Genomic DNA, 57,460 nt, shown 5'->3' with positions numbered 1-57,460 from the left:
GCCATTGCGTGCGCGGTAAGTGCCACGATCGGAACATGGCGGTCCGTTCCAACCTCGCGTCGTCTTATTTCTGCAGTCGCTTGTTTGCCGTCCATCTTGGGCATTGAGATATCCATGAAGACAAGATCAGGCTCAAACTCGGAACAGGCTTCGACAGCTTCGGTGCCGTTTGCAACAAAGCGCAGGTCCAGATTCAGATCCTTAACCATTTTTTGCAGGATCAACTGGTTGGTTCTGTTGTCCTCCGCCGCAAGAACACGCATCAGACGTTGACCTGTTTCACCCATTGCAAAGACAGGTTTCGTGGTCTTTCGGGCAACCTTTGATCCCGCATGTTGCCCCAACGCCGTTAAGCGAGCGTAGAGCTCGACCCTTGGTATCGGTTTCTGCAAAACGCCTTCGATTAAGTCGCGGGCCGGGTTTGCGTGGATCAAGCCGGGATTGGCTGACATCAACACCACCGGCAAGTCCGGCCACCCGCGATCCTTCAGAGTAGACACAAATTCCAATCCATCCATGTCCGGCAGGTCGTGGTCGCACAACACAAGATCTATGCTGTCGTCCACAGCGGCCAAGGCCTCACCCCCTGTAGCGCAAACCGTGACGCGCGACCCCAGCAGGTCAAGCTGTTTGGCCAGAATTGCTCGGTTGACCGCCAGCCCTTCGACGACCAGGACATGATACAGACGGTCGGCCAGATCAGGCGGTTCTGGCTGCGGCCCTGCAACTGTTGGCAAAGTTACGCGAAACCCAAAGCATGACCCCTTGCCGGGATCGCTTTCCGCCCAGATCGTACCCCCCATCAGCGTGATGAGACGTTTGGTGATGGCCAGTCCTAAGCCAGTCCCCTCGAACTGGCGATTGCGCTCATCCTCAACCTGATTGAATTCGCCGAAAATATGCTCGATTTTCTCGGCTTCGATGCCGATGCCTGTGTCTTCGATCGCAACGTGGATGTCACAGGTCTGTTGTTCGGCATTCGGCACACCGGTCACGCGCACCAATACATGCCCATCCGCCGTGAATTTGACCGCGTTGCCCACCAGATTGGTCAGGACCTGCCGGACGCGACCCGGATCACCCACAAATAGCGTCGGCAGGAATAGGTCATAATCCACCAACAGTGTCAGGCCTTTGTCCCGCACACTGGGCTGCAGCAGCATCGAGACCTCAAGAATACAGCGTTCAAAATCAAACTGTTCGGGATGGAGAACCAGCCTATCCGCTTCGATCTTGGAGTAATCCAAGACGTCGTTGATGATGACCAGCAGTGCCTCCCCCGAGTTTCGGATCGTGTTCAGGTACAGGCGCTGTTCATCATCCAACGGGGTTTCCGTCAGCAATTCGGTCATCCCAACAATGCCATTCATCGGCGTTCTGATTTCATGGCTCATGTTGGCCAGAAAGGCCGATTTCGCGCGATTGGCGGCCTCGGCCCGTTCGCGGGCCGAGCGCAGCTCGGCCTCATGCTGCACTGATGCGGATATATTCAGCGCAAGGCTGACCACGTCTCCGCCATTGCCGCGCTGGTCGATGAGTTTGATGTAGTGCCCGTTCCAAAGACGCACGACCTCGGCTTCCGGATTGGCCTGCATCCAACGGTTCAACATGCGCGTTGACCAATCCGCAGCTGTTTCGGCGCCCAAGTCAACCAACCCCTCCGAAGTCAGGACTGCTAGCAGACGTTCATATGAAATTCCCGGCGCGACTTCGTCCAGACCTTCAAACACGCTGAGATACGCTGCATTGGCGCCGATCAGACAATTGTTTTCATCGAAGAACGCAAAACCGTCGTGGAATGTCTGGATCGAATGCCAAAGGCGGCGTTCGGCAACTTCGATCTGAGCATTCGCGCGGGTCAGGTCAGATTTGACCTTTTCGTTTTCATCCCGAACGGTTTCGACCTCGGCCTGCGTTTCGCCGATCCGCTTGGTCAACGCCATCGCGTGCAGACCCAGTTTACGATTGGCTGCCGACAGCTCGGCCTGTTTCATCTCAAGCAAACGTTCGGCCGCCAGCCGCGCGCGTCGTTCCTGTGCCAGTTTTGTTGCAAGACTCATCATCGGTGATCCCGGCCATGTTCTTGCTCAGCATCACCCCAGAGCATGAAGAACTGTTTAAACCGTTGCCTGACGTCCCGCTGCCATGGCAAACTTCGCCTCGGATCGGAGGCCACCCATGACCCGAAAAACCTGTCTGTCGTCCGCCCTTTTTCTGATTTTTGGCGCACAAGTCGCCAGTGCCGCCTGCGCAACAGACCCGCAAATTGATCGGTTTGTACAAGATTACCTGACCAATACCCCGACAGTCGCCCTGTCAGCCAACGGCACCATGCAAGACGCGCTATGTTCCCAAGCCAAGCTTGTCACCTCGTTAGAGCCGCATTTGGGCCCGGTCATCGGCTATAAGGCCGGCTTAACCAGCACACCCGCGCAAGAGCGATTCGGCGCGACCGAACCAGTTCAAGGCGTTTTGTTCCGGGACATGATGTTGGAAGACGGCGCATCCGTCCCAACGACTTGGGGAGCTCGTCCAGTGTTCGAGGCCGATTTGATCCTGGTCGTCGCAGATGAGGCCATCAATCAGGCGACCACCCCACTGGAGGTTATGCAGAACATCGCAGCCATTCACCCCTTCATCGAACTGCCCGATCTTACCCTTTCAAACGAAGAACCGATTACGCCTGTGACCCTGACCGCCATTGGCGTCGCGCCTAAACTCGGCGTGTTAGGCCCTGAAATCGAGGTCACAGATGCGGTGGAAATGACGAAAGCGCTGGCAGATATGACCGTTACCCTGCAGGATGCAACTGGCGAAGTTCTGGCCCAGGCACCGGGAACTGCTGTGCTTGGACATCCCGCAAACGCAGCCCTGTGGCTGGCATCAACCGGGATCGAGTTTCAGCCCGGCGACCTGATCTCAGTCGGTTCTTTCGGGCCACTTTTCCCACCAGCCAAGGCAAAAGGGCAGGCGTCCGCCACCTATCAGGGTTTGCCGGGTGATCCTTCGGTCAGCGTTGTGTTTGAATAATCAGCGCCGCCCTTCGCGCAACCAGCCGCCCACCAGAAATCCGCCAGCCAACAACAGGACCAGCCACGGTGGCAGCAGCCCTGCCTGCGTGACGTCCCGCGTTTCATAGGCGTTGCGCGGGGTCAAGCCGATCCAACCACGTCCCGAAGCCGGTCGTCCTTCACGCACGTTGCGGATTGAGGGCAAGCCGTCTTCTATCCGGATCGCACCACCGCGTAGGGTCGCCAGGATCGGATCAAGCACCTCGGACGTGCTGATCGTGCGCTCAAACTCTTTTGGTGCGGCCGGACCAAGGCCGATAACTGCAGAGTACTCACCCTCTTGCAGTCGGTAGAGCCCGATCTCAGGTCCATAATACTGCGCCTCAAAACGACCCGGAGTCACCTCTTCCAGAGGTATCTCAAGTGTTTCGCCATTGGGTCGGGTCACGGTGACTGGTCCAACTTCATCCTCAAGCGTTTGCCGAATGATGCGCATGGATTGACCGTTCGCTTCGGCCCAAAGCGCCTCTTCTTCCAGTTCTGGCTCTTTCATCATCCAATGGGCAAGACGACGCAGCAACTCAAGCTGCGGTCCGCCCCCTTCAAAGCCGCGGCTCCATAGCCACGCATGATCCGAGGCCAGCATTGCAACACGGCCCTCACCCACGCGATCCAGAACCAACAGCGGACGATCGTCGACACCGGTCATCAACAGTTCTCCCGAGCGTTGGTTTACGTCAATCTGACGCAACCATGCGCCCCATTGCTCGGGGTTGCCCAGATTGGTCGTCACTGGGTGGCGTTGACCCAAATCCGTAACCGAAGGGACAAAACGTTCTTCGATGACCCGCGCGGTCGGTTGCGCCGGCAAAATCGGTCCCAATGGAGATCGCGAGATACTGTCGGCTGTCGCAAAATCAGGACCCGCGGCAACAAGAACTGCCCCGCCGTCGTTGATGTAGTTGTTGACGTTGTCCAGATAGATCGCGGGCAGAATGCCCCGACGCTTGTAGCGGTCGAAGATGATCAGGTCGAAATCGTTGATCTTCTCGAGAAACAGCTCGCGTGTCGGGAATGCGATCAGCGACAGCTCGTCGACCGGGACGCCATCCTGTTTTTCTGGCGGGCGCAGAATGGTGAAATGCACCAGATCAACCGAGCTGTCCGATTTCAGTAGGTTGCGCCAAGTCCGGCCACCGGGATGGGGCTCTCCGGACACCAACAGAACACGCAGCCGGTCACGCACCCCGTTCATCTGGATCAGCGCCGTGTTGTTCCGGTCAGTCAATTCACCTTCGGCCTGTGGGACGGTGAATTGCAGCACGTTCCTGCCGCCGTGGGGCAGAGTGATCGGAAGCTCAACGTCCACGCCGATCGGGATTGTGTATTCATCCGGTTCGGCACCGTCGACTGAAATTTCAAGCGGCGCGGTCACGGCCCCAGCGGGGGCAGCGCCGCTGTCTTCGACCCTCAATGTCAGCGTGACGGGTTCACCAATGATGGCAAAGGCCGGTGCGTTGCGCACAATAAGCCTGCGGTCCCAATCGGATGTACGACCTGTCTGCAACAGGTGCATCGGCGCAGGCAGGTCGGGTGCCTGATCGGCGTCGTGTACGATCCCGTCTGACAGAACCAGAACCCCGGCAATGCGCGCGCGGGGTTCCTCGGCCAGCGCTTCGTTCAGCGCTGCCATGATTTGCGTCCCCTGATCGCCGTCGCCATCGCCAACCTTAATGCGTCGAAGTTCGGTGTTGTCGCGGGATTCAATCTCGGCGGCCAGATCCTCGGCAGCGCGGGCGGTCTGATCCGCCCGGTCCGATAGCGTCTGGCTGGCGCTTTCATCCTCGATCATCAAGACGATATCTGTCAGCGGCGCGCGGTCCTCGACCTGATAGACAGGGCCGGACAGCGCTGCAATTACCACAAGCGCTGCAAGGCCACGCAAAGCCCAGCCGGACAACCCGCGCCAAAGCGCCAAGACCACACCTGCCATCGCAACCAAGGCGACAATCACCAGCACCTGCCACGGGATCAGCGGATCAAAGATAACGGTTCCGGTCATTGTCCCAACCTGTCCAATAGTGCAGGCACATGGACCTGATCAGATTTGTAATTCCCGGTCAGCACATGCATCACCAGATTGACACCAAATCGGTTTGCCAGCTCGCGCTGACGTTCCCCGGCATAGCCACGACCAACCGGCAACAAAGCTTGACCATTGCGATCAACAGCCCACGCCCCGGCCCAGTCGTTTCCACCGATAACAACCGGCGTCACGTTGTCATTGAGGTTGCGGAACGGCATCCCTTCGATTTGCTCGGCATCCAATGGCGCAGCTTCGACCCAGACATCTGTGCCAGCATAACGGCCCGGAAAATCCTGCAGCAGGTAAAAGGCGCGCGTTAACACGTGATCGCGCGGCACAGGCTCTAACGACGGGATATTCAGCGGTGCCGCCAGCTGCTGCAATTTACGCCCATTGGGACTTGCCGCGCCAAAGCGGGCAACATCAGCGTCGCGGGTATCGAACAGGATCATCCCACCTGAGCGCAGATAGGCGTTCAGCTTGGAATATGCCTCGGCCGAGGGATGCGGCTGATCCGGCGTAACCGGCCAGTAGAGTAATGGGAAGAACGCCAGTTCATCACGTTCAAGATCCACCCCAAAAGGTTCTGCCGGCTCGACCGAAGTGCGATAGAACAACGTCTGCGCAAGCCCGCGCATTCCGGCGCCCGCAATGTCATCCACCTGTGCATTGCCGGTCAGAACATGCGCCAGAACAAGTTCCTGCGTCGCGTTCAGGGCAAATTCGGTATCTTCAGGCGTCTGCGCCTGTAACTCAGGGGCAATCAGCATCGCGCCCAGCGCCATCGCTGCTGCACGCGCCAAACCAAGCCGCCCTGACAAAGCCAGCGATGCGAGCACGTCGATGGTCAACAGCAGCAGAGCCAGGCTCAGCAAAATTCCCCCGATCGGAGTTTCGGTGCTGACCTCCTGCCCTTTGATTGGCACATCGGCAGGCCAAGAGACCGGAGTCAGCTCAGACTCTTCCGACAGAATATTCAGCGCCAGTTTCTGCTTGCCACTTTCGTAAAGTCCCGGTTGCAGCTCGGGCCCGATATCACCTGACACCAATGCCACCCCGTCCACGCCGGGCAGATTGCTGGCATCAGAAAGACTGCCGAACCCGTCCATCACCTGAATGGGTTCCCAGGTCGTGCCTTGCAACTGGGACTCCTGTCGAGACTTTGCAGCCGACGCGACAGCCAGCCGGTCCAACATTTCGACGAACAGACCGGACAGCGGCAAACTGGACCATTCTGCATCAGCCGTCACATGGAACAGCACAACCTGCCCCAAGCCCAGCGCCTTGCGCGTCACCAATGGCGTTCCGTCCGAAAGGGATGCAATCACGCGGTCTGCAAGGTTGGGGTCCGGTTGTGCCATCACCTGTGTCGTGACCGAGACATCCTCAGGCACTTTCAAACCGAAAAATGGAGAGTTTTCGGTAAAAGGTGCCAAACCCTTTGCTTCCCCCCAGCTCATCGCGCCACCGACTGAGCGTCCGCCACTCCGCAACCGAACGGGCAACAGTTCGTCTTCGGCATCGCGGCCCAAATCGCTGGCCGCCATTCGCGGCCCGGCAAAGCGCAACAACAGGCCGCCTTGCTCGACCCATTCGATAACGGCCTCTTGTTCGCCATCAGACAGTTTGGCCACATCGGCCAGCACAATGACATCCGGGTTCGCAGGAAGAACATCCAGCAAGCCGCCCTCGACAAAATCGGCTGTCGGGATCAGAACTTGCGTCAGGTAATGCAGCGGGGACAGCAATTCCAAACCTTCCCGGTTCAGCGTCCCCGCAATCAACGAGACCTCGCGACGGCGCAGGCTATCATCAGTCAAGGTTACGGCCCCGGCGGACCGTTGTCCCTGAATCTCAAACCGGGTGATCCGTGCCCGCAATTCGGATGGCAGAGCCAACTCGACCTGCGCGCGCGTTTCGCCACTGGCAAACTCCATCTCGGCCGATTGCAACACACGCATCGCGCCTGCCGGGTCTCGGCCCTGCGCCAAAACGGTGATCGTCTCGGCCGGGCCTGCCTCGGCTCGCTGTGCGGTAAGCTGAATGACACCGTCCTGATAGGCTGCAGGCTGAATGGCAACAACAGGTGCCTGAGATTGATAGACAGTCACATCACCCCGGCCCTGTAGCGCAGACAGAACAGCATCTTGGCGATCAAACGCCAGACGGTCGCTAAACCAATGCGTATCAAATCCGCCGTCCACCTGGTCGAGCAGCGACAGAACCTGGTCAATCTGTGCGTCAGACGGCTGCCATGGGGTGGGTGTCAATCCGGGCAACCGACCGCGCCAGTCTTCGGCGGTTTGAAAAACCGGAACTTCTGGTTCAGTGAGGCTGAGAATCGCAACGGTGCGACCCGCACGACCAGCCTCGGTCAATTGTGCATCAACCTGATCAAGGGTCGACGACCACCGTGTCGCGCCCGCCCAGCTGGCGTCCAGAACCAGCATCAGCGGCCCCGACCCGGCTTGGTCGCGAGATGGGTTCAGAACCGGTCCGGCCAATCCAATAATGATTGCCGCAGCGGCCAACATCCGCAGCAGCAGTAGCCACCAAGGGGTGCGGTCCGAAACGCTTTCCTCATCCTTCAGCCCCAACAGCAGTGTTACCGCCGGGAACAGCCGCCGGATCGGCGCGGGCGGCACAGCGCGCAGGATCAACCACAGAATTGGCAGCGTCAGAAGGCCCATCAAAATCCAGGGCGCGGTGAATCCGATGCCCGCAAGAACTGTCATACCGACCCCCGATCCAGCGCACGATAAAGCCACAACAGAGCCGCTTGTGCGCTGTCACCCGTATGGTGCAGGCCAAGCTGCCAGCCCGTTGCACGGCACAGTTGCGTCAGCGCATCCTTGCGTGCCGCAAGACGTTCTAGATAGCGGTCTCGCAACTCTCCGGCTTTGAGCGTTTCATGACGGGTCGTGCCGCCGACGCTCTCGAAAATAGTGCGCCCGCGGTAGGGGAAGCTTTCTTCTGTTGGATCAAGCACCTGTAACAGAACGCCACGCACGCCGCGGTCAGCGGCCTTGGTCAGCGCCAGCTCAACTTCGTCCATTGGACCAAGGAAATCCGAGATAAACACGGCCCGGGCATGTGGGATCATGGCCCGATGTTCAGGTGGGGCATAGTCTGTCTCTGAGTCCTCGGACCACGCTTGCGCGAGACGAACAATCTGAGCGTTACCCCGTCTTGGCGGTAAGGTGGTGCCGGTCAGGCCCACCCGCTCACCACCGCGCACCAGCAGGATGGCCGTGGACAGGCCCAACAACCGCGCCCGGTCAGCCTTGGTCGGCAGGCCCTTGTCAGATGCAAACCGCATCGACGCACCCTGATCGATCCACAGCATGACCGATTGTGCAATCTGCCATTCGCGTTCCCGCACAAATTGCTGATCGCCACGCGCCGAACGGCGATGGTCGATCATCCGGCGGCTGTCACCGATCTGCGCTGGGCGATATTGCCAGAAATCGTCACCCAATCCTGACCGCCTGCGCCCGTGATCCCCCAGCAATACCGTACCGGCCAAATGCTCGGCGCGCGCCAAAAGCGGCGGCAACCGAGACGCTTCGGCCTCGGATCTTTCACGAAGGGTCAGCGCAGCATTCACGCCGCAGCCTCGGTGCGGATCAGCCCGGCTGCGGTGGACTCGATCAGATCAGCAAGATTGTCGCCACGCGCCCGCGCCGCAAAGTTCAGCGCCATCCGGTGGCTTAGCACCGGGCGGGCCATGTCCAGAACATCCTCGGCATTGGGCGCCAGACGCCCCTGCAGCATTGCGCGCGCACGCACCGTCATCATCAGGGCCTGTGCCGCACGTGGGCCAGGGCCCCAAGCGACGGTTTCGGCCACACGTTCAGACACGCCCGCCTCGTCCGGGCGGAACGCGCGGACCAGATCAAGGATCAGTTCAACGACCGAGTCGCCCACCGGCATGCGCCGCAACAAAACCTGCGCGGCTAGTAATTCTTCTTTGGTGAAAATCTCATGCGCGTCATCTTCTTCGACGCCCGTGGTCGCCAGCAGAATGTCACGCTCGGTCTGGCGATCGGGATATTCCACGTCGATCTGCACAAGGAAGCGGTCCAACTGCGCCTCGGGCAGCGGATAGGTGCCCTCTTGTTCAATCGGGTTCTGCGTGGCCAGCACGTGAAACGGTGTGCCAAGCGAGCGATCCTCGCCCGCCACCGTCACAGTGCGTTCTTGCATCGCCTGCAGCAGCGCCGACTGCGTCCGGGGGCTGGCGCGGTTGATCTCATCCGCCATCAGCAGCTGGCAAAAGATCGGACCGGAAATGAACCGGAAGTGGCGACTGCCATCTTCGGCGGTATCCAGAACCTCGGACCCCAGAATATCGGCGGGCATCAGGTCTGGTGTGAACTGGATGCGATTGCCGTGCAGACCCATGACGGTCGACAATGTCTCGACCAGTCGCGTTTTGCCCAGACCGGGCAGACCGATCAGCAAAGCATGCCCGCCACACAACAGCGCGGTCAGCGTCAGGTCCACGACCCTCTCCTGTCCGATAAAGCGGCGGGTGATCGAGGACTTGGCCTCTTGCAGTTTGGTTTCCAGCGCTTCGATCTCGGACACGAGGTCGGCAGGTTCGGTCATGACTTTCCCTTCCGTGGACTAATATGGTTGAAGTGTATCGCGCGAAAAGGAAATGGCAAAAGTAATGAGCGGACAAAAACCTGTGACACCCTCTCCTGATGGCATTGCGGCATCAGTTCAAGCCGCGAAAACACGGGGCTTACCCCCGGTTCACCTGTGGAATCCTCCGTTTTGTGGCGATCTGGACATCCGGATCGCCAAAGATGGCACCTGGAGTTACTTAGGGTCGCCCATCAACCGGTTCGAGCTTGTGAAGCTATTTTCCTCAATTCTTAAGAAAGAAGGGGGCAAATATTACCTCGTCACCCCGGTCGAAAAGGTGGGAATCACCGTCGAAGATGCGCCGTTCGTAGCCGTGGATTTCGACGTTGAAGGATCTGGGCAGGCTCAAAAACTAACTTTCTCGACGCTTGTGGGGGACACAGCCACCGCTGGGCCGGATCATCCTATCCGGATTGTCATTGACCCGGAAACGGAGGAGCCGTCACCTTATATATTGGTGCGCGCAAACCTTGAGGCCCGGATCGACCGCAAGAGCTTTTATCGGCTGGTCGACATAGCAGAGCATGATGATGAGTGGTTCGGCATTTGGTCCTCGGGCCAGTTCTTTCCACTGATCCGGTCCCAGGATTTGCCTGATTAGGTGGGGCGGGTGCCCCGCCGATCCTGTGCCAAAATCACGGCTACAGCCACGATCGCGGCACCAAAAGCGCGGGTCCAGTTCCAGTCTTCGCCCATGACCAACATGATCAACATCACGTAAAACGGCGCAATGTTGATGTGAAACGCGGACAAGGCGACGCCAATCCGGCTTATGGACGCGATGAAAAGCACCTGGCTCAACCCCATCGCGATGAGCGAATACATCACAAGCATCCCGGCTTGGCGCATGTCAAACTGCGCGGTCGGCAAAACATCCATTCCAAACTGGGCCGCCCCAAACAGCAACAGCGCAGCCACTATCAGGCCACCGACAAAGGTAATCGTGGTGCGTCCGGTCTGACTAAGCTCTGGGAAGTCTCGCGCAGTTGCCATGCTTGCCCAGCAAAAAAGGCCTGTAGAGACAACTGCACAAATCGCGCCCAGCCCAAGCTGGGCCGGCATCAACGCACTGGTGGCAATCAGACCCCCGATGATCGACACAATCACGCCCAAGGCGAAATTCCAGCGCAACCGCCGCGTTCCCGCCGCCAGTTCCAATATAGTGGCCATCAACGGGGCGCATGAGGCAATGATGGCGACCGTCACGGGATCCGTCAGCTTCTGCGCGACGATGATCAGGAACATTCCGCCCCCAATACCAAAGCCACCGACCAGCATCGCATGCCCCCAACGGGCCCGAAGCACCCGGCTTGGACCGTCGAGCCAAAACCACAGCGGGACCATAAAAAGAACGGCCAAGCCTAACCTTGCGACCAAAAGAGCCACAGGCGGCCAGGTTTGCAGCAACACCTCTGCCGCCGGAAATCCCGCGGCCCATGTCAGCATAGAAGCAACCGCAAGGCCGTTGCCGGATAGGGCGGGACGTCGCCCAAGCGATACAGAAAGGTTATCCCCGCGCACGGGTTCAGGGCCACAAGCCATGTTGTCAGACCTACTGTTTGGACGCTGATCGGAAATAGTCTGCAGCGTTTCGGCAAAGGTTCCTGATTCGCGCCGGGCGATCTGGCCGGTTTTCGACAATCTGTCGTTTTCAGTCTCTTTTACCGCGCATTCGCTACAGCTAAGGTCCGGCAATAAGATGTCCGGGAACACCAATGCCGAAATTTGCTGCCAACATATCGCTGCTCTTTGCAGAGCTACCTTACCTCGACCGGTTTCAAGCCGCAGCCGAAGCCGGATTCCAAGCGGTCGAGATTCTATTTCCGTATGAACTGGCCGCCAAGGAAACCCGCCGGGCGCTTTTGGCAAACGGTCTTGAGCTTGTTTTGATCAATGCACCGCCGCCAAACTACACCGGCGGCACGCCAGGATACGCGGCTGTTCCGGGGGGCAAGGATCGGTTTCAATCCGACATACGGCGTGTCATGCGCTATGCCGACCTGCTGAAACCCGGGCTTATCCATATTATGTCGGGATATGCGTCCGGGCCGGATGCACTGGATGCTTTTGTCCAGAACCTGCAGTGGGCTGCTGACTTTGCGCCTCGGCAAAGTTTCACGATCGAACCCCTTAATCCCGTTTCCCAGCCCGACTACTTCCTGAACGACTACGATCTGGCCGCTGAGGTTCTGGGTCGGGTAGATCGCCCGAATGTCGGTTTGCAATATGACAGCTTTCACGCACACATGATCCACGGAGACGCGCTGGACGTCTGGAATCGCTTTCACCCTCTAGTTTCGCACGCGCAGATCGGAGCAGCCCCGGACCGATCCGAGCCCGGACGCGGTCCGACAGATTTCGCAGCCCTGTTTTCCGCGTTCGACGAAAAAGGCTATGGCGGGTGGGTTAGTGCCGAATACACGCCTTCGACGACGCAAACTTTCAACAGTTTGGGATGGATACACCTCTGATATCTGGTCTTTTCGTGAAAAATCGCGCAGATACCATCGTAACGGCCTCAAGGAAGTGTGTGATGATCCCTGCTCGCTTTTCCCGCATTGTGTTTTGCCTGATCATGTCGGGGCTGATGTCTTGCATTGTCACTGGCATTGCCACGGTCAAGGCTTTGGGGCTGGGCCCAACTACCTTTAATGACTGGATGGCGTCTTGGGGATTTTGCTGGCCCATCGCGTTTACAGTGATCTTTATCCTGGGTCCAACGGTTCACCGGCTGGTGGACTCGTTGGTGAAATCTCAGGACTGACTCGCCGCGAAATAGACCCGAGGGTTCGTGCGACCCTTAATGAGCCTCGGCCCAGTTCGCACCCTGACCCGCATCAACACTCAGCTTCACATCCAGTTTCACGGCAGGATCACACGCGCCTTCCATGACTTGCCGCGCCACGCCGACGACCTGATCAACTGCATCCTCGGCCACTTCGAACAGCAATTCGTCATGGACCTGCAACAGCATCTTTGCGGGAAGCCCGTTGATCGCCTTCGGCATTCTCACCATGGCACGTCGGATGACGTCCGCTGCCGTGCCTTGAATCGGCGCATTAATCGCCGCGCGGCGTGAGAAACCGGCATGCGGCCCCTTGGCATTGATTTCGGGCGTGTGGATTTTGCGTCCGAACAGGGTCTGCACGTATCCATTCTCCTTCGCGAAGGCGACCGTGTCGTCCATATAGGCTCTGATCCCCGGGAAACGTTCGAAATAGCGGTCAATGAAACCTTGCGCCTCAGCCCGCGGAATACGCAGGTTACGCGCCAGACCGAAACCCGAGATGCCGTAGATCACACCAAAGTTGATCGCCTTGGCCTGACGACGGATATCTGGCGTCATTTCATCCAGCGGGACATCGAACATTTCGGACGCGGTCATCGCGTGGATGTCCAATCCATCTGTGAACGCCTGTTTCAGCGCCGGAATGTCGGCGATATGGGCCAGAATCCGCAGCTCGATCTGGCTATAGTCGAGGCTGACCATCACATTGCCCGGCTCGGCGATAAACGCCTCGCGAATTCGGCGGCCTTCTTCGGTGCGCACCGGAATGTTCTGCAGATTCGGATCGGTCGAGGCCAGACGGCCGGTGTTTGCACCGGTGATCGAATAAGACGTATGCACCCGCCCCGTGTCCGGGTTGATATGGGTCTGAAGCGCATCCGTGTAGGTCGATTTTAGTTTGGAGAGCTGACGCCAGTCCAGCACCCGGCGGGGCAATTCGTGTTCGGTGGCTAGGTCTTCCAGAATGTCCGCCCCGGTCGAATACTTCCCGGTCTTGCCCTTCTTGCCGCCCTCAAGCCCCATTTTGTCGAACAGAATCTCACCCAGTTGCGCGGGTGAGCCGACATTGAAGTTCTCACCGGCCAGTTCGTGAATTTCAGCCTCTAACCCGGCCATTTTCTGCGCAAACGCGTTGGACATACGGGACAGCACATCGCGGTCGACCTTGATGCCGTGCATCTCCATTTCTTTGAGGACCGGTACCAGAGGACGCTCCAGCGTTTCATAAACCGTCGTCACCTGAACCTGATGCAGTTGCGGTTTGAACAGCTTCCACAGACGCAGCGTTATATCCGCATCCTCGGCCGCATAAGCGGTGGCCTCATCAATCGGCACTTTGTCAAAGGTGATCGCCGATTTGCCCGAGCCCAGCAGGGGTTTGATCGGAATGGGCGTATGACTCAGATAACGTTCCGACAGGGTATCCATGCCATGCCCATGCTCACCGCCATGCATCGCGTAGGACATCAGCATCGTGTCATCGATAGGGGTAACACTCACACCATAACGCGCGAAAATCTTGGCGTCGTATTTCATGTTCTGCCCAATTTTCAGGATCGACGGGTCCTCAAGCAGCGGTTTCAGCAGCGTTAGAGCCTCATTCAGTGGCATCTGTCCCTCGGCCAGCGCGTCTGAGCCAAACAGATCATCCGCCGCACCATCGCGGTGGGTCAGCGGGATGTAACAGGCTTCACCGGCCTCAACGCACAGCGAGATACCAACCAGATCAGCGATCATCTCATTCAGGCCGGTGGTTTCAGTATCGACCGCGACCCAGCCCCGTTCGTACGCCTGATCGATCCATTTTTGCAGCGCCCCTGCGTCCCGCACGCATTCGTATTTCGAGGCATCAAAGGGCAGCGCCTCGGCCTCTTCCACCTCAGCGACCGGCGCGGGCGCGTCGGCAATCACCGGCGCCTCGGCCCCCAGCTTGTCCGCAATGCGTTTGGTGAGGGTGCGGAACTCCATATCCGCCAGAAAACCCAGCAGGGTTTCGGCGTCGGGGTCTTTCACCTCAAGATCGTCCAGCGTGAAATCCAGCGGAGTGTTTTCGTCCAGTTGCACCAGCTTTTTCGACAGCTCAATCTGGTCGCGCTTTTCGATCAGGGTCTGGCGGCGTTTGGGCTGTTTGATCTCTTCGGCGCGGTCCAGCAGCGTTTCCAGATCGCCATATTCGTTGATCAGCAAAGCCGCCGTCTTGACCCCGATGCCCGGAGCCCCCGGAACATTGTCCACCGAATCCCCGGCCAGCGCCTGCACATCGACCACGCGTTCGGGGCCGACCCCGAATTTCTCGAACACCCCATCCCGGTCGATGCGCTTGTTCTTCATTGCGTCCAGCATCTCAACGCCGTCGCCCACCAACTGCATCAGGTCCTTGTCCGAGCTGACGATGGTCACCCGCCCCCCGGCCTTGCGCGCCTGAACGGCCAGCGTGGCGATGATGTCGTCGGCCTCGTACCCCTCCAACTCTTTGCAGGCGATATTGAAGGCGCGCGTTGCCTCGCGGGTCAGGGGCATCTGCGGGCGCAGGTCTTCGGGCATCGCCTCGCGGTTGGCTTTATAAAGGTCATACAGGTCATTGCGGAACGTATGCGAGCCCTTGTCAAAGATCACCGCAACATGGGTCGGCGCATCGGGCCCAGCGTTCCCCTCAACATATTTCTGCAACATGTTGCAAAAGCCCGAGACCGCACCAATCGGCAAGCCATCCGATTTGCGGGTCAATGGGGGCAGCGCGTGATAGGCCCTGAAAATAAAGGCCGATCCGTCGATCAGATGCAGGTGACACCCTTTTCCGAAATTGCTCATGCGCGCTCTCCCTGTCGGTCAGGGATGGTTCTGCCACAGGGCCGCGCAAGTGACCAGTCAGGAACGTGTCCTAGCCCCCAAAGAGGCCGCTGAAAACGTCCGAAAAACTGTGTACCAGCGCCATGATGACCAGCACACCGAGGAAGGCAAAAAACGCAAAGGCGAAAAACTGAAACAGGATTGCACCGACGCCAATGACCATACCTGCAATGGCTGGTCGGCGTTTTTCGTGGCGCAGGATGCCGATGACCGAAACAACAATCGCCAACCCGCCCAGCATCGCCACACCGATTTGCAGAAAATCGTCCAGATCGCGTGCTCGGGCTACGGGCTCGGGCTGCTCGGCCCCGGTAGCGGCGCGCAGGGTCGATTTCCCGATCTCGGCCGCCAGTTCACCAAGGGTTACCCCCGTTGATTGCTGGGGCGCAAACGGCCCTGCCCAAAACACGAACAAAGCGGCAAACAATGCCAAAGCAGAGATACAAAACCCGATCCAGCCGAAAACCGGGCTGGCTGTGTCGTTGGTGGCAACGTCGGTCATAAAACTCACCCAAAACAACTTTTGAAAACCAGTAACACAAAAATCACGGCAAGACTTGGGCGGGGACAAAGCACGCGCGGAAAAAGGCTAAGTCTGTGCTTTGGGGGACATAACCGACCCCGCGCGGAATAGGAAATCAGCCTGTCTTAATTTAGTGGATGCCAAGTAGACCCAAAGATACACGCACACCAACTTTATGAGTTTCGGAAGGCTCTGCTGTTTTTGTCCCAATGCAGCCCGACTTTTCCAGCGATAGAATGCATTTGCTTGTTCAGCGAACGATCGTTCAACATGCGACTGAGACTGCGCAAAGGTACCAGGTTCCGCTCGCCATACCCGTCAATCAGGAAAAACATCGGGGTTTTATCCCGCAACCCGTGGACGATGTTTTTTTCATGGATATCTCGCCCCACGATCTGCAGTTGAAACAGCTTTTGCGCGAAGCTGTTCAGTTGCTCCAGCATCTCAGCAGTCAACGCATTTTTTGCGCATAAGGTGGACAGGTGATCGGAAAGCTGACCGTCGGCAGACGTGACTTTCTCCACAACCACGCCAGGTCCGAAATTCGTTTGCGCCACCCCGAAGCAACGCGCCAGGGGCAACCGCGAAATTTCATCTCCGATCTTCAAAGCCGCCTGCATTTCGCATTCAATTTCCTTGAGCGCGTTTCGGTAGTGCGAGTCGGGCAAAAGGCGCCGTACCAAACGTTTTACGAAAGATCTGTTCTTTCGGGTACGCGGGCGGGTGACTTTGACCAGCAACCCGGGCTGATCAGGATACGCATAGACGTCGCGATGGCCACCTTTTGTCAGAAGGTCCCCGTCAGAAAGCTGCAGTTGATCAAGGGCAAACAACATCGGGCCTTCCTGTTAAAAGAACGGTTCTGGTTCACAGGGCCGAAAGGCTGTGATCTGGCACGCAATGATGGTCAGCTGTCAGCCTGCGAGCCCTTCAGGATGTATTTGCAATCGCAATACGGGCATTCGACCCAACCGGTGTCTTCGGGGATTTGCAACCACACGCGCGGATGGCCCAACGCACCTTCGCCACCGTCACAGGCGACACGGGCGGTTTCGACGATCTTGGTTTCCGGCGCTTCGATGGTCACGGCTGGCGATCCTTCTTCGGTTGTCGGCCTCGCGGGCATGTATTAGGTGCGTTTATGAGCGATGAGCAAACCGGGGGCAAGAGCCACATGAGTGATGCGGCAATCAGGATCGAAGGACTGCGCAAGACCTATCGCGGCGGTAAGGGGCAACCCGAAAAGCACGCCTTGAAAGGTATTGACCTGACTGTTCCACGGGGTTCCGTCTTTGGTCTTTTGGGGCCAAACGGGGCAGGAAAATCAACGTTGATCAATATTCTCGCGGGTCTGGTGGTGAAAACGTCGGGCAATGTGTCGATCTGGGGCTTTGATCAGGACCAACACCCACGCCAGTCCCGCGCGGCAATCGGGGTCATGCCGCAAGAGCTTAATCTCGACCCATTCTTTACCCCGCGCGGTGCTCTGGAAGTGCAGGCCGGGTTATACGGCGTCCCAAAGGCGCAGCGCCGCAGCGATGAGATTCTGGAACTCGTCGGCCTCAGCGACAAGGCCGAGGCCTATGCGCGTACGCTGTCGGGCGGCATGCGGCGGCGGCTGTTGCTGGCAAAGGCGCTGGTGCATCATCCGAAAATCCTTGTGTTGGATGAACCCACGGCGGGCGTCGATATTGAACTGCGCCAGATGCTGTGGACAAATGTTCGCAGGCTGAACGAACAGGGTATGACCATCATCCTGACCACGCACTACCTCGAAGAAGCGCAAGAGATGTGCGACGAGATCGCAATCATCAACCATGGTGAAAAGATCGCACAGGACAGCACTTCGAACCTGCTTAGCCGGATGGACAGCCGCACAATGGTGATCATCCCTGATAGCCCTGTTATCGAATTGCCTGCCACCGATGGGGTCGACGCGGGGCTTCGCGACGATGGCAGCCTTGTACTGCAGTATCGCAGCACCCAGACCAGTGCCGAGCAGGTTCTGGAATCCGTGCGCACTGCGAATATCCGCATCCGTGACGTCCGCACCGAAGAGGCCGATCTAGAAGACGTCTTTCTTGCGTTGACCTCTAGTCGCGCAGGCGATGCCCCGGCGGACGACCACGATCAGCCGCGCCGAGGGATCCATAGGGTTAAGCTTTAGGCCCGGTCGATCCGCGCCTGATAGCAGTTGTTCCGGGCGGATCGCACGTGGATATAGGCAATGTCGGGGCGATCAAAGATATCCTTTACCGCAACGCCAATCTGTTCCTTAGAGGCAATCTTGCCGGTGCCATAGACGATCCGGTCGTCCATCCCATACCCCTTGATCAGATAGTCAGGGGAAGTTGTTAAAATCTCGGGCAAGGCCGCGCCTTCATATCGCTCGCACGGGGCAGCACACAGGAATATCGGACCCGTTTCGGCATATGGATGTGTCTCTAAGAAAGGGCGATGTGCCAGTATCAACATCTCGTGGCCTTCGGGAATATTTTGCAGACAATGACGGCAGGGATTGCCGGCACCGTTTGAAACAGCACGCTCGGGCGCGGCGCCGTAAGCGTCCGGCCCCCCGGCCTGAAGCGCACGTACCTGGGTTGTGGGCAGGGCAGTGATCTTGAACATCTCGGGTCTCCTTTTTCTACCACCTTGCTCAGTGGGACAAGCCTAAGCGACCCGTTTCCTGCGCAAAGGACTCGAAAAAGAACAAAAGGTGAATATAATGTGGAATCGCCATGCATGCCGAGCTGTCGATCACGTCGAATTTCACCTTTCTCACCGGGGCCTCGCACCCCGAGGAGTATATGGAGCGTGCCGTGACCCTGGGTCTGCCCGCCGTCGCGATTGCCGATGACAACTCAGTCGCCGGAGTCGTCCGCGCCCATACCCAAGGGCGCGAGATCGCCCGCAAGGTGCGCGAACGGCTGGAGTGGGAGGCGCAGCACACATCCATCGGCCCGCCCTGCCCCGATCACATTCCCAAACCGCCTTCGTATCCCATCCACGCAGTCCCCCGCCTGATCCCCGCCGCACGGTTGATCTTTACCGACGCGCCCACCGTCACCGCCCTGCCCCTGAACCGGCAGGGCTGGGGTAACCTGTGCCGTATCCTGTCCGCAGGCCGCCTGCGGGCTGAGAAAGGCAACTGCATCCTGCACCTGTCCGACCTTCTGGAGTTCTCCGACGGTCTCCACCTGCTCCTCTGGCCACAGGCGACCCGGTCGCAGGGCGGCGCGGGCGCATGGCGGACACAGGCGCAACAGTTGACGCGCCGCTTTGCTGGACGGATGCATCTGTTGATGCACCCCCGGTATGACGGGGCTGATAACGTCTATTTTCACGAATTAGAGACTGAATCGCAGCAAATCGACATCCCGACCCTAGCCAGTGCCACACCGATGATGCATCACGGTGCTCGCCGTAAACTGGCCGACGTCCTGACCGCCATCCGCCTGCGCCGCAAGGTCGATGATCTGGGCCGCAATGCCCTGGCCAATGGCGAACAACGCCTGCGGTCCGAGGCCGAAATGCTGCGTATCTTCAAAGGTCATGAGGGGGCTGTGGCCCGCGCCCACATACTCAGCGAACAGCTGCAATTCTCGCTGGATGAGCTGCGTTATGAATATCCCAGCGAGGGCAGCGAACAGGAAACCCCGGCCCAGCGCTTACACCGTCTAGCCCATGAAGGGCTGAAATGGCGTTATCCAACGGGGCCCTCGGAAAAGGCCAAAAAAATGCTGACGCATGAGCTGACCCTAATCGGCAAGCTGAAATATGAGCCCTATTTCCTCACCGTCCGCGATATCGTCAAATTCGCCCGCTCCCGCGATATCCTGTGTCAGGGGCGCGGCTCGGCGGCCAATTCAGTGGTCTGCTATTGCCTCGGCATCACCGAGGTCAGCCCGGAACTGGGCACGATGGTGTTCGAACGCTTCGTGTCCGAGGCGCGGGACGAGCCCCCCGACATAGACGTCGATTTCGAACATGAACGCCGCGAAGAGGTGATCCAGCACATCTATGACCGCTATGGCCGCCACCGCGCGGGCCTCTGCGCCACCGTGATCCATTATCGTGGTAAGCGTGCGATCCGCGAGGTGGGGCGGGCGATGGGCCTGACCGAGGATACGATCTCGGCTCTGTCCTCACAGCTATGGGGCTTCTTCTCGGCCAAAGGGCTTGAGGCCGAGCGGATGCGTGAGATCGGCCTGGATCCAGAAGATAAGCGCCTAAAACAGACTCTAATGTTGGTCTACGAGATAGACGGTTTCCCCCGCCACCTGTCTCAGCATGTCGGTGGGTTCATCATCACCGAAGGACGATTGGACGAACTTGTCCCCATCGAAAACGCCACGATGGAGGACCGTACGGTCATCTGCTGGGACAAGGACGATATCGACAGCTTGGGTATTCTCAAGGTCGATGTGCTGAGCCTTGGGATGCTGACCTGTATCCGCAAGGCGTTCGATCTGATCACCCAGCATCACCAAACGAGCTACACCCTTGCCACCCTGCCGCCCGAGGATCCGGCGGTGTACGACATGCTCTGCAAGGCAGACAGTATCGGCGTGTTTCAGGTGGAATCACGCGCGCAGATGAACTTTCTGCCTCGGATGCGGCCACGCAATTTCTATGATCTGGTGATCGAGGTCGCCATCATCCGCCCCGGCCCCATTCAGGGAGACATGGTTCACCCTTACATTCGACGACGAAACGGAGAGGAGGAGGTCAGCTTCCCCTCGGATGCGTTGGGTGAAGTGCTGGGCAAAACGCTGGGCGTGCCGCTGTTTCAGGAACAGGCGATGCAGATTGCCATCGTTGGCGCAGGTTTCACCCCGGAACAGGCCGACCGCCTGCGTCGCTCGCTGGCGACGTTCAAGAAACACGGCAATGTCAGCGAATTCCGCGCTCTTTTCCTGCGGGGGATGAAACGCAACGGCTATGACGATGAGTTTGCCGAGCGCTGTTTTTCGCAGATTGAGGGGTTTGGGTCCTATGGCTTCCCCGAAAGCCACGCGGCCAGTTTTGCGCTACTGGTCTATGCCTCGGCCTGGATCAAATGCCACCATCCGGGCATCTTCGCCTGCGCGCTGCTGAACTCACAGCCGATGGGGTTCTATGCGCCCGCGCAAATCGTGCGAGACGCGCGCGAACATGGGGTGCAGGTGCGCCCGGTCTGCATCAATGCCAGTTTCTGGGACAATGTGATGGAACCCGACGGTCACGGCGGGTTGGCCCTGCGGCTGGGGTTCCGCCAGATCAAGGGCCTCAGCGAGGAAGACGCCAGTTGGCTGACCGCCGCGCGCGGAAATGGTTACCATCAGGTCGATGACGTCTGGCGGCGCGCGGGACTTGGCCCGTCGGTGATCGAGCGGTTGGCCGAGGCCGATGCCTTCGCCGCCTGCGACCTGACAAGGCGCGAGGCGCTGTGGCAGGCCAAGGCGATCGCGACCGCCAAACCCCTGCCCCTGTTCTCGCAGGATCTGGAGGGCGAGGCGCTGGATGAACCCGCAGCCTATCTGCCGCAGATGACGCTGGGCGAGCAAGTGGTCGAGGATTACGTGGCCACCCGCCTTAGCTTGCGGGCGCACCCGGTCGCCCTGCTACGGCATATCCTGACGCCCGAACCACGCGACAAAACCACGCCTGTTGCCTGACACGACAAACGGATATTGCCCCAAAACAGAGTCGATTTCGGTGTATTCATGACCAGACCACCCCTGCCTCCGCGCTTTCCGGCGACGCCTGCGCAAATCAACGCACAGGTCCGCGCCTTTTATGCCCGCGTACGCGAGGATGCGGTGCTGGGGCCGGTCTTTAACAAACATGTCCACGACTGGCCTGCGCATGAGGACAAAATCGCTGCCTTCTGGCGCAACGCCATCCTGTTTGAGCGCAGCTATGACGGCAATCCACAACGGGTTCACATAGAACGCCCCGACGTCCAGCCAGAAATGTTCGCCCATTGGCTGGACCTGTTCGAAGAAGTTGCAAACCAAACCTTGCCTGCAGAAACCGCAACACCGTGGGTCGCTTTGGCCCGGCGGATCGGAGCGGGGATGCGGGTCGGCGTGCAATCTGCGCGCCAACCAAAGGATGCACCGCCGATCCTGCGTTGATCTCAGGTCATGGCGGGTTTGACATGTTAGCGGTAAAATAGGGGCTATTCGCCCCCACGAATTCGGTTTAATCAGTATCCACACAGCCCGAGCTCCAGCTCGCGCTGCATTCGGCAGATCGCCAACACACCGACAATTGCCCGAGGCCAGACTATGAGCACTCAGAACACCACCCTTCGGGGACTTGGCTATGCGTTTGCGGGCTTTGCCGTCTTCGCGACCCACGACGTGCTGATCAAGGTGTTGGGCGGGGCCTATTCGGTAATGCAGATCATCTTCTTCGCCACGCTGTTTTCCTTTGTTCCAATGGCCGTGACGATCCTGACCGACCGGACAACGGGAAATTTCCTGCCACATCACCCGTGGCTGGTGCTGCTGCGCTCGGCCCTGATGGTCACATCCATGGTCTGCGCCTTCTACGCTTTCTCGGCGCTGCCATTGGCCGAGGTCTATTCACTTCTGTTTGCCTTTCCCTTGTTCGTGACCGTCCTGTCGATCCCGATATTGGGAGAGGTCGTGCGCGCTCAACGTTGGGCCGCTGTCGGCTGTGGCCTGATCGGGGTTCTGATCGTCCTGCGCCCCGGTGCTACGGATATCACTCTGGGCCATCTCGCGGCCCTGACGGCGGCCTTTTCCAGCGCGTTAGGGTCTGTTTTGGTGCGCAAGATCGGGAATGAGGAACGATCGGCCGTGCTGATCCTCTATCCCATGCTATTGGCCATTGTCGTCATGAGCTTGATGCAACCCGCCGTTTACCAGCCACCCTCGCTGCTGCATCTGGCGATGATGGCGCTGGTGGGCGTGTTCTCGGTCATCGCACAACACCTGATCATCCTTGCCTATCGCGCCGCGCCCGCCGGGGTCGTCGCCCCCAGCCAATATAGCCAGATCATATGGGCAACGCTGTTCGGCATGGTCTTTTTCAACGAGCGGCCCGATGGTTGGGTCGCGGTCGGGGCCAGCATCATCATCGCTTCAGGCGTCTATGTGGTCTGGCGCGAAAGCCGGGCGAATACATCGTCGGTCAACACCCCGGTTCTGCGGGTACGCTCGCCGCGGTCCGACACGGGCGCAACCCGGCCCGGCAAATAAAAACGGCGCGCCATTCACAGCGCGCCGTCCTCAAAATCGCAGATTCAGGACCTTAGTACACAACAACCGAGCGGATGCTTTCGCCTTTATGCATCAGGTCGAACCCGTGATTGATGTCGTCCAGATCCATGGTGTGGGTGATCATCGGGTCGATCTCGATCTTGCCTTCCATGTACCAGTCGACAATTTTCGGCACATCGGTCCGGCCCCGCGCACCGCCAAAGGCCGTACCGCGCCATGAGCGACCGGTGACCAGTTGGAACGGACGGGTCGAGATTTCGGCGCCCGCAGGTGCCACACCGATGATGATCGACTCACCCCAGCCTTTATGAGCCGATTCCAGCGCGTCACGCATTACGCCGACATTGCCGGTGGCGTCGAATGTGTAGTCCGCGCCACCCTTGGTCAGATCGACCAGGTAGGGCACCAGATCACCTTCGACCTCTTTGGGGTTCACGAAATCGGTCATACCGAACTTGGTGGCCATCTCGACCTTGGCAGGGTTCAGGTCGACGCCGACGATCTGATCGGCTCCGGCCAGACGCAGGCCCTGAATGACGTTCAGACCGATGCCACCCAGACCGAACACAATCGCACGGCTACCGATTTCTACCTTGGCGGTATTGATCACGGCACCGATGCCGGTGGTCACACCACAACCGATGTAGCAAATTTTGTCGAACGGTGCGTCCTCACGCACCTTGGCCAGCGCGATCTCAGGCAGAACAGTGTGGTTCGAGAAGGTCGAGCAGCCCATATAGTGCAGGATCGGATCACCATCCAGCGTCGAAAAGCGCGAGGTTCCGTCGGGCATCAGCCCTTGCCCCTGCGTGGTGCGGATTGCCTGACACAGGTTTGTCTTTGGGTGCAGGCAGTATTCGCATTCGCGGCATTCCGGCGTGTAAAGCGGGATTACGTGGTCGCCCGGCTTCAGGCTGGTCACGCCGGGGCCGACCTCAACCACAACGCCTGCGCCTTCGTGCCCCAGAATTGCGGGAAACAGCCCCTCGGGGTCAGCGCCCGACAGGGTGAATTCATCGGTGTGGCAGATGCCGGTAGCCTTGATTTCAACCAGAACTTCACCGGCTTTGGGGCCTTCGAGGTTCACATCCATCACTTCCAAAGGTTTGCCTGCCTGAACGGCGACGGCGGCACGGGTACGCATTGTGCTTGTCTCCCTGTCAAATTTGCCCCGACCCTGCGTCAAATGCAGGGCGTTTTCAACTGCGCTTTCATGACAGACCCGCTAAACATCTGATATTGCAGAAACGACATTGTCGGAAAAAGGAGCGCCAATGTACCGTTTTCTTGCCCTTTTGATCCTGTTGGCCGCCTGTGCCGAAACACCTACGCCTGCGAACACACCTCGGGCATCTGAACCCGCCCCTGTTGATCTGGCCTTTTGTCTGGGTGAGCCTTTTGCCAACTCAGTCGGTCAGCCGGTTTCAACCATTCAAGACACACTGCCAGAGCGGGCACGGGTTCTGGGGCCCGATACTGCGGTCACGCAGGATTACCGTATTGACCGGCTGAATGTTTACGTGGACGACGCCGGGGTCATTCAGCGTCTGGTTTGTGGGTAGGCATAGACTCCCCTCGTGATTCTAGAGTAAGAACAAAATGGGAACATTTTTGATGTCTGCCGATGCTCAAACGCCGAATACTCTCACTCTGGTTTCCCCGTCTGGGGGCTGAACGGTTGGTCCGCGCCGCGCGGGGCCTGCAGGATGGGCCTTTGGCTATCGTGACCGAGCAGTCCAACATGCAGGTCATCACCTCACTGAATGATCAGGCACAGGCGGCTGGTTTGCATGTGGGTCAGCCGGTGCGGGACGCCCACGCCATGTGTGCCGCGCTGGTGACACGCCCGCGCAACGCCCCGGCAGAGGCTGCCTTTCTGACCGCGCTACGCCGCTGGGTGGGCAAGTTCAGCCCTTGGGTCGCCGAAGAAGCCCCCGATGGCCTGATCGTCGATCTGTCAGGTTGCGCCCATCTGTTTGGCGGGGAAAAGGCGTTGTTGAACGTGATTGAAACCGACTGCGCCGATATGGGCCTCAGCGTGCAGATGGGCATTGCTGATACGCTGGGCGCGGCCTGGGCTTTGGCGCGCTATGCGGGGCAAGAGGCTGTCTCGGATCGCAATGGCGACGCCATCAGCCAGGAGGCCCGCGCCACCCGCGCCCGCGCCACCAAACGGCGACACTGGACCAAGGGTGGGGCCGCGCCGCAGGTGGTGGCCCTGGGCGGTGGCGCACGGATTGCAGCGCCGGGGCAATCCTATGGCGCGCTCAGCCCTTTGCCCATTGCGGCGCTACGCTTGGAGGATCAGGTGGTCGCGCAGCTGAACCGTCTGGGCCTGCGCCGGGTGGGTGATCTGCTGGGGCAGCCACGCGCATCGCTGGCGCGGCGGTTTGGGCGTGGGCTGGTACTGCGGCTGGATCAGGCGATGGGCAGCGCGCCCGAGCCGGTCTCACCCGCCCGTCCGCCACATCATTTCGCGGTGCGGATGACCCTGCCCAACCCGATTGGTCTGGCCGAGGATGTGATGGCGGCCATTGACCGGGTGTTGCCAACGCTCTGCGCCAAGCTGGAAGAGAAAGGGCGCGGGGTGCGAACCTTGCGGCTTGAGGCCCACCGCGCCGATCAGGCGGCTGAGATCATCGAGGTCGGGCTGGCCCGCCCGACCTATGACAAACACCGTATTCGCCCTTTGTTAGAGATGAAAATTGATAACATCGACGCGGGCTATGGCATCGACATGTTGCGGCTTGAGGCGGTGCAGACCGAACCGATACACGCCCGCACTCTGGCGGGCCATGCCGAAGCCCGCCGCGTTGCCCGCGACCGGCTGGACGGCAATACCGCCGTCGAAGACCTGATCGGCAAATTGGGTGCGCGGGTGGGCCTGGACGCAATCACTCGGCGGCACCCCGCAGCCTCGCACATCCCCGAGAAAACCGCACAGGTGCTGGCGGCGGCATGGTCCGAACCTGCGCGTGACTGGCCTGCGCCGCCCCGCCCCAGGCCGTTGCAAATGTGGCAACCCGAGCCTGTGATGGGCCCGGAAACCCCGAACGTACCCCACACCTTTCGGTGGCGCGGGCGCAGCTGGCAGTTGTCGCAAGCCACCGGCCCGGAACGTATCGCGCCCGAATGGTGGCTCGACGATCCGAACTGGCGCAGCGGCGTACGCGACTATTGGGTCGTGGTCACAGAACAGGGAGAGCGGTTATGGCTGTTCTACGGTCATGGCGGCACGATGTCTGCGGGTTGGTTCTGTCAGGGGCAATTTTGCTAAAAACCCTATAATTAGGGTCTACTTTCCGCGATAGACCAGCACATCCGGAAGATAGTCGATCAACCGGATCACCCAGGAAAACGGTGCCGGGAAATCAGTGCGGAACCGGCGACGCGACATCGCTTTGACCACCCGATCTGCTGCATCCTCGGGCGTCATCAGCATCGGCATCTTGAAACTGTTCTTCTCGGTCAGGCGGGTTTTGATGAAACCCGGATTGACGATGCGCACCGTTACGCCTGAGCCAGCCAGATCATGCCGCATCGTCTCAGCCAATGACACCAGTGCTGCCTTGCTCGAGGCGTAGCCGATTGCTGCAGGTAAACCATGATATCCCGCAAGCGACCCAATCAACATAATCTCACCACGCCCCGCCTTTACAAAACCAGGAACGGTTTCGCCAAGCACGCGCATGGCCCCGAGATAGTTCACATCTGCCATTCGCAACGCAGCTTCGGTATTCCAATCACCGCTGCGCATAGGGTCATATGCGCCAGCATTGTAAACCAGGCCGTCGACCTCACCCGCATCCGCCACAGCGGCGCGAACAGACTCTAGATCAGTGACATCCATCACGATCGCACGCGCATCAGGCAAAGACGAACAGATCTCAGCCAGACGATCGCCATTGCGCGCCGACAGGATGAGGCGCGCGCCCTGACGGCTCAGGGCTTCGGCCACAGCGCGGCCAAGACCTTCGCTCGCGCCGATAATCCAGTAGGTTTTTCCGTCAAAGCTGCTCATGCTGGAACCGTTTCATTCTTTTCAGTTCTTTTACGGCCCCGGCAGAGCACTGGATCACGCGTCGTCGGACAACGTCAGTAATTGGTCTTGTAACCCGAAGTCACAACATAGTGCATCCCGGAGATTCTTCTAAACCGATTGATCCACCCCCGCCTATTCTGCGTATCCTGTTGTAATACGTTACATAACGAGGCTGGAATGTTCGACGAATCCCGGGGCGGCCGGAAAAAAATCGCAGTAATTGGCGCAGGCATCTCGGGTCTATCCGCAGCTTACTACCTGTCAGAAAACAACGACGTAACAGTGTATGAGGCTGAACCCCGGCTTGGTGGTCATGCCCGTACCGTGATGGCGGGAAAGAACGGCGATCAGCCCGTTGATACCGGCTTTATCGTCTTCAACTACGTCACCTACCCTTACCTGACGAAGCTTTTCGATGAGCTGAATGTCCCTGTCATCGAATCTGAAATGAGCTTTGGTGCCACCATCGACAATGGGCGCATCGAATATGGGTTGAACAACCTGCGCACCCTGACCGCACAAAAACGCAATCTGGCGCGGCCCGCATATTACAAGATGATCGCAGACATTCTGCGGTTCGGTAAAGAAGCCCCCGAGGCCGCACAGGACGACGACACAACAATCGGAGAGCTGGTGGATCAGCTGCGTCTGGGTCACTGGTTCCGCCACAACTACCTGATGCCAATGTGCGGTGCGATCTGGTCCACTCCGGTTGAATTTGTGGATCAGTTCCCAGCGCGATCGCTGGTTCAGTTCTTCCGCAACCATGCCCTGCTGGCGTCGGGCCGGGCCAACCAGCATCAGTGGTACACCGTTAAGGGCGGCAGCATCGAATATGTCCGGCGACTGGATGCTGCGTTACGCGCCCGTGGTTGCGACATTCGGCTTGCGGCACCTGTGGATCATATCCATCGCGACGATGTCGCCGCCACCGTCTACAGCCAGGGCCATGCCGATCAATTCGACGAGGTCATCTTGGCCACGCATTCCGACCAATCGCTCGCCATTCTGGGTGACAGCGCCACAGACGCCGAAAAAGCGGCGCTGGGGGCGATCCGGTATCAACCTAACAGCGCGGTCCTACACTGCGACCCGCGCCAAATGCCCCGCCGACGTGCGTGCTGGTCCAGCTGGACCTACCGCTCGCAGAATGGAAATGTCGGGGTGACCTATTGGATGAACCGCCTTCAGAACATCCCGGACAGCGACCCGCTGTTCGTGTCTTTGAACGTTTCATCGGAAATTCCCGCGGATAAAATCTATGACCAGGTCGAATTTGCCCACCCGGTATTCGACAAGGCCGCCCTCAAGGCACAAGGGCAAATCCGCGAGATGCAGGGACAGAACCGAACCTGGTTTGCCGGCGCCTATAACAGGCACGGCTTTCATGAAGACGGGATTGCCAGCGCGATGCATGTCGTCGCGCAATTGAACGGCACCCCGCAAACCCTCGGAGCTGAAAATGGCATTCTTGAAAAAGATCGCGCCGTCCCTGCGTAAGGGCGGCCTGACCGCGACATTGATCTGGAGCCTGCTGCTGATCCCTGGTGGCGTTGCAGCGTCACCTGGTCTGAATACGTTGGATGACGCTCAACTGCGTGGCCAGGCAACCTATCGTTATCTGGGGTTGCCGCTATATAACGCGCAGCTTTTTACCCAAAACGGAGCCTCCTTCGACTGGTCGCAGGATTTCGCGCTAGAGCTTCAGTACCGCCGCAATGTGACCAAAAAAGCGTTGATCAATTCGACCCTCGATGAAATGGACCGCATCGGGCGATCCGCACCGGTGCGCGATCAGCTTGAGGTCTGCTTTAAGGCTGTCAAGAAAGGCGACCGGTTTCTGGCTGTCTCGGACGGGCCAAACAGCGTTTCCTTTTGGCTGAACGGGGCCAAGACCTGCACGATGTCCTATCCCGGCATCAAGCGCAGCTTTATGTCCGTTTTTCTGGGTGAAAACACCCGGTCGGCCGCCTTCACGCAGAAATTGCGGGGACAATAATGCTGTATCCGCGAGTCAGCCTCTATGCGCTGATGCTCGCGGCAGCGGGTATCCCGCTTTATATACATCTGCCACGCTTTGCGGCGGTCAATCTTGGGATCGGGCTTGGTGTGATTGGCACGCTTCTACTGGTGATCCGGCTGGTCGATCTGGTGCAAGACCCCCTGATCGGTTGGGCGATCGACCGTTGGCCAAAGGCACAAATGATGTTCGCGGCAACGGCAGCCCTAGGTCTGGCGATTGGGTTTCCGTTACTCTTCAACCTGCCTGAAGGTGCCAGTATTGCCTTATTAGTGTCTGTCTTGGTGCTGCTCTTCTCGGCTTACAGCCTTGGCACAATCCTGTTGTACGGTCGAAGTGCCACCTTAGCCAAACGACCCGAACCGACCGAATTGATGACCCTTGCCGCATGGCGGGAAGGCGGTCAGTTGGCCGGGGTCGTTATCGCAGCCAGTGCACCTGCCCTGTTTCTGGCGTTTGGAGCAAGTGCGCAGGGATATCCGGCCTTTGGTGTGTTTCTGGGCCTGCTGGCGGTGCTTACGGCCCTGATGACGCTTCCAATGTGGCGACGTACACCGATCACTGGTGACGGGTTGTCCTTTGCGGGATTGGGTCAGGCCGGCGCGCTGCGCCTGCTTCTTCTGGCGCTGGTCAATAGCCTTCCAGTTGCGATCACATCGACCCTTTTCTTGTTTTTTGTCGAAGACCGCCTGCAACTGCCGGGGAAAGCGGGGCCGCTTTTGATCCTGTTCTTTCTCAGCGCAGGTGTCACGGTGCCCCTTTGGGCGAGGCTCAGCAACCGGATTGGTCCGAAACAGACCCTGATCATTGCGATGCCACTGTCGATCGCCGGTTTTGTTGGTGCGGCAGCCCTGTCAGCCGGAAACCTGACAGGGTTCGCGGTGATCTGCATTGCCTCGGGCGCGGCGCTGGGGGCTGACATGGTGGTACTGCCTGCCATGTTCTCGGTCGTTCTGACGCGCGCGGGTCTGAACGCCTCGGCAGCCTTTGGCATATGGTCCTTCGCTGGCAAACTGGGCCTTGCCCTTGCCGCATTCTTTACACTGCCACTGCTGGAGCGCAGTGGATTCACGCCGGGGCAACCCAACTCGGCTGAGGCGTTGAGCACGCTCACCCTCGCCTATGCCGTCCTGCCCTGCATCCTGAAACTCGGCGCGTTTGGAATGGTCCTGACGCTGCCAACTGAGGTCACAGCCAAATGAAACTGCTGGTCGTTGTTCTACTTGCCATTCTCGCTCTTTTTGCCGTCAAGGGTCGCTTTCTGAGCTTTCGGTCCCAATCCCCTGCGGATTATTCGGGAACCGGACCTGCCTTCAAAATGAAGGAAAACCTGAACGGTGAAATCCTGTCAGAGGGTCTGATTTATGGGCCCAATGGTAAGATGACCAACAGTTTTGTGGCCCGCATGGTCGGGGAATGGGACGGAAACAAGGGCACGCTGGCGGAATACTTCACGTATTCCAACGGCAAGAAGATGACCCGGAAATGGTACCTGACCTTGGGCACCGGCAATACATTTACGGCCACTGCAGATGATATCGTCGGGGAAGGGAAGGGCACGATATCGGGCTCTACCGTCAAACTGACCTACCGGATCATTCTGCCCGAAGACTCGGGTGGGCATACACTGGATGTCACTGACTGGATGTACCTGACCGAAAACGGCGTCATCATGAACCGGTCCGAGATGCGCAAGTTCGGCCTGAAGGTCGCTGAACTGGTCGCGACCATGCGCCCAGCACCCGAAACGAAATCTGCGCATCTGAATGGCGCGAACGGGTATGACGCCGATACCGAAGCAAGGCCCTTGCAATGATCTCGCGTCGGTTCCTGATATCGTTGCTTGCCATAGTTGGGGTTACTGCGCTGGCCTCCTGTGCGGCCAAGCCGCGCGTGCCCAAGTCGTTTCTGTCCGACCGGCAACTGAATCTGGAAGAGTTCTTTGAGGGCGAAACCGTCGCCTACGGCCAGTTTCAGGACATCTTCGGGAACATCCCGCGCCGGTTCACGGTCGATATCGACGGCACATGGGACGGTGAGACGCTGACTCTGGTCGAAGATTTTGTGTACGACGACGGTGCAACGGAACAACGCATCTGGACCCTGACCAAAACAGGTGAAGACACCTGGACCGGCACCGCGCCGGGTGTTCTGGGCACCGCCAGCGGGATCGAACGGGGTGATACGTTCAATTGGAAATACAAGATCGACCTGCCGGTCAAAGATGGCACCATGCGTGTGAACTTCGATGACTGGATGTGGTTGCTGTCCGATGACAGGCTGCTGAACCGCGCTTATGTCTCACGCTATGGCGTCCGACTGGGTGAAGTTGTTCTGTTCTTTGAGAAAAAATAGCCAAATGACAAAACGGACAGCCAAGGCCTGACGACCTACGCGTTCGTTTCCAAAAGTATTGATCTAGGTCACGACCGCCGCCTCTAAAACGATCTGCGAGGGTGGCGGTACAACAGTAAGATCGAGGCCACGCGTCTATTTTCCACTAGTTGCTCGTGTAGAAGAATGACAACTTCCGACTGGCACCTCCGGGTGGACGTGGGAAGGGGGCAGCCGCTCTGACCTGATCCTTGGCCGCGCGGTCAACCTCGCGCGATCCCGAGCTATCGACGACATCTACCCATGCCAAAGTGCCATCGGGGTTGATCTCGAAAAAGACCTGCGCAAACCCTCGGGCGGATACGAAAACAATGGGCGCACGGTTCAGATGCACCAGAACACGCCCAGCGTAGTTGGTCGTACTCGCATTCCCGGGCCCTCGCCCACCAGACCGGGTGCCGCTATCCCCTGATGTAAAGGCGTCGATCCCTTCGCGACGGTATGCCGTAAGGGGCGACTCAATCTCCTGCGCCGGGAATCTGAGGTTGCTGAAATCCCGCGCACCACCTTTAACACCCTGTCGTTGAGGCGTCGGCTGTCGTTCCGGTCTTTGCGGCCGGATTGACGATGTCACGGCCAGCTCGGACGTCGGCTCGGTTTCATCAGGCTCAGCGGTTGTTTCCGGCAGGTCCGGTTCGACCGCCTCATTTTCCAATGGAACCACGGGCACAGCAGACACATCAGGAACCGGAGCAGCCTCAGGCACGGGCAGAGCGGCCAGCTCTTGTGGCTCTGCCGTAATCGGCTCAACCTCCTGCGCGGCCTCGACTTCCTCGGCGGGGGCGTCTGGATCGCCTTCGATAATCTCGGCAATTTCGTCCGGTTCAACCGGTGGCGTTTCGCTCACATCTTCACTGGCCGCCTTGTCACCATCCGCTGAATCTTCGGTTTCGGCGGCTTCTGGTTCAACAGGCTCAATTGCAGCCGGATTCACGACCTCTGCCTCACCGACATCGGGGGCGAAGGTACGCTGAGGGTCATCCGAGGCCACCAACGCTTCGCTGATCGGTACTTCGGGCGCTTCCGGGGGTTCTTCGACCGGTGCTTCTTCGACGGGTGGTTCGGGGGCTTCGGCGGCTTCCGGTTCTACGGGTTCCGCAATTTCATCGGTCAGATCCTCAAAGCTGTTTCCTAACTCAACCGCATCCGGTGCCTCTGACGTTCCGGCATCTTGTGTCAGGTTTGGGGCGGTGATGCTTAGGCCCATGATATGCAATACCAACGAAATCAGTATCGCGATCACCGCAATGAAGATCGACCCCCGGATCATTCGAGCGCCTTCTCAGTCACCACAAAAACAGAAGTAGCCCCAAGCCGACGAAGCGTGCCCGTAACTTCGATCAACCGGCTGCCCGGAGCCGCACGGTCAGGAACAATTCGGACAGCGCCGGGCTCGCGTCCCTCCATATATGCTTCGGGTTCAATCGTGTTCCCGCGGAAACTGAGTGTCCCGTCCTGATGCAAAACCAGCGCATCTGGCGGTTCGCGCCCATCCAGATCGGACGTATCGACAAGCTCAAGGTCCGGGTCTAACGGCACGGCCACAGTGCCTGCGATCAAAAAGAAGATCAGCATCAAAAAGACGACGTTGATCAGAGCGATCGTCGAGTCGCGTTTGCGGCGGGGGCGCGGCGCTTGGATCATTCCAGCACCAGAACGCTGATGCCTTCGCGCCCCCTCAGCCGGACAAGAAGATCCACCAGCCTTTGCGACGTTGTATCTGGGTCAAGGCTTACCAGAACCTGCCCGGCCTCGATTTGCGCGGTCAGGTCGTCCAGAGCGATTTCAGACCCGTTTAACACAAGCCTCTCTGGGCCTAGCTGGACAAACAACCGCTCGGTCGGGCTGTCGGAAGGTGGGCCGCCGCCGGTGGCGTTGCTCAGCTCGATCTCAGCATATTTCGAGAATGTCGATGTCAGCATGAAGAACAGCAAAAGCAGAAATATTACGTCGATGAGCGGTGTCATCGACAAAGGCCGCCGCACAAATGGGGCTGTGTTACGCATGTCCGGGCGCAGCCACCAACGTCTCGGTGCTGTCCGCCAGTGGTATCGCCTGCCCCGGCACCAGAATTGTGCGCAAGGCTTTGTCTGCAAAAACCCTTTCACGGGCCGTGCGACTTTCGAACCAGGACAGCACCATCGAGGTAGGCATCGCAACAGCCAGCCCGACCGCGGTTGTCACCAAAGCAACCCAGATACCCCCCGCCAACAATGACGGATCAACGGATGAACCCGCCGCTTGCAGGCTTTGGAACGCTTCGATCATACCCAGAACAGTTCCGAACAAGCCCAGCAATGGCGCCAGTTGCGCAACCGTGTCCAAAAGACGAAAGCCACGCTCAAGCCCTGCCAGCGCCAGACCCGCCTCGGCATCCAGACGTTGATCCAGTCCCGGTGTTTCCGGCGCATCCATGGCGACTTGCACCAACGGCGCAAGGTAGCTTCGGCTTTTGGCCAGACGCGCACGCGCGGTCTGAACATCCCCGTCATCCCAGGCAGCAAGTGCCTGAGACAGCACACGGTGCCGTCCGACACCCGACGCCGTAAACTGCCAAAGCTTGTAGAGCGTAACCGCAAGGGTCACCACGGACATGGCAATCAGGATCGCAACAACCGGTCCGCCTAGCGCCACTATTGCGCGCAACGCTTCCATCGGGCTCATCCCAGCAACTCCACTTCGGTTCGACTGCTCAGTTTCAAAGCATCATGGCAAAGCTGGCTGTCCGACCCATCCACAACACAGGCGCTGGACCCATTAATCAGTGCCTGCCCGACCATGTCACAAGTTCTGTTCGGCAAATCAAACTGGCGTACACGCGGCCGATCCGCTGGAAGGTCCCGGAAATTGAACAGCGACAGGCTGACAACGCTGCCCGAGGCATCAAAAATCACGGTCTCAAAACTGGCCGCGTCAATTGCGGTACCGGTTTTGTTTTGTACAACAAATGTCAGGCGACACGCCTGGTCGACGTCCTGCACCGTGTTCAGTTCGATCATCAGATCACCCTGAGCGTCGCTTTGGCTCTGTGCCAGTGCTGCGCCAGGCAGAACAATAGTTAGCAAAACGGTGAGGGACAGACGGAGAAACAGCATTTACGTGCTCCCGATTATTCAATGCGCGCATCGACGGCCCGCAAGACTGTGCAGGCAGTCAGCTACACATAGCCAACAACACTGTAAGGTGAAAGACTTCCGACAGTTTTGTGAATACTTGGGCGACTTTGCTCTTGTTTGGAATGAAATTTCGCAATCCAAATTCACACTACCGGAACGTGGAGAACGCGCAGGCCACCAGCCATTCCATCGCATTTGATTTCATGCCGTGTTCGGCAGTTACCACAACGCTCCGGCTTTCAAAAATCTGATTGTAGATGGGCCATTGCGCCTGATCAGCAGGGTAAATGGCACTGCCGATTTTACGCAGTGCCCATTCTTCCATCATACCGCCGGCAACGCCAAAGCTAATTTGACCTGGGATGGTGGCCGTACCGCGCCTGTCGGTCATCAGTGGATCAGCGAAATCACGCGGGCCTATCCCCTGAACGAAACTTACGTTCGACGGGTTACAACCCAAACCGAACCACATCCCCTCAATCCCCATGTTCAACATGGCAGGCTTCATCTCACCTGTAGAGGCGTAGTGCATTGCCAATCTGCCAGCACGCCAGTTTGAGCCCGGCCCAAAACGCATCCACCCCCGGCCCCAAACATAATTGTTTGTATTATGCAGACCAAAGTCCTGACCCATGCGCTGCACTTCCAGCGCTCGGTATTTTACCCAGCCCTGGATAGCCCGAACAACCTTGATATCTACCGGTCGACCTTCTTCTTCGGCGCGGACGTATTCCAGATAAACATTCGGCAGCACACCTTTTCGCACCATCACCGCGATGTTTTCGGCCTTGGGTTCAAAAGGGTTATAGTCTTCGAAAGCAGCCCGCGCAGCTTCATGACCACTGGCGCGGTAGACTGCGGCCGCCGATGTGACTCGGGCTTCCAGAATATGATCAACAGAAGGTGTAGGGTTTTCCTCGGTACCTTCGGCGAGGGGTATGTATTGCTGATCTGCCCATGACCATGCGCTGACAGCCTCAGCTATGATCGCGTCCCCTAGTACCGTATCCCCACAGACATGCTTGATCACATGTCCCAGTTTTGCGGCACCACAGGCGAACCGGTAGGCGGCCCAATCTTCCGGAGCATAGGCGTATGTGGTCTGCACGGGGTTCCATGAAACCGAACCAAGAATTCCGCTATTGGAATATTCGACGCCGCCGATGATCCCGCCGTCGGCATGCTGCGTGCGACGCCAGACGGATGCGCCCCAAAGCGCTTCGTGAATCAAGTCTGGCAGTACGGTTTCGCCGTCCCCCAGATCACCATCGTTTTTGCGGGCCTTTACATCGGGATGCGCAAAGGGCTTACCACTTTCGGGCAGGTTCAGGTTAAGCGCGCGGCAGTGTTCGAATGTCTCAACGATGTCCGCCATGCAATAGACGGCATCCATATGTTGAATGCGCCGATCCCAATCCCCTGCATCATGCCATCCACCCCAAGCATCCGGATTGGCCGTCATGGGGGGGCCAACGGCTTCGACTTGCGACGCGTATTCCTCGAGCATTTTGAAAACAGAGCCCTTGCCGTATCCTTCCCGCGTTTCACCCAGCTTTATGTCGGTTTGCCACACCGTCAGGCCATCATCTGGATGACCATTTCGTGGTCGTGTAATTCCTTCACCGTAAGGCTCGGCAATCTCGCAGCCCGAGCGTTGGTGAAAGTACCACCGCGCAGCGAGACGCAAGACATGATCATAGGGAGACAGCGAAACCTCAAAGGGGAAAGACACCCCCAAGCCTTCGACCTGCAGATGGTAGTCACCAGCTAAATCGAGGTCCGAAAAATCGGCCTCATATATATCGCATCCGTTGAAGTTTACGTCCTTCAGATGCGGCTCGGCAGAAGGTTTGGCAAGCGCCAGACGTCCGGTTCTGACGATGGCGTCGTCCTTAGCCGAAACCAGACGCCACTGGGTTTCCGGGGACAATATCGCGTCTGTACTACCAGCCTGGCCCAGGTGGTCGTGCCCCCACCAACTTCCGACATATGCTTTTTTGGGGCCGATCAGAGGGTAACCGGCATGGCAAACATGGATTGCCTCACTGAATATGTTTTCAGCCTTGCGGTGCTCGAATGCTGCTACCGAAGGTCCCGCGACACGAACAACGGCACCGTCAGGAATTTCACGATCCAATTCGAGTGTGACGCAATGCCGTTTCGTGCTTTCCCATCTGCGCGAAGCGACCGTCATGGTCAAAACCGGAGACGACTTACGATAGAGCGCAACAACTCCGACAGCTTGCCCATCGACAAGGATGTCCCACTGGTCGGGTTGATCCGCCAGCGCGTATTTCTGGTGCGGTTGTTTTCCGACGCGAAACCCGCCCCTGCGGGTGCCTTTTTTGACTTCGGCCCACGAGGTGAATAGCTGCGGCGCATTCAGATTCTCGTTACCAGAGAAATTCCCCTGCCGCCCATTCAGTTTCCCGGAAGATCCGAAACTGTCCGTCGGATCCGGGGACCAGGATACACGGTCTTGTGAACGCACTTGTACCGTTTCAGGCGCAATCAACTGTGTGTCTGTCAAGGTGAGTTGAACAGTATTGGGTCCGATAAACCCTACCAACACTTCATCAGTGTCACCCAAATCTTCGGCAAAAGCCGGACTCGCAGAAAACGGTAAAGACACGGCTAAAGCCGTGCTCTGCAACAAAAATATTCGTCGCGACAGAGCCATTAGACGTGTTTCCCCATCATGAAACTAGACACACGTTTCGTCGCGTGTGACTGGATGTTACACCCTTCTGTCCAAACTGCGAACAAAGCGCATAATCAATTTTGGGCGAAACAGGCTATCAGGATACATAAACATCCCACACAGGCCTTCGAACATCGCGACCGGTTTGCGCCCGTACTGATACTGATTTCTAACGCCGGACCAGAATGTATCAATTTTTTTGGCTCTTAACAAAAGCCGCAGGCGGGATCCGAATTTTTCCTGCATGCGCGGGTTCGTGGCGATTTTTTCTATACTGGGTACACGGCGGGCAAAAGACGACCCGCGTGTCTTGAAATTGGCACCACTTGCGACCTGACGATAGTACAAAAGCGGGGCACCTTCGACCACTGTGAACTGGCCGTTCAAAGCAACACGGCACCAGAACTCCCAATCCTCACCATTTGTTAAACCTTCGTCATATCCACCGGATTGTCGGGCAACTGCGGCTCGAAGCGCCAAAGCTCCACCGTTGATGACAAAGTTCTTCTTCAACAGCGCGGCGAGTTGATCCTGTTCTGGAACAAGCGCGCGGTTATCTGCACCCCGCAGGTTCTCGCCTTGAACATTGATCCGCTGAACCCCAGCAACGGCACCTACCGCGTCCGGCTCAGACAGTGCTTTGGCGTAGCGGTGCAATGCTTCCGGATGCAAAAGATCGTCCGCATCCAAAAACAACACAAAAGTACCATGAGCGAGGCTCAGTCCCAGATTGCGCGCAGCACTTACACCTTTGGCGAGCCCGGTCACCGGAATAAACCGCTCATCACGCTTGGCGAATGAATCCAGAATAGCGCGCGTGGAATCTGTCGAGCCATCGTCAATACACAAGACCTCGTAATCTTCGAAGGTTTGCCGTTCGACGCTGTCCAGCGTTTCAGCGATAAAGCGTTCCATGTTGCGTGCGGGGACAATGATTGAAAACGCGGGCGCTTTTTGCTCCATGTCAGCGACCCCCTACACGATCAACTTCGACCGCCGACGTGCTGTATTCAGAGAAGGTTACATGGGCCATAGCTGCCAGCATTCCAGCCCCACGGTAGATTTCAAGCAAGCCTCGGTACAGTTTCGGTTTCGACCCAAAACCAAGACACAGGCACACTACGCAGCCCCAGCCGATCGCGCCCACGCCTTTGACAAAGCGCATTGCGACCCCGTTGCGCCGGATCAGCGCAATACGCCCCAACGTATTGCCCTTTCGGAACCAGCGGCGGCCCAACCAGCGCATCGTGGTTCTGTTCTCAGGGACATCATCCCAAACCAACGCGTCGGCGGCAGCACGGATCGTACCCCCCGTTTGGCGCATTCTGGAAAAGAACTCTTCGTCCTCGCCACCGGTGATATTGAAACGCGGATCGAACCTAAGATTGTTTTTTCTGATTATCGACGCATCGGCAATCGAGTTATTTGTTGCGGCAGATGGCAACTCGACCCCTTGTTCATAAGGCCCCATCCGAAAGAGGTTCAAGGCCTCGACCCAATCAGGTGGGGATTGCCTGTATTTTGGTTCGACCGCACCTTGCGCTGCAATCGTTCCGGGCTGCGTGACCGTGTCAAGCAACTGCGCCAGCCAGTTTCGGGACGCAAACTCATCATCATCCAGAAAAGCGATGTAGTCAGCATCCAACGGAGCTTCGGCAAGAGTACGGTTGCGGGCTGACACAATACCTCGCGTGCTTTCAACGACATAAATTACAGGCCAATCCGTTAGGTCCTGTATATCGCCGAGCTTGGACTGCGCGGTTTCTTCGGGTGCATTGTCGGCGATCACCAACGTAATCCGAACGTCCCGGTCAGTTAGGTTTTGGGCGTTCAGGCTTTCGATCAGTGTCTTCAAGCCATAGGGCCGTCGATAAGTCGCGATGCAGATCGCCACATGCAGGGGCGGCCGGTTATCTACTTCAGCGTTCATAACCAGCCTGCTCCAACGCGGGTCCTGCCCATTTATCGAACTTCGCCTTGCGGGCATCAGGCCAAGATGCCCAGCGTTTTACCGGGTTGAAGTCAGACGATTTTTCCTCAGGTCGCCAGCGGTCCTGATCTGTCGCTTTCGACCGTGAAGACCCCCGCACCGGCATGTTGTCGATCTCGTCCCAAGGGAAGCTGCCTGTCGTCAACCCAATATGATCAAGCATCCTTTTGGCGTATCCATGCGTGTCAGAAAGGATATCCTCGTATCGGACGATCAATGTGTCTTCGTTCTGATTAGGGCCGCCTTCAGAAAAGGTCATAATGGCCTCGGTGCCCAACCGCCATTCATCCGCCAATTGGCGAAAGGTCTTTCTGGAGAGTGAGTACCTCGAAAACGTGTTCAGCGAAGAGTCGACCACATCACGCCCATCGCGCAGACACAGAATGATCTTAGTCTGCGGAAAGATATACCGAGCAAGGGTTAGGTCCTGAACATGGGGGCATTTTAAGAGGATATGTTTATTTTCGGCCTGATCCTGAAGCTCACGGAACCATGTCCCCGCCAGCATTGCAAGAACGTCATACTTGCCCAAAACCTCTTCGTTTCTGGGAAAGTATCTCAGGAAGTCGCGTGTGAAAGCGGCAGCTTCGTCGGCTGCGTGCAAAAGAGGAAACTCGTACAAACGCCCAGGATCCGCCGCCACATCCGGGTGCATCGATACTAGGTCATGCACATAGTTCGTTCCGGACCGTGGCATGACTCCCAAAACCAGTATCGGTGTTTTGATGCCGCCTTGCGCCCGACTTGCCAGATTGGCCAAGTGCAGCCCCTGTTCCGGCGAGATTGCCGGTAGAAAGTCGTCCTCGTCTAAGAAACGTGCGCCGAGTAGTCGTCTGACCATTCGCATGATTTGATTCAGCCGCAAGTCGCCGATTGTCCGGACAGTTTTGGATACACCCATTGGTTATCCTTTTCTTCCAGCAACGCCTTTTGACCACGCCTGCGGTTCAAAAGCGAACCCAAGATCTTTGGCTTGACTCCGGAACCGGCCCAAATACTCAGACCGGATGCAAAAACAGTCTACAACATCAATCAATTTTACTCACCTTCCAACTCATCAAACGGACAAGCAAAACGCACCTGCCCTTAACGCTCGCAACCCCAAAACAACGATGCGCGCGGAACTCTAACGCCGCCCAAAGCGCCGTGGTATGTCTTTCCGCAATACAAGACTAAGTGCGTGCGGAAGAGTGTGCACGTATCTCTTGATTAAGTACCGCGGGCCGGTTGCGATACGATGCAACCATTCCAACCCCATTTTTTGCATCCACATGGGTGCACGCGCATAGTCTCCAACAATGTAGTGATAACACCCGCCGCATGTCACAACCCAAGCGCACTTTGTCAGTTTAGGCGCAATGCGTGCCGCGAAATACTGTTCCTTAGGCTTACCTAGACCGACCCAAAGAATGTCGGCGCCACTGGCATTGATATCATCAACGATTGCATCCACTTCCGATTCCTCGAAATAGCCGTTGCGTCGCCCTACGATTTCAAGCCCGGGGTACATCTCTTTCAACTTTTCAGTGCAGTTACGGTTAATGTCTTCTACGCCGCCCAAAAGGTAAAAGCTCAAACCGTTCTTGACCGCCACCTTGGCCGCCGAGTGGATGAAATCCGTCGTCGCAGTCCGCTCAGGGATACTGGATTGCCCGTAGGACAATTTTGAGGCCCAGACTACGATTTGCCCGTCTGCATGTACGATATCGGCCGAGTCCATGACTTTTGTGAATTCTGCATCGGTCGCGTAAGCGGAAATGGCATGTGCATTGGACGAAAAAACAGTCAGGGCCCGTCCCAGTTTGCCGTTTTTGCGATTTTCAGCATCCTCAACCATTGCCGATGTAAGCTCATCATCGCTTGCAACGGCGACCGGCATTCCCCCGACCAAGATATGCGGAACACGCATCTTGATAATCTCATTCATCGTAACTCATCCCAAAAAACCAATGTAACAACCGGGTATAATCAAAGGGTATCAGGCTGGGTGATTCTTACTATCACTAAAGGCCCTGAAGCCCGGTTTAAGGGCAAATTAACTCAAGTTTAAGCGTACCAGCCCCCACTGACCTAGTTTTTAACATCAATATGGTAGATCTTAGCCCATTGTTGATGCAATTGCAGATTTCTCTGTTGAATGGGGCCCGCACGGCCTATGTTTCTGTCATACCTGTTTACTTTTGTTTTTGAGTGATGACTGACCAGTATCGTAGAAGTTTAGACGCAGAACTTTCAGGAATTGGGATTACTTCAGCCGGCGACCCAGAGCTGCGGTTACTCTCGAATATTGCCTGGGCGATCAGGCGATCCTTTTTGTGGGTCGTTTTCTTCAGTTTCATGGCAGCGGTTGCTGCGTACGTTTTAACATACACCTCAACCCCAAGGTTCACCTCCAGCGCGAAGGTCATGATTGAGACGCGCGTGCAAACCAACACGGACTTTACTCCGCAGGTGTCCGGCCTGCCACTGTCCCTGACATCGCTGGAAAGTGAGCTTGTACTGCTGCAGTCTGCGGATTTGGTGGAGACCGTCGTGGATCGGCTTGATCTGCAGTCCGACCCGGAGTTTTCCGGTGAAAGTGAAAGCTTTTCGCTTTCGCCTATGGCGGCAGTCCGAAAGCTGAAAAACTTAATCATTGAATCGCTGGTCGGTGAAGATCCCGAAACCGCGAGTGTGGAAACAGGGCAATCTGCGGATGAACTGCTGCGCGAAACAACGATCGAGAATCTGCTCAAGTCCAGAAACATCGATCAGATTGGCGATCTGTCGGCCGTTTATCAAATCCGTGTGTCGTCTGAGTCACCTCAAAAGGCAGCTTTGATTGCCAATAGTCTTGCAGACGAATACCTCACGCTTTTAACCAAGATGAAGCGTGACGACCTTGTTCAGTCGCAACAGTGGTTGACCACCCGGATCGGCCAAATCCGCGAGGACTTGAACGCACTCAGTGCTGAACTCGAAGCACATTCGATCGAAACGCCATACTCGCCGGATGAGTATGCCACGATCAAGGCCCAGCGGATCAAAGCAGAAAAGCGCGCTGAACTGGTGACCGACGAGCTGTCAGGTCTCGAAGAACAGGTGAACACCATCCGTGTACTAATGGGTGAAGACAAAATTGATGAAGCAGTCGAATTTGCCGTTCAGTCTGGTGTTTTACCACAAAACACCGGCACACCTGCAGGTCCTGAAACTGATGTGACAGCGTTGGATGATGTAATGGTGTCAGCGGAACGCCGGATCGACATTCTCAATGGCCAACTTACCGCACTAAATCAGAGCATCACGTCCTTCAAAGACCAACAGGTCAAACAAGTACAGCACGACTCGGTCACGAAACGGATTGAAAATGAAATCCTGGTGGCAGAAGCGATATACCGTGACTTCGTTTCGCAACTTGGCAGAAGAGCTGAACAGGGTGACTACCTCGATGCTGGAGCGCACATTATCGAAAAGGCCCGGGTATCGGTGGACCCCTCTCAACCCAAACGCGCCCAATCTGCTATTGCCGTCTTGATGGCCGGCATATTCCTGGGGCTTGCGTTCACGGTAATTCGCGAGTTGGTTCAGAAGCGCCTGAGGACGACGTATGAACTTGAAAGCACGACCGGCGTAAAACTGTCCGCAATCGTTCCGGAAGTCAAAAGAGGTGCTCCGTTTGAAACGTTTTTCACCAAGAATGGGAAGTTGGATTCAGAGCTGTTGCACTATGGGCGCAAGCTGTTAGCGAGCAGCGATATCGGACTACGGACTTTGCGTCAGGAAGGCGAACTGACGACCTCCGAAGCCGCAGAGTTTTTCTCAAAGAGCTTAGACAGTAAGACCAACCAGAAGGTATCAGAAAACGGCTGCATGATTTTCTCGGGCGCAACGGCTCTGCCGGATGAGGGGAAATCTTCGTCGTTGCTTTTGATAGGCGCAGTTTGTGCACAGGCTGGATACAGAACGCTTATCATCGACTGCGATACAGTGACATCCACATACCGCGACTTGTCTCAAATAACAGTTGAGTCGTTGAAATACGCAGCATCTCAACCGGAGTCTTTTCAGGACTATATTGTAGGCACGCCACAAGACGGTCTGGACATCCTGCCATTGGTCGGCACTCAGAAGAACGCCAGTCAGGTCAAAGCGGTGGAAGAATTCCTGTGCTCACCAGCCTTCCTTAACCTTCTGTATTCTTTGGCTGATTCTTACGAAGTTGTCCTTTTGGATACGCCACCACTTCTACGGGCCGTCGAGTCGGCATACTTGTCGCAGATTTCACAGCGCGTCATTCTGTTTACGCGTTGGAACAAAACCCATCGGAATTCGGTGCTTCAAGCCATGCGAGAGCTTGAAAACGCGGGCGTGCGACCCTCCGCATTGGTCGCAACACGCGTCGATATGAGACGCGTAAAGCAATTCGGCGACCCGATTTTAGGCTAAGACGCTTGATGTTGGTGTACGGGCTTAAGGATTAGATACGAGTGCTCGTCACATCTCGACTTTGGATCTGAGTCTTTCTTAGGGAATAGGCTCAGTTAAATAGGGTTTCTGTGTCTGTAGGAAACGTTGGTCACTATCGAACCTTTCATCGACATAATGACCTGTAATTTGCGGCGAAGACACGTGCCTAAAGCGCTGGGTAACATTTGCCCGAGCAGGTTCAAGCGTGGTTTGGCCGGATCCCAGCCCCGGCCAATACCCGTTTACTCCGTCAACGGAGCCTCTGATCCAAGTTCGGTAACTGTAATTTCCAGACTATCTCCGGGCAAAAGCTGGGTCAGCTTGTCCACGGTCAAGGATTTCAGCTGCCCGTCAACCATCCGGTACACCGTCACGGTGTAATCAATGTCGGCGATCAGGTTTTCGGTCCCAATTTCTTCGGACGCACCTGCCAGATACTTTGAGATTGTATCCATCTGATGTCGCGCGTCACGACCGGCCAGACTAGCAGTACGACGCTCCTGCAACAAACGCAAAGACCGCTCTTGCTCATACTGCTCCTGATCCCTTTTGAGGCGGGTCAAGATCAGGCTGGTGCCGGCTAAGTCTTCTTCGACATCCAGAAGACGTGTCGCCGAAAGCACCGTTGTGCGGCGAGTGTCCGCCAGACGTGACCCTGGGGCCAGTCCTTTCTCAACCAGACTTACAACGCGAGCTTCTTCTTCCTCGTCGGCTTCCAGTGCCTTGGCGAGCTCGGACTTTTGCTTTTCAAGAATCCGGATTCGCTCAGCCGCTTGCTTCTGTGCATTTACGAAGAATTCACGCTCGCCTTTTTCGTTCTCCTGATTGATGTTTCTGATCTTGATCTGCTCCGCCAGGAATTCCTTCAGAACCTTCGAAGCAACCTGCACGGAGGACTCTGCCGGAGGTGCTAAGTTCATATCCTGCGACAGCTCAGACGACACACGCCAAGACGTCACAACGCTTTCGGCGTGCTGCAAAGCCGCCTGACCGTACAAGGTCTGCCATCTCGCCAACTGGATCGGGTCAATCATGATATCGTCCGTTAGCAAACGGCTTCGGACGCCACCTGCCAAAGCCACGGCCTCACGCGCGGTGATGGCAACCCGGAACTCGACTTGTCCGGTACGGGCTACATCGCCACCAATAATGATGGGCCGATACCCGTTTCTTACGATCTCAATCTCATCCCCATCCAATTGGATGATGTAGATCTCTCCGTTTTGATCGTATTGTTTTACAATCTTACCCGCAGCATCCAGTCTGACGAGCTGTTCCAACTCCTCCGAAGATTTGCCCTGCGCACCAAATTGTCCGAGCCATTTCAGATTTACATCACCATGTGCGTCGACCCTTGCATCAAAGGACAAGTCCTCAAGGCCTGTGAATGACACGGTAATTTCATCACCAGGCTCCAGATCGAAATCAGCAGCCGCAGAAGTTGCAAAAAACGAACCAAAGGCCAGAGCCGCACATGTAGTTAAGGTCGCAGCGAAGCGAGAAGTTCGCATTTTCGCCGATGGAGTCGCGTGTTTTGTTTTGACGTACATTTTCAGGACATCACTTTACCAAAAAAATCAAAAAGGACTGACTTCAGCAGCCGGTTCCATTGCATACCGCTCCGATGGTTCGGAACAGAATTTTCAGGTCAAACCACAAACTGATCTTGTGGGCATAGTCGCTGTCGAAAATCGCGCGATGCGAGAATTCCACTTCGTTGCGCTCAGACACCTGCCACAGGCCAGTGATGCCCGGTTTCATCAGATTGTATTCGCGTCCAGGGTACAAATCCTGTTGTTCTGGCATCATTGGGCGCGGGCCAACCAGGCTCATGTCACCGACCAAAACATTCCACAGTTGCGGCAACTCATCCAAAGAGGTCGCGCGAATAAAACGGCCGAATCCTGTGACCCGCGGATCGTCGTCCAACTTCTGCTTTGTTTCCCATTCGGAAGCAGCGGCTGGATTTTCACTTAAATGTTTCCAAAGTAGCTGATCAGCATTCGGAACCATCGAGCGGAATTTGAGGAAATCGAACTCCTGCCCCCCGCGGCCAATGCGCTTTTGGCGATAGATCACAGATCCACCATCCAGTTTGATCATCACGGCAATCACCAGCATGAATGGCAACACAAATGGTGCGCCAATCAAAACCAAAACGATATCGAGCAGGCGCTTGCCTTTCACAGCGTAAAAACTTTTTAAGCTATTAATTTCGTCGTCATTATTTACAGATACTTGATTATGTTGATAAATTTCTGCTTCTTCTAATTGGAAAGAACCTCGAATTTGGTTCATGGTAACCCCCAAAAAAACTAACACATCGGACAATAATTGCACTCACGGACATTCGACGCCGCGCAACACATCCGCACGGCACCCAAACCTAAGAAAAGGCAAAGCACCGACGTTCAACTACTATCCGCTCAATAGACTCGGGGTTTCGCGCATTAGTTTGCGCCTACCCACCCATTTATTTGGTTCCGACTCACCAAAAGATCGCGGTCAGAATTTTAGCCCCACAAGATGATCGCACTTATGGCATTCCGAAACAACTTTTTTGTTGATAACTTTCTCAACACATAACCGTTAAAGCCTAAAAAATAGTCATCTTTTAGGCTCAGGTTATTGTGATCTCGTTCAGTCGAATGGCGTTTGTCAACTATAAGCCAGCCAAGCCAATCAAAAGCCGTCACCGCATTACTCAAGCATTTCGGCCTGACGAGTTTTCCGTTTTGATTGGTAGTTTTCGGGTGACTTTATCGCGCAACTTTAAATTGAACGCAAAATGCAGACCCGAAATCAAAACCGGCGTAAAACAACCGATCAAGATACTAGAAACTGCAGCTGATCCAATTCCGGTGCCAGACAAGATGAAGGCCACAAAGCACATTGCGGCAATCAAAGGACCCGACAGTAAATATACGGCTACCATTTTGCTCTTAGCTCTTGCTCTTGGTTCGCTGCATCTGTTTTGCGTCTGCCTACCTTCAACTCAGAATGTGTGCTTTTTGGGGCAAGCACCGAACAATCTAGTACGGAACGGCCCAGTTGTTATGCTTTGACACATCATTTTGAGCTTTGTGTCATCGTATCATCATATTCGCGAAACCACGATACGTCTGATGGGTAAATTCTGCGAAAGCTGCCGCCTTTCGGCGAATTAATGCCACTTGGATTGGACCACTCTAACCGACCTCAGTTAACAATCTGTTAAGAAATAGTTATTCAGATGTGGGAAATCCGCCGGGCAAGCACCAACGCTTGATCTTGGCAAAGACAACCAGAGCTGCGGCCTGCCTAACGGCAACCAAAGCTGCAAACATGGCTATTGCGGCCACCGTCAGCAAAAAGAACTGAAGCAATACCCCCGAGGACATATTTGCCCATATTCCGAATGGTGCAAAGGCCAGAACTCCCGCAATCGCTTTGTATACTTCGTCTTTTGGAACGTTGATGGGGTCGAAACGGCGACCGATATAGAAATAGGCCAAAAAGCTCAAGACAGCGCTAATCGCGAACGCAATTGCAGCTCCTCGCGCGCCGAACAAGTGGATTATTGCGGCAGAAAGCAGCACATGCCCAACCAAAGTACAAAAAGTGATACCCAACTGCAGAGCGGTCTTTTTTGAACGGGTGAATGCGAAACTGATGTACGAGCCCTGAAGGCCAAAGATAAAGGACGCCAACGACAGAATACGCAAATAGCCCGCCGACTTTTCCACAAAATCCGGTTCAAACAACAAATCGGCAAACACGTGCGGTGCACAAACCAAAGCGGCGGCAATTGGCATCGAGATCAATATGAGAAACGAAAAGTAGCGCGTCAAAACATCGTCCGACGCAGCCGTTCCGCCCTTTTCCTGCGCCTCGAAAACCGATGGAGCCACAACACGAAAAATGGTGCTCATAGGCAGGCCCAGCGTCCGCGTTGCCAAAGCTTGTGCCGCCGCAAAGTAACCCGCAACCTCAAGCCCAGCCAAAGCCGCCAAGAGCGATTGCGATGACATTGCAAAAAACGTGGAACCAGATGCAACAACGGCCAGCGGAAAGCCAAACCAAAGATACGTTTTAATGGCGGAAAGCTTTGGAAGCGCGATACCGGATCGCCGCCACGCGATCACCAATGCATAAGCGCCTGTTATCGCGGCTCCCAATGACATCCCGACGACGGCACTTTTGTAGCCGCCCCCACTAAGTACAAACCCGATGGCCAAGGCGACGCCCAGCGCGTGGCGCAATAACGTCACAGCCGCGAATTTCGGCCCTTCGTGATATTGTCGCAAGCAAGTGGTACCGACCTCATGCATGGCATGGCTGATGCAAAAGATCGCAGCATAAAACACGCCATCTACCCAAGATCCTGGCAGGATTAGCGATATAATACCGGACAGCACAAGAACACCGACGGCTAAAAACGCGCCTGCACCCAAGGTCATCGCAATGGTTTGACCCTCGAATTCTTTTGCGTGATGAAATCGGCTGATCGCAATGACAAGCCAGAGAAAAGTGAAGGAAAACAGAATTGTCCCCAGCAACAGCGTCAAGTTGTAGCGGGCAAAATCAGCGGGACCCAGCACCCGTGTGATGATCACAAGAATAGCAACCGCAAAAAATGCCGACAGTATTCTGGGAACAAAGAACCATGTCATCGCAACACGCGCTCTGTGGTCGTTCGACAAAAACTCATAAAAACCTAACTGCCGTGGACGGGCGTAAACAAGACTCGGAAAAACAAAGTGCGCGTAGATCCCGGCAAACATGGAATCCCCGGAATAACCTGTCAACTTTCTGCTGGATTATGCAGAGCGCTATTGAGCGGAGATCCAAAAATATATGCTTCAGCGATGGGCTAGTCGCACAGTTCTGATCATTGGCAGCAATAGACAACTCATATTTCGGTTTGTACGCTTATCCTGTCAGTGCTGAGATTTTTCAGCAAATTTGACTGCCTTGAATGAAATCCGTTGGATTGCCAGACACCATTATGACTGTGGCCAGCCGCAACATATCACAAGCTCCGGGTGCCGGGGCATCGCTTCACCAGTTGGTCCTGATGATATGCCTGGTGATCTTGATTATTATCGGTACAGGTTTTCTTTCTATTGTTCTCTGGCAGAACTCGATTGCCAACAAGATACAGGTATTCATCCTAATTCCCCTGTTAGGCATCACTTTACTCTACCATCGGCACCTCTTACGTGGAGCGATCGCATCGCCCGAAATTGTTCTTCTGGTAATTTTTGCTGCTATAACAGTGAATTGGAGCATTTTTCCCGCTGAGACTGTTGAGCGTGCTGTGCCTCTTGTTGTGATGTCCCTCTTTGGAATTGCACTGGGAAGCATGTTATCTTTACGCGGGCTGATGCTGTTTATTGCGGTGTTTTTCGGCTTGTGCATGGTACTGGCATTGGCCGCGGTCATAACGCTACCTCAGGCGCGCGGAATCCCACCTTGGGGCGACACCTGGAATGGAATCTACAAGCACAAAAACGGTTTGGGTGCAGCGGCTGCCGCAGCCATGTTAACCTGCACTTACGCGACCAAACAGGTGGCCGGGAAGCTGAAAACCTTTTTCATATGCTTGACCGTTTTGGCGCTGTTTTTGCTTGTTGCATCGGAATCACGGACGTCGCAGGTGGTAGCTGTGATCATGATGCTTGCTTATTTTGCCAGCAGAGTTGCGCCAAAAAGAGAAACAATTTGGGCTATTTCGTTCATTTTGTTTACAGTTCTTCTAGTTGGAATAACTGCTTTCATTCTTGCTTCACCGCTCGCCGAACCACTATTTGCCCTCATTGGGCGCAAGCCAACCCTGTCGGGCAGAATACCATTGTGGGAACTTGCCTGGCCCTTTGTGATGGAGCGTTTCTGGCTCGGCTGGGGATACTCGGCCTACTGGTTTGATGACGCTCCACATCTGATTGCGTACTCCGGAAAAGGCAAGTTGGCCTATGAGCCCTTTTATTCTCATAACGGGTTGATCGAGACCTTTTTGAACGTGGGTTTCGTCGGTGTATCTTTGTTTATTTTGGCAGTAATCCGTTTTTTTCATTCGATATTTTTCAGCATTCGTTTCATCCAACATCGCGACGAAATCGTACTGGCGTTTGCATTGTGCATAATGTTTTTGCTGGCGAACATCACCGAAAGCTTCATCCTTGATAGGCAATCAGCAACTTGGGTGTTTTTCATAGCGTATTCCACCAAACTGAATCTCATTGCCAAGACTCTGCGCGCCGGAAAAAGAGCAAACTACTTTGCACCGCGCTAAGACCGGATGAACAAATCGTTTCCGATAAGGTTCATATTTTGGTGTTTTGCCCCTTTTGTTTCCGAATACTACGAGAATCTGCGGACTTAGCACGTGCAGAAAGATTGACAGCTGACACCCAAGTGTAGTCGACTTTGATTATTGAAAATTCGAGTCTTTTTCAGATCTCAGAGTCCTTTGGGGAGGCCTAATTGAAGACAGCAATATTTGCAGGCGGCAAGGGGTCTCGCCTGATCGAAGAAACCCGTATTCGCCCAAAGCCGCTGGTTGAAATCGCCAATCGGCCGATCTTGTGGCATATCATGCAGCATTACTCGACCTATGGGCATCATGACTTTGTACTGGCCCTTGGCTACATGGGCGACCTGATCAAACAGTACATTTCAGATTTGTGCCAACATGATGGGAATCTGCGCATTGACTTTGCCAAGCGCGAATTGTTCGGCGAACCCGACTATCACAACAGTGCCTTAGACGCCCAGATGCCTCCGTGGACCGTGGATTTGATCGACACTGGCGCCGATACGATGACCGGAGGCCGTCTTGCTCGGTTGCAACCCTACCTTGGCAATGAAACCTTCATGCTGACCTACGGGGACGGCGTTTCTAATGTTGATCTGGACGCGCTGCTTGCCTTTCATAAATCGCATGGAAAACTGGCGACGATCACAATGGTGCGCCCGTTGACAACATTTGGCCACCTACAGGTCCGCGAAGACGGTCTGGTGGAAGGCTTCATGGAGAAACCCGAAACGGCTGTAGACTGGATCAACGGCGGGTTTTTCGTGCTTGAGCCTGAAGTCTTTGACGCCGTCGCAAGCGTTAACGGCGATGAGATCATGTGGGAGGAAGGCCCCCTACCCAAGCTTATGGAGCTTGGTGAACTGATGGCATATCGCCATTCGGGTTTTTGGTACTGCATGGACCATCTGGCAGACAAACGTCGTCTTGAGGAAATGTGGAAAAGTGGGAACCGCCCTTGGGCGACCTGGGAAGGGAATAATGGCTCGCAAGGCGATGTCTCGGGACCAAACGGTGACAGACACCGCCAGGGAATTGGTCGGGGCGGACACCCGGGTGATTGGGTCCGTTACAAATCGCTTTAACGTCAATGGTGCGCGCCTGCCGCGCACCAAACCCCTCGGACCCCAATATAAGCGATGTGACCCCCTGGGGGGGTGAACCCTAAGGGTCAGTTTGTTGTTAAAGGAGTGATGGTTTGACCAGTCCCGCTTTTTCTGCGTCACCAGCGCGAAAGGTTCTGATTTTTTCTCAGCGCAAACTGAACACAAATATTTCACGCTGCTCGGGCTACGAGTTCGAAGACGTTGTCGCCGAACTCGAAGACGCAGAAATTGTAACGCCCTCGCGCACGAAGGAACCCAGGCTACCGATTAACCCAAAAAGGTGGCTGGCCAAGCGCACTGATCTGTTTCGCCATTGGCCCTCGGGCACTCCAAAGACTATTCTGAACCAGGATTATGACCTTGTGGTCTGCAATGCGCAGAAACCACAGGAACTGCTGTTGCTGGATGCGGTCCCAAACTGGCGAGAACGCTGCGGAACCGCCGTTTGTGTTCTGGAAGAGGTCTGGGCCACTGATATCGAACTCTACCGACCACTTATCCAGTCATTGTCCCAATTCGATCTGATCACTTGTGCCTTTGCAGATACTTGCGAAACCCTTCGCCGGTTAACTGGAAAGCCCGTTATTCAATTGCCAGCCGCCGCCGACATGGTTCGGTTTTCTCCAACTTCTTTGGAAGTCGAACGACCCATCGACGTCTATTCAATGGGGCGAAGACGACCAGAGTTACACGACAAGCTACTAACTGCCATCAAAGATCGTGGTGGGTTCTACCTGTATGATTCTGCCACCAAACCGCCTGTCACGGCACAACACGTGGTGCACCGTGATCTGTTGGCCAGCATTGTCCAACATTCCAAATTGTTCGTGGTGGATATCGCCAAGCTTGGGCACAAGGACCAACAGACAGGCCATGTCGCCTGGGGTCCGAGACATATAGAAGGCATCGCCGGAGGCGCCGCTCAAGTCGGGTATGCCCCCGAGACCGAGGACTACTATCGGTATTTTGAGTGGCCTGAGGCGGTCTTCAGACTGCCAGAGGATACGGATGAAGCACTCGACCGAATGCTGGCCTTGCTAGATAACTCAGCCGAACAGGATCGTATGCGTCGGGTAAATCTGTCCCATTCACTGCGCAAACACGATTGGATGCATCGATGGGCAGATGTGCTGGATCATCTGAACCTATCCGAACCCGAAGGCATGATTAAACGCCGCCAGCGTCTTGCTGACATATCCCGGACTTTGGAACTTGATGATGACGCAAGCGCAAAAGTCGCTTCGGCGTCAGCGTAGATTAATCCAACTAGGATGAATTTCGTGGGGCGGCCGGTTGTACTCGGTAACCATTACACGATCAGCTTGAAAACAAAAAATGCTGAAAATCAACAAGCCGCCCACGTCACGAGAATGACATTGTGGCAAAATTGTGTCCACCATTCTCGCGGAAACTGATTGTTGCCTGAGAAGGAACTATCGCCGTGAATCTACGCTCTGCGAAGGATCACTTAAAGGCTCTTATGCGAGCGAGGACTGCAGCCCGATCCCTTCATAGTTTTCCACGCTGTCTTTGGGGATCATTCGACGCCCATCAATGACAAGCGGCTGAGGATCAAGCTTTGCAACGAGGTCCGGAAGTCCTGTAAACTCCGCCCAACGGGTGACGATCATAACGGCCTCAGCCCCTATCAACGCGGTATCCAGATCGTCTTCGTAGGTAATGGAATCTCCAAACAAAGCTTCGGCTTCGTGACGTGCAATTGGGTCATAAGCCACCACGTCTGCACCGGCATCCAACAAGCTGCGTATTATGGTCAAAGCCGGACTTTCGCGGATATCATCAGTTCCGGGTTTGAATGCGACGCCCAGAACCGCAATTCGCCGACCGCTGAGGTCAGGAAGGTGCGATTTCAGTCGGTCCATCATCTGGTGGGGTTGCTTGTTATTGGTTTGGATCACGGCATTGAGCAAAGGCATGGGTGCACCAGCATTTTCGCCGTAGGCAATTAGCGCTTTGACGTCTTTGGGAAAGCAGCTGCCTCCAAAACCGCATCCTGCGGCAAGATAGGTGATGAAACCCGGCCAGACACGGCCAGCGCTTTCTGGCAATATCGGCGTGAACCGCTTGTCGAGATGCATACCCTCCATCGCCTCGACGACATCAACGCCCACCTTGGCACACAGATTTCCAATTTCATTCGAAAACGAAATCAATGTCGCGAGTAAGGAATTGGCGGTATATTTTATCATCTCGGCCGTCGCCGGATTTGTACGCACAATGTCAACGTCCGGGAAAACAGCGTAAAGCTCATCCATCACAGAAATTGCCCGGTCGTCGTTGCCACCGATCACGATACGATCCGGATACATAAAATCCACAATCGCTTCGCCTTCTTTCAAGAACTCCGGGTTCATGCCGGTGCCGAAATCCTGCCCAGCTTTCTTCCCCGATGCTTCCTCGAGAATGGGTGTAACGACTGTATCCGTCGTTCCGGGCACCACTGTGCTTTTGACGACAACCACGTGATACGTGTCCTTGTCTCGAAGCACCTCACCGATTTGGCGCGAAACCTCGCGAATGTATTTCAAGTCAATCTCATTGCCGTCAAAAGGCGTACCGACAGCAATCAGAGAAATATCAGAGTCCAACACCGCTTGACGTAAATCGGTCGTTCCCCGCAATGTTTTGCCAACGGTTTCGCGTAGCAAATCCTCAAGTCCATCTTCGTGGATTGGGGGCGAGCAGGAATTAATCTGGTCAATCTTCGCCTGAACGGTGTCGACACATACAACGTCGTGACCCTTTCCAGCAAGGCAGGCACCTGACACCAAGCCCACATACCCTGTTCCGATAACCGAGACCCGCATTATTTGTCCTCCGCATCCAGATTGCCGCTGTACCAGATCAACGCACGCCGCAGTCCTTCGTCGACACCGATTTCGGGGTCGTAGCCAATTTCCGTGCGTGCCTTGGTAATGATCGGGCACCTACGGTTTGGATTGTCGACCAGATAATCCTTATCTTCGGAAACCTGGAAAACGGCCTTACCCGTATAACCAAATTCATCCCGCGCGATCTGGGTCACGCGCTCTGCAAGGTTCGCCATCGAAATCTCGGGATCTTCTATGCCGATATTGTAGGCTTCGCCCGGTTTTCCGTTCAGCATGATCTTGTAGTAGCCACAAACAGCGTCTGCGACGTAGCAAAAGGTTCGCGTGGGTGCACCGTCGCTCAGCATGACGATATCCCGGCCGGCAAAGATATCGCGTGCGAAATCGGGCAATACGCGACGGTCCGTGATTTTTAGACCGGGTCCGTAATTGTTGAACGGGCGGGCAATCGTAATCGGTAGATCGTGCTGCTGAGCAAACACCACGCACAGCGTTTCGCCATAACGTTTGGATTCATCATAACAGGCCCGCGGACCGGTGCACGATACGTTGCCACGATAGGTTTCCGGCGTCGGGATGTTCTCGGGCGTGGGGTCGCCATAGATTTCGGAAGTCGAGTAGAACAAAAATCCCTTTATCGGTTTGCCCTTCTCTGCCTGCGAAAGCGCATATTCAAGCATGTATCGCAAGCCGCCGACATTGGCGTCCATCGTCTGTAACGGGTACTGACGATAGTAAATCGGAGACGCGATCGATGCTGCGTGGATGATATAGTCAAAATCACCCATATCGTCCGGTAGCGGGTCGGTTATGTCATGCGTCACAAGGGATAGGTTGGCATCCCTTTCAATAGCTTTCAGCCAGTCCGGGACACCGCGAATGTAATTGTCAAACACTGTCAGACGGATTGGGTTCTTACCGGAAATCTGGTTCCAATGCAGCACGGATTGAACAAGGTAATATCCTAAAAATCCAGCTCCTCCGATAATCAGAAGAGAACGCCCTGACATGGATTCGAACTCAGGTCCAAGCTTGCGGGCGATATAATCCAGATCGGCGGCGACAACGTCTTGAGCAGTTTTCACGAGGCTATTCTCTTTAACTTGTGGGAACCATTTACAAATGAGCAGTTTTTGTCAGAAAGCCGTTTGAATACAGCTTGGCTGAAAACGGCCAAAGGACCTTCGTGGCAATTGCTGACAGGACTCATTTTCATTTAACCGAGACACTATTTAACATTTGTATTCAAACATGGGTCGGTCTGGATAATGACCTGCCCCCGTAACAAAAAAGTCCGCCACGCCATCAAAGTCCAAAAACGTGACCGGAGCGTTATTTGCACATTAAGCCGGAACACCCGTTGGTATAAAGGATTCTCTTGTCGCAGCTTTTCCAAAAAGAGGTTTGACCTCGATTGGGCCCCTCACGCTGAAGGAACAAGCATAAAGTCGCGTCATTTTTCAAACACAACTGAATTGGCATACTGAACAATATCTCAAATCTAGCGAAATTGTCCGCAAACGATAAACGCCCTTGCGCAGTCTTTTATTATCGATCGACTGACTCAGAACTTCTTTGCCGGTCGAATATGTATGTCTGTCGTTTCGGCAGTTCGCGCAGCGGCAAGAGATTGCAGCACGGATTGGGCGACATCTTCGGGTTGAAGCAAAAGCTCTGGTTTATAAGCTCGGCCCTCTTGCGCGAACATTCCCTCTTGCATTGCGCTGGCCGTTCGGCCGGGGAAAACGCTCAGCACACGTACACCATCGGGGTTTAATTCATCTCTGAATGCGTCAGCGATGGCCTTTAAGGCGTATTTGCTTGCCGCATACCCTCCCATTCCACCTCGGGCGTTGTCCCAGATAGATGAATTGATAAAGACGACCGAGCCTTGTTTTGCAGTCAAAGCGGGTGTGAGCGCCTGTGTCAGACGCCATGGAGCCCTCGCATTTGTATTCCACATGTGGTCAAGATCGGTCACAGCGGTTTCCGCGGCTGTTCCGGTAGAAAAATCACCAGCTGCATGAACAAGAATATCAAGCGCACCAAATTTAGAAACGAACTGCTGTACCGCCTTTTCAAGCGCGTCTCGGTCCGAAAGATCGACCTGATGCCACGTCAACGCGCCATCCGAGTTTTCACGCCGCGACACGGCATGAACTTCGGCACCTTCGGAGGATAACGCGGCCGCAATGGCGCCTCCGATACCACCACTTGCACCGGTGACGAGGGCGACTTGCCCCTGAAACCGCAATAGGCTCATGACGCAACCGCAAGCAAATCATGCTTCAATAGTGTTTCAGCAGCTTGCGCGACAAGGTCGAAGCCAAGTTGAGACCGCTCTGCGATGTCAATCAGACTATGCGCACCGTCCGAGTAATTGAGAACCCAAAGCATCGCCAATTGACGCTGCTTAGAGTCTGACTTGCCCCCGATCGCCTCGTACAACCCGCGTCGGCCCAGCATAGGCTCACCCTTCGGGCTGAGGTTCACATATGTACCGTTCCGCTCAAGAATGCTTATCACGGATTCAAGTCGAGACAGCGAATCTTCAAGGGCCTCTGGGCGAATAAAATCAGGATTGTCTGCCGAAGTATGGTATTCCGGGAAACGCGCATAGGGCGTGCGCGAGAAGCACCCTACCGGTAGGTTGAAGCCGGGCGAACAAAACTGTCTTTCATCGTAACCGTATGGCTCAAAGTCTAACAGTTGGTGTCCCGGTTGGTCTTGTATAGCCAATTGGACAGCCCGGTCCACTTCCGCGTTTTCACGTCGGCTTCGCTTATAGTGAATCGCGCCTGAATCCCCAAGGTTCGCCAAAACCAACCCGTGTTTGATCCGGCCAACTTCAGCTTGGTTCCGCGCGAGCCAAGTAATGGCGCCGATTGTTGCCGGAATAAACAAGATACGGATTGTGTGCTTTGGTTGAGGCCCATCCAAAAGCCGTCTTGCAAGCTCTGTCGCGATTACAATTGATGAAAGATTGTCGTTGGCAAGAGACGGATGGCAAATGTGGGCGGTGAGCAATATCTCATCATCCAGTCGCCCCGGGATAATGCATTCCGCGTAGGTAAGCGATCCGTCGTCAAGCGTTGCGTCAACAACGATCTCGTATTCGCCATCTTCCATAGCTTCGAGATCGCGATGCGCCAGACAAAACCCCCAGTTATTCGCGTAGTACCCCGTGCGATATGGAATCCATTCAGGGTTTTCTGGGTCCGAATGCAGATGAGCTTTCAATTCTGACAACGGCATTCGGGTCCGAACAGGACTGCTGTAGCCAACGACGTGCAGGTTATGCTTCTGAAAGTCGATTACCCGACGCCCCGAGGCATCGGCCACCCACGCATCG

50 protein-coding genes (2 of these 50 only partly in view) are annotated in these 57,460 nt (G+C 56.0%); 20 read left to right on the top strand and 30 right to left on the bottom strand.

The window, feature by feature from the left end; all coding sequences use genetic code 11:
- On the bottom strand, window positions 1–2,060 hold the 5' portion of the coding sequence (locus ACR0BD_RS01365; protein WP_480828447.1) for a response regulator. The gene continues 145 nt to the left of window position 1, outside the view; 2,060 of the gene's 2,205 nt are visible here — the first part of the coding sequence; it begins with the start codon at window positions 2,058–2,060; its stop codon lies beyond the left edge, outside the window.
- 118 nt (window positions 2,061–2,178) lie between these two features.
- On the opposite strand from ACR0BD_RS01365, the gene ACR0BD_RS01360 reads away from it, so the two are divergent.
- Window positions 2,179–3,030, top strand: a complete 852-nt coding sequence (locus ACR0BD_RS01360) for a 2-keto-4-pentenoate hydratase (protein WP_480828446.1) — start codon at window positions 2,179–2,181, stop codon at window positions 3,028–3,030.
- Here the strand turns inward: ACR0BD_RS01360 and ACR0BD_RS01355 are convergent, their stop codons facing one another.
- The 4 genes from ACR0BD_RS01355 to ACR0BD_RS01340 are packed head-to-tail and all read right to left on the bottom strand — an operon-like array spanning window position 3,031 to window position 9,708.
- On the bottom strand, window positions 3,031–5,073 hold the full coding sequence (locus tag ACR0BD_RS01355) for a hypothetical protein (protein ID WP_480828444.1): 2,043 nt from the start codon (window positions 5,071–5,073) through the stop codon (window positions 3,031–3,033).
- Window positions 5,070–7,832, bottom strand: coding sequence for a DUF4159 domain-containing protein (locus tag ACR0BD_RS01350; protein WP_480828442.1), 2,763 nt, complete (start codon window positions 7,830–7,832; stop codon window positions 5,070–5,072). Before ACR0BD_RS01350 ends, ACR0BD_RS01355 begins: the two co-directional genes overlap by 4 nt.
- On the bottom strand, window positions 7,829–8,704 hold the full coding sequence (locus tag ACR0BD_RS01345; RefSeq protein ID WP_480695749.1) for a DUF58 domain-containing protein: 876 nt from the start codon (window positions 8,702–8,704) through the stop codon (window positions 7,829–7,831). Before ACR0BD_RS01345 ends, ACR0BD_RS01350 begins: the two co-directional genes overlap by 4 nt.
- Window positions 8,701–9,708 (bottom strand): AAA family ATPase, encoded by a 1,008-nt coding sequence (locus ACR0BD_RS01340; protein ID WP_480695751.1) that lies wholly within the window; start codon window positions 9,706–9,708, stop codon window positions 8,701–8,703. The genes ACR0BD_RS01345 and ACR0BD_RS01340 overlap by 4 nt, the downstream gene beginning before the upstream one ends.
- Before the next feature lie 64 nt (window positions 9,709–9,772).
- Here ACR0BD_RS01340 and ACR0BD_RS01335 point away from each other — a divergent pair, with 64 nt between their 5' ends.
- On the top strand, window positions 9,773–10,351 hold the full coding sequence (locus ACR0BD_RS01335; protein ID WP_480695753.1) for a DUF1285 domain-containing protein: 579 nt from the start codon (window positions 9,773–9,775) through the stop codon (window positions 10,349–10,351).
- Here the strand turns inward: ACR0BD_RS01335 and ACR0BD_RS01330 are convergent.
- Window positions 10,348–11,463, bottom strand: coding sequence for a DMT family transporter (locus ACR0BD_RS01330; protein ID WP_480828440.1), 1,116 nt, complete (start codon window positions 11,461–11,463; stop codon window positions 10,348–10,350). The two genes, ACR0BD_RS01335 and ACR0BD_RS01330, sit on opposite strands and share 4 nt — an antisense overlap.
- Window positions 11,464–11,465: 2 nt before the next feature.
- On the opposite strand from ACR0BD_RS01330, the gene ACR0BD_RS01325 reads away from it, so the two are divergent.
- Both ACR0BD_RS01325 and ACR0BD_RS01320 read left to right on the top strand, forming a co-directional pair.
- A complete protein-coding gene (locus ACR0BD_RS01325; protein WP_480828438.1) occupies window positions 11,466–12,221 on the top strand; it encodes a hydroxypyruvate isomerase family protein in 756 nt (251 codons plus the stop codon).
- Window positions 12,222–12,283: 62 nt separating this feature from the next.
- Window positions 12,284–12,514 (top strand): DUF2798 domain-containing protein, encoded by a 231-nt coding sequence (locus ACR0BD_RS01320; protein ID WP_480695758.1) that lies wholly within the window; start codon window positions 12,284–12,286, stop codon window positions 12,512–12,514.
- A gap of 36 nt (window positions 12,515–12,550) precedes the next feature.
- On the opposite strand, the gene polA is transcribed toward ACR0BD_RS01320, so the two are convergent.
- The 4 genes from polA to ACR0BD_RS01300 all read right to left on the bottom strand — a co-directional run bounded on the left by polA (window position 12,551) and on the right by ACR0BD_RS01300 (window position 16,998).
- Window positions 12,551–15,349, bottom strand: a complete 2,799-nt coding sequence (polA, locus tag ACR0BD_RS01315; RefSeq protein ID WP_480828437.1) for a DNA polymerase I — start codon at window positions 15,347–15,349, stop codon at window positions 12,551–12,553.
- A 70-nt stretch (window positions 15,350–15,419) separates the two neighbouring features.
- Window positions 15,420–15,890, bottom strand: a complete 471-nt coding sequence (locus ACR0BD_RS01310; protein ID WP_480695762.1) for a hypothetical protein — start codon at window positions 15,888–15,890, stop codon at window positions 15,420–15,422.
- Between the two features lie 194 nt (window positions 15,891–16,084).
- On the bottom strand, window positions 16,085–16,747 hold the full coding sequence (locus ACR0BD_RS01305) for a YrbL family protein (protein ID WP_480695764.1): 663 nt from the start codon (window positions 16,745–16,747) through the stop codon (window positions 16,085–16,087).
- Between the two features lie 71 nt (window positions 16,748–16,818).
- The gene (locus ACR0BD_RS01300) at window positions 16,819–16,998 is read right to left on the bottom strand and encodes a zinc-finger domain-containing protein (RefSeq protein WP_480695766.1); all 180 of its coding nucleotides are present in this window, start codon (window positions 16,996–16,998) and stop codon (window positions 16,819–16,821) included.
- An 87-nt stretch (window positions 16,999–17,085) separates the two neighbouring features.
- Between ACR0BD_RS01300 and ACR0BD_RS01295 the strand changes: the two genes are divergently transcribed.
- Window positions 17,086–18,078, top strand: coding sequence for an ABC transporter ATP-binding protein (locus ACR0BD_RS01295; RefSeq protein ID WP_480828816.1), 993 nt, complete (start codon window positions 17,086–17,088; stop codon window positions 18,076–18,078).
- Here ACR0BD_RS01295 and ACR0BD_RS01290 read toward each other — a convergent pair.
- On the bottom strand, window positions 18,075–18,539 hold the full coding sequence (locus ACR0BD_RS01290; RefSeq protein WP_480828436.1) for a DUF1203 domain-containing protein: 465 nt from the start codon (window positions 18,537–18,539) through the stop codon (window positions 18,075–18,077). The genes ACR0BD_RS01295 and ACR0BD_RS01290 overlap by 4 nt on opposite strands.
- A gap of 110 nt (window positions 18,540–18,649) precedes the next feature.
- Here ACR0BD_RS01290 and ACR0BD_RS01285 point away from each other — a divergent pair, with 110 nt between their 5' ends.
- The 3 genes from ACR0BD_RS01285 (at window position 18,650) to ACR0BD_RS01275 (ending at window position 23,122) form a co-directional block, all read left to right on the top strand.
- On the top strand, window positions 18,650–21,568 hold the full coding sequence (locus ACR0BD_RS01285) for an error-prone DNA polymerase (RefSeq protein WP_480828435.1): 2,919 nt from the start codon (window positions 18,650–18,652) through the stop codon (window positions 21,566–21,568).
- Window positions 21,569–21,616: 48 nt separating this feature from the next.
- Complete coding sequence (locus ACR0BD_RS01280; RefSeq protein ID WP_480828434.1) at window positions 21,617–22,030, top strand: group III truncated hemoglobin; 414 nt, start codon at window positions 21,617–21,619, stop codon at window positions 22,028–22,030.
- A gap of 153 nt (window positions 22,031–22,183) precedes the next feature.
- Window positions 22,184–23,122, top strand: coding sequence for a DMT family transporter (locus tag ACR0BD_RS01275; protein WP_480828433.1), 939 nt, complete (start codon window positions 22,184–22,186; stop codon window positions 23,120–23,122).
- A 52-nt stretch (window positions 23,123–23,174) separates the two neighbouring features.
- Here ACR0BD_RS01275 and ACR0BD_RS01270 read toward each other — a convergent pair whose 3' ends face one another.
- A complete protein-coding gene (locus tag ACR0BD_RS01270; protein WP_480828432.1) occupies window positions 23,175–24,287 on the bottom strand; it encodes an S-(hydroxymethyl)glutathione dehydrogenase/class III alcohol dehydrogenase in 1,113 nt (370 codons plus the stop codon).
- 130 nt (window positions 24,288–24,417) lie between these two features.
- Between ACR0BD_RS01270 and ACR0BD_RS01265 the strand changes: the two genes are divergently transcribed.
- Both ACR0BD_RS01265 and ACR0BD_RS01260 read left to right on the top strand, forming a co-directional pair.
- On the top strand, window positions 24,418–24,705 hold the full coding sequence (locus tag ACR0BD_RS01265) for an I78 family peptidase inhibitor (RefSeq protein ID WP_480828431.1): 288 nt from the start codon (window positions 24,418–24,420) through the stop codon (window positions 24,703–24,705).
- A 62-nt stretch (window positions 24,706–24,767) separates the two neighbouring features.
- Window positions 24,768–26,420 (top strand): Y-family DNA polymerase, encoded by a 1,653-nt coding sequence (locus tag ACR0BD_RS01260; protein ID WP_480828430.1) that lies wholly within the window; start codon window positions 24,768–24,770, stop codon window positions 26,418–26,420.
- Between the two features lie 18 nt (window positions 26,421–26,438).
- Here ACR0BD_RS01260 and ACR0BD_RS01255 read toward each other — a convergent pair whose 3' ends face one another.
- Entirely contained in the window at window positions 26,439–27,164 is a 726-nt protein-coding gene (locus ACR0BD_RS01255) for an SDR family NAD(P)-dependent oxidoreductase (RefSeq protein WP_480828429.1), read from the bottom strand.
- Window positions 27,165–27,362: 198 nt separating this feature from the next.
- Here ACR0BD_RS01255 and ACR0BD_RS01250 point away from each other — a divergent pair, with 198 nt between their 5' ends.
- The 5 genes from ACR0BD_RS01250 to ACR0BD_RS01230 are packed head-to-tail and all read left to right on the top strand — an operon-like array spanning window position 27,363 to window position 31,560.
- A complete protein-coding gene (locus tag ACR0BD_RS01250) occupies window positions 27,363–28,685 on the top strand; it encodes an NAD(P)/FAD-dependent oxidoreductase (protein WP_480695784.1) in 1,323 nt (440 codons plus the stop codon).
- Window positions 28,648–29,184, top strand: coding sequence for a hypothetical protein (locus ACR0BD_RS01245; RefSeq protein WP_480695786.1), 537 nt, complete (start codon window positions 28,648–28,650; stop codon window positions 29,182–29,184). Before ACR0BD_RS01250 ends, ACR0BD_RS01245 begins: the two co-directional genes overlap by 38 nt.
- A complete protein-coding gene (locus tag ACR0BD_RS01240; RefSeq protein ID WP_480828428.1) occupies window positions 29,184–30,407 on the top strand; it encodes an MFS transporter in 1,224 nt (407 codons plus the stop codon). Before ACR0BD_RS01245 ends, ACR0BD_RS01240 begins: the two co-directional genes overlap by 1 nt.
- A complete protein-coding gene (locus ACR0BD_RS01235; RefSeq protein WP_480695789.1) occupies window positions 30,404–31,021 on the top strand; it encodes a DUF3833 domain-containing protein in 618 nt (205 codons plus the stop codon). Before ACR0BD_RS01240 ends, ACR0BD_RS01235 begins: the two co-directional genes overlap by 4 nt.
- Entirely contained in the window at window positions 31,018–31,560 is a 543-nt protein-coding gene (locus ACR0BD_RS01230) for a DUF3833 domain-containing protein (protein ID WP_480695791.1), read from the top strand. Before ACR0BD_RS01235 ends, ACR0BD_RS01230 begins: the two co-directional genes overlap by 4 nt.
- 145 nt (window positions 31,561–31,705) lie before the next feature.
- Here the strand turns inward: ACR0BD_RS01230 and ACR0BD_RS01225 are convergent, their stop codons facing one another.
- The 10 genes from ACR0BD_RS01225 to ACR0BD_RS01180 form a co-directional block, all read right to left on the bottom strand.
- The gene (locus ACR0BD_RS01225; RefSeq protein ID WP_480828427.1) at window positions 31,706–32,869 is read right to left on the bottom strand and encodes an energy transducer TonB family protein; all 1,164 of its coding nucleotides are present in this window, start codon (window positions 32,867–32,869) and stop codon (window positions 31,706–31,708) included.
- The gene (locus ACR0BD_RS01220) at window positions 32,866–33,243 is read right to left on the bottom strand and encodes an ExbD/TolR family protein (protein ID WP_480695795.1); all 378 of its coding nucleotides are present in this window, start codon (window positions 33,241–33,243) and stop codon (window positions 32,866–32,868) included. Before ACR0BD_RS01220 ends, ACR0BD_RS01225 begins: the two co-directional genes overlap by 4 nt.
- Window positions 33,240–33,605: an ExbD/TolR family protein gene (locus ACR0BD_RS01215; RefSeq protein ID WP_480695796.1), complete on the bottom strand. Its 366-nt coding sequence runs from the start codon at window positions 33,603–33,605 to the stop codon at window positions 33,240–33,242. Before ACR0BD_RS01215 ends, ACR0BD_RS01220 begins: the two co-directional genes overlap by 4 nt.
- A complete protein-coding gene (locus ACR0BD_RS01210; protein WP_480828426.1) occupies window positions 33,598–34,263 on the bottom strand; it encodes a MotA/TolQ/ExbB proton channel family protein in 666 nt (221 codons plus the stop codon). Before ACR0BD_RS01210 ends, ACR0BD_RS01215 begins: the two co-directional genes overlap by 8 nt.
- On the bottom strand, window positions 34,260–34,694 hold the full coding sequence (locus ACR0BD_RS01205; RefSeq protein WP_480828425.1) for a hypothetical protein: 435 nt from the start codon (window positions 34,692–34,694) through the stop codon (window positions 34,260–34,262). Before ACR0BD_RS01205 ends, ACR0BD_RS01210 begins: the two co-directional genes overlap by 4 nt.
- A gap of 169 nt (window positions 34,695–34,863) precedes the next feature.
- Entirely contained in the window at window positions 34,864–37,305 is a 2,442-nt protein-coding gene (locus tag ACR0BD_RS01200; protein WP_480828424.1) for a glycoside hydrolase family 9 protein, read from the bottom strand.
- A gap of 147 nt (window positions 37,306–37,452) precedes the next feature.
- A complete protein-coding gene (locus ACR0BD_RS01195) occupies window positions 37,453–38,379 on the bottom strand; it encodes a glycosyltransferase family 2 protein (RefSeq protein WP_480828423.1) in 927 nt (308 codons plus the stop codon).
- Between the two features lies 1 nt (window position 38,380).
- Window positions 38,381–39,346: a glycosyltransferase family 2 protein gene (locus ACR0BD_RS01190; RefSeq protein WP_480828422.1), complete on the bottom strand. Its 966-nt coding sequence runs from the start codon at window positions 39,344–39,346 to the stop codon at window positions 38,381–38,383.
- On the bottom strand, window positions 39,336–40,307 hold the full coding sequence (locus ACR0BD_RS01185; protein ID WP_480828421.1) for a sulfotransferase family protein: 972 nt from the start codon (window positions 40,305–40,307) through the stop codon (window positions 39,336–39,338). Before ACR0BD_RS01185 ends, ACR0BD_RS01190 begins: the two co-directional genes overlap by 11 nt.
- A gap of 225 nt (window positions 40,308–40,532) precedes the next feature.
- On the bottom strand, window positions 40,533–41,333 hold the full coding sequence (locus ACR0BD_RS01180; protein WP_480828420.1) for a WecB/TagA/CpsF family glycosyltransferase: 801 nt from the start codon (window positions 41,331–41,333) through the stop codon (window positions 40,533–40,535).
- 266 nt (window positions 41,334–41,599) lie between these two features.
- On the opposite strand from ACR0BD_RS01180, the gene ACR0BD_RS01175 reads away from it, so the two are divergent.
- Complete coding sequence (locus tag ACR0BD_RS01175; protein ID WP_480828815.1) at window positions 41,600–43,834, top strand: exopolysaccharide transport family protein; 2,235 nt, start codon at window positions 41,600–41,602, stop codon at window positions 43,832–43,834.
- Between the two features lie 263 nt (window positions 43,835–44,097).
- On the opposite strand, the gene ACR0BD_RS01170 is transcribed toward ACR0BD_RS01175, so the two are convergent.
- Together ACR0BD_RS01170 and ACR0BD_RS01165 are read right to left on the bottom strand one after the other, a co-directional pair.
- Window positions 44,098–45,366, bottom strand: a complete 1,269-nt coding sequence (locus tag ACR0BD_RS01170; RefSeq protein ID WP_480828419.1) for a polysaccharide biosynthesis/export family protein — start codon at window positions 45,364–45,366, stop codon at window positions 44,098–44,100.
- An 82-nt stretch (window positions 45,367–45,448) separates the two neighbouring features.
- Window positions 45,449–46,153: a sugar transferase gene (locus ACR0BD_RS01165; protein ID WP_480828418.1), complete on the bottom strand. Its 705-nt coding sequence runs from the start codon at window positions 46,151–46,153 to the stop codon at window positions 45,449–45,451.
- 350 nt (window positions 46,154–46,503) lie between these two features.
- On the opposite strand from ACR0BD_RS01165, the gene ACR0BD_RS01160 reads away from it, so the two are divergent.
- Complete coding sequence (locus ACR0BD_RS01160) at window positions 46,504–46,920, top strand: hypothetical protein (protein ID WP_480828417.1); 417 nt, start codon at window positions 46,504–46,506, stop codon at window positions 46,918–46,920.
- Window positions 46,921–47,079: 159 nt separating this feature from the next.
- Here the strand turns inward: ACR0BD_RS01160 and ACR0BD_RS01155 are convergent, their stop codons facing one another.
- Window positions 47,080–48,507 carry an oligosaccharide flippase family protein gene (locus ACR0BD_RS01155; RefSeq protein WP_480828416.1) on the bottom strand — a complete coding sequence of 476 codons (1,428 nt, stop codon included), beginning with the start codon at window positions 48,505–48,507 and terminating at the stop codon, window positions 47,080–47,082.
- A 305-nt stretch (window positions 48,508–48,812) separates the two neighbouring features.
- Between ACR0BD_RS01155 and ACR0BD_RS01150 the strand changes: the two genes are divergently transcribed.
- From ACR0BD_RS01150 to ACR0BD_RS01140, 3 genes are all read left to right on the top strand, one after another.
- A complete protein-coding gene (locus ACR0BD_RS01150; protein WP_480828415.1) occupies window positions 48,813–50,129 on the top strand; it encodes an O-antigen ligase family protein in 1,317 nt (438 codons plus the stop codon).
- 191 nt (window positions 50,130–50,320) lie between these two features.
- Entirely contained in the window at window positions 50,321–51,235 is a 915-nt protein-coding gene (gene rfbF, locus ACR0BD_RS01145; RefSeq protein WP_480828414.1) for a glucose-1-phosphate cytidylyltransferase, read from the top strand.
- Between the two features lie 113 nt (window positions 51,236–51,348).
- Window positions 51,349–52,512, top strand: coding sequence for a glycosyltransferase family protein (locus tag ACR0BD_RS01140; protein WP_480828413.1), 1,164 nt, complete (start codon window positions 51,349–51,351; stop codon window positions 52,510–52,512).
- Window positions 52,513–52,734: 222 nt separating this feature from the next.
- On the opposite strand, the gene ACR0BD_RS01135 is transcribed toward ACR0BD_RS01140, so the two are convergent.
- The 4 genes from ACR0BD_RS01135 to ACR0BD_RS01120 all read right to left on the bottom strand — a co-directional run.
- Entirely contained in the window at window positions 52,735–54,084 is a 1,350-nt protein-coding gene (locus ACR0BD_RS01135; protein WP_480828412.1) for a UDP-glucose dehydrogenase family protein, read from the bottom strand.
- Window positions 54,084–55,193, bottom strand: coding sequence for an NAD-dependent epimerase/dehydratase family protein (locus ACR0BD_RS01130; RefSeq protein WP_480828411.1), 1,110 nt, complete (start codon window positions 55,191–55,193; stop codon window positions 54,084–54,086). Before ACR0BD_RS01130 ends, ACR0BD_RS01135 begins: the two co-directional genes overlap by 1 nt.
- Window positions 55,194–55,672: 479 nt before the next feature.
- A complete protein-coding gene (locus tag ACR0BD_RS01125; RefSeq protein WP_480828410.1) occupies window positions 55,673–56,371 on the bottom strand; it encodes an SDR family NAD(P)-dependent oxidoreductase in 699 nt (232 codons plus the stop codon).
- Window positions 56,368–57,460, bottom strand: the 3' portion of a protein-coding gene (locus ACR0BD_RS01120) for a DUF4910 domain-containing protein (RefSeq protein WP_480828409.1). 206 nt of this gene lie beyond the right edge of the window; 1,093 of the gene's 1,299 nt are visible here — the last part of the coding sequence; its start codon lies beyond the right edge, outside the window — the gene reads right to left on this strand; its stop codon occupies window positions 56,368–56,370. Before ACR0BD_RS01120 ends, ACR0BD_RS01125 begins: the two co-directional genes overlap by 4 nt.

It is taken from the genome of Ruegeria sp. G5, from assembly GCF_056533365.1.
This window is presented reverse-complemented; position numbering and strand designations above follow the sequence as displayed.

Excerpts from the sequence above, each read along its gene's own strand:
- ACR0BD_RS01360 (WP_480828446.1), top strand. The coding sequence starts at position 2,179 with ATGACCCGAAAAACCTGTCTGTCGTCCGCCCTTTTTCTGATTTTTGGC.
- ACR0BD_RS01355 (WP_480828444.1), bottom strand. The coding sequence starts at position 5,073 with ATGACCGGAACCGTTATCTTTGATCCGCTGATCCCGTGGCAGGTGCTG.
- ACR0BD_RS01350 (WP_480828442.1), bottom strand. The coding sequence starts at position 7,832 with ATGACAGTTCTTGCGGGCATCGGATTCACCGCGCCCTGGATTTTGATG.
- ACR0BD_RS01340 (WP_480695751.1), bottom strand. The coding sequence starts at position 9,708 with ATGACCGAACCTGCCGACCTCGTGTCCGAGATCGAAGCGCTGGAAACC.
- ACR0BD_RS01335 (WP_480695753.1), top strand. The coding sequence starts at position 9,773 with ATGAGCGGACAAAAACCTGTGACACCCTCTCCTGATGGCATTGCGGCA.
- ACR0BD_RS01325 (WP_480828438.1), top strand. The coding sequence starts at position 11,466 with ATGCCGAAATTTGCTGCCAACATATCGCTGCTCTTTGCAGAGCTACCT.
- ACR0BD_RS01320 (WP_480695758.1), top strand. The coding sequence starts at position 12,284 with ATGATCCCTGCTCGCTTTTCCCGCATTGTGTTTTGCCTGATCATGTCG.
- polA (WP_480828437.1), bottom strand. The coding sequence starts at position 15,349 with ATGAGCAATTTCGGAAAAGGGTGTCACCTGCATCTGATCGACGGATCG.
- ACR0BD_RS01310 (WP_480695762.1), bottom strand. The coding sequence starts at position 15,890 with ATGACCGACGTTGCCACCAACGACACAGCCAGCCCGGTTTTCGGCTGG.
- ACR0BD_RS01305 (WP_480695764.1), bottom strand. The coding sequence starts at position 16,747 with ATGTTGTTTGCCCTTGATCAACTGCAGCTTTCTGACGGGGACCTTCTG.
- ACR0BD_RS01295 (WP_480828816.1), top strand. The coding sequence starts at position 17,086 with ATGAGTGATGCGGCAATCAGGATCGAAGGACTGCGCAAGACCTATCGC.
- ACR0BD_RS01290 (WP_480828436.1), bottom strand. The coding sequence starts at position 18,539 with ATGTTCAAGATCACTGCCCTGCCCACAACCCAGGTACGTGCGCTTCAG.
- ACR0BD_RS01285 (WP_480828435.1), top strand. The coding sequence starts at position 18,650 with ATGCATGCCGAGCTGTCGATCACGTCGAATTTCACCTTTCTCACCGGG.
- ACR0BD_RS01280 (WP_480828434.1), top strand. The coding sequence starts at position 21,617 with ATGACCAGACCACCCCTGCCTCCGCGCTTTCCGGCGACGCCTGCGCAA.
- ACR0BD_RS01275 (WP_480828433.1), top strand. The coding sequence starts at position 22,184 with ATGAGCACTCAGAACACCACCCTTCGGGGACTTGGCTATGCGTTTGCG.
- ACR0BD_RS01270 (WP_480828432.1), bottom strand. The coding sequence starts at position 24,287 with ATGCGTACCCGTGCCGCCGTCGCCGTTCAGGCAGGCAAACCTTTGGAA.
- ACR0BD_RS01265 (WP_480828431.1), top strand. The coding sequence starts at position 24,418 with ATGTACCGTTTTCTTGCCCTTTTGATCCTGTTGGCCGCCTGTGCCGAA.
- ACR0BD_RS01260 (WP_480828430.1), top strand. The coding sequence starts at position 24,768 with ATGCTCAAACGCCGAATACTCTCACTCTGGTTTCCCCGTCTGGGGGCT.
- ACR0BD_RS01255 (WP_480828429.1), bottom strand. The coding sequence starts at position 27,164 with ATGAGCAGCTTTGACGGAAAAACCTACTGGATTATCGGCGCGAGCGAA.
- ACR0BD_RS01250 (WP_480695784.1), top strand. The coding sequence starts at position 27,363 with ATGTTCGACGAATCCCGGGGCGGCCGGAAAAAAATCGCAGTAATTGGC.
- ACR0BD_RS01245 (WP_480695786.1), top strand. The coding sequence starts at position 28,648 with ATGGCATTCTTGAAAAAGATCGCGCCGTCCCTGCGTAAGGGCGGCCTG.
- ACR0BD_RS01240 (WP_480828428.1), top strand. The coding sequence starts at position 29,184 with ATGCTGTATCCGCGAGTCAGCCTCTATGCGCTGATGCTCGCGGCAGCG.
- ACR0BD_RS01235 (WP_480695789.1), top strand. The coding sequence starts at position 30,404 with ATGAAACTGCTGGTCGTTGTTCTACTTGCCATTCTCGCTCTTTTTGCC.
- ACR0BD_RS01230 (WP_480695791.1), top strand. The coding sequence starts at position 31,018 with ATGATCTCGCGTCGGTTCCTGATATCGTTGCTTGCCATAGTTGGGGTT.
- ACR0BD_RS01225 (WP_480828427.1), bottom strand. The coding sequence starts at position 32,869 with ATGATCCGGGGGTCGATCTTCATTGCGGTGATCGCGATACTGATTTCG.
- ACR0BD_RS01220 (WP_480695795.1), bottom strand. The coding sequence starts at position 33,243 with ATGATCCAAGCGCCGCGCCCCCGCCGCAAACGCGACTCGACGATCGCT.
- ACR0BD_RS01215 (WP_480695796.1), bottom strand. The coding sequence starts at position 33,605 with ATGCGTAACACAGCCCCATTTGTGCGGCGGCCTTTGTCGATGACACCG.
- ACR0BD_RS01210 (WP_480828426.1), bottom strand. The coding sequence starts at position 34,263 with ATGAGCCCGATGGAAGCGTTGCGCGCAATAGTGGCGCTAGGCGGACCG.
- ACR0BD_RS01205 (WP_480828425.1), bottom strand. The coding sequence starts at position 34,694 with ATGCTGTTTCTCCGTCTGTCCCTCACCGTTTTGCTAACTATTGTTCTG.
- ACR0BD_RS01195 (WP_480828423.1), bottom strand. The coding sequence starts at position 38,379 with ATGGAGCAAAAAGCGCCCGCGTTTTCAATCATTGTCCCCGCACGCAAC.
- ACR0BD_RS01190 (WP_480828422.1), bottom strand. The coding sequence starts at position 39,346 with ATGAACGCTGAAGTAGATAACCGGCCGCCCCTGCATGTGGCGATCTGC.
- ACR0BD_RS01185 (WP_480828421.1), bottom strand. The coding sequence starts at position 40,307 with ATGGGTGTATCCAAAACTGTCCGGACAATCGGCGACTTGCGGCTGAAT.
- ACR0BD_RS01180 (WP_480828420.1), bottom strand. The coding sequence starts at position 41,333 with ATGAATGAGATTATCAAGATGCGTGTTCCGCATATCTTGGTCGGGGGA.
- ACR0BD_RS01175 (WP_480828815.1), top strand. The coding sequence starts at position 41,600 with ATGACTGACCAGTATCGTAGAAGTTTAGACGCAGAACTTTCAGGAATT.
- ACR0BD_RS01170 (WP_480828419.1), bottom strand. The coding sequence starts at position 45,366 with ATGCGAACTTCTCGCTTCGCTGCGACCTTAACTACATGTGCGGCTCTG.
- ACR0BD_RS01165 (WP_480828418.1), bottom strand. The coding sequence starts at position 46,153 with ATGAACCAAATTCGAGGTTCTTTCCAATTAGAAGAAGCAGAAATTTAT.
- ACR0BD_RS01160 (WP_480828417.1), top strand. The coding sequence starts at position 46,504 with ATGGCGTTTGTCAACTATAAGCCAGCCAAGCCAATCAAAAGCCGTCAC.
- ACR0BD_RS01155 (WP_480828416.1), bottom strand. The coding sequence starts at position 48,507 with ATGACATGGTTCTTTGTTCCCAGAATACTGTCGGCATTTTTTGCGGTT.
- ACR0BD_RS01150 (WP_480828415.1), top strand. The coding sequence starts at position 48,813 with ATGAAATCCGTTGGATTGCCAGACACCATTATGACTGTGGCCAGCCGC.
- ACR0BD_RS01135 (WP_480828412.1), bottom strand. The coding sequence starts at position 54,084 with ATGCGGGTCTCGGTTATCGGAACAGGGTATGTGGGCTTGGTGTCAGGT.
- ACR0BD_RS01125 (WP_480828410.1), bottom strand. The coding sequence starts at position 56,371 with ATGAGCCTATTGCGGTTTCAGGGGCAAGTCGCCCTCGTCACCGGTGCA.